Below are 57,671 nucleotides of genomic sequence, written 5' to 3'. Positions count from 1 at the left end.
GTAATGGTGTACGGATCGTCCTCTTTAGCCAGCGACACGTATTTGCCATCGTGCTTTACATAGGGGCCAAACTTACCGATGCCGATGGTCATGGCCTGGTCTTCATAGAAGCCAACCTCGCGGGGTAAACCGAACAGGCTCAGCGCATCGTCGAGCGTGATCGCCTCGATCAACTGCCCGTCGCGCAGGTTCGCATACTGTGGCTTCTCATCGTCGGTGGCTTCGCCGATCTGAACGTAAGCACCGTACTTACCCAGCCGCGCCGATACCCGTTTACCTGATTTAGGATCGATACCCAGCTCACGGGCGCCTGTCTTGAAGCTAACCCCGGCAGCGGCTCCCTGGATGTCTTCAATATTTTTGTGGAAATCGCCGTAAAATTCTTCCAGCATGGTCTGCCATTTCAGCTTGCCATCCGCAATTTCATCGAATTCCTGCTCAACGTTGGCGGTGAACTTGTAATCGACAATACCGGGGAAATATTCCATCAGGAAGTCACAGACAACAACGCCGGTATTGGTGGGGAACAGCTTGGCCTTTTCTGACCCAAACGTTTCCTTGCCGCTTGTCTCGGTGATGTTTTCGCCCCGCAGGGTATATTCCAGGTAGGTTCGTTCCTGACCGGGTTTGTCCTGCTTGGTAACGTACCCACGGTTAATGATTGTCGAGATGGTTGGCGCATAAGTCGACGGACGGCCAATGCCCATCTCTTCGAGTTTTTTCACCAGCGACGCTTCCGCGTAACGGGGCTGTGGACGAGTGAACTTCTCCGACGCCTTCAGCTGGCTGAGATCCAGCTCCTGCCCAATGGTCAGCGGGGGAAGCATACCTTTCGCTTCTTCGTCATCCTCATCGTCTTTCGATTCGAGGTACACTTTCAGGAAGCCATCAAATTTAATGACCTCACCCTGAGCCACAAGCTCTGTCGGGAACCCCGTTGTGGGAACGCCCGTGGTGCGAATGTTGATCGTAACGGTGGTGCGCTCCAGCTGGGCGTCGGCCATTTGTGAGGCAATTGACCGTTTCCAGATCAGCTCATAAAGCCGCTTCTGGTCCCGATCGGCACCAGCGCTGTGGTCGTTGAAGTTTGTCGGCCTGATGGCTTCGTGGGCTTCCTGGGCCGATTCGTTCTTATTCTTGAAATGCCGTTTCTGTACATACCGCTCATCAAAGGCAGACGTAATTTCGGCAACAGCTTTATCGACAGCCTCCGTTGAGAGGTTCAACGAATCGGTCCGCATGTACGAGATCTTACCGGCTTCGTACAGGTTCTGAGCCAGCCGCATGGTACGATCTACGGAGAAACCCAGTTTACGCGAGGCTTCCTGCTGGAGGGTTGAGGTGGTAAAGGGTGGCGCAGGCGATTTCTTGGCTGGTTTCACTTCCAGACTCTTGATCGTGAAGGTGGCGCCGATACACTGCTCCAGAAAGCTGCGGGCCTCGGCTACCGTGGCAAAGTTTTTGGGTAGTTCGGCGTTGAGCACCTTACCGCCGTCTACAATAAATTGAGCCGTTACCTTGAAACTTGACTTGGCATTGTGCTTATCGATTTCCCGCTCCCGCTCAACCACCAGCCGGAGGGCAACAGATTGTACCCGCCCTGCCGAAAGGCCGGTGCTGCCCCCTTTGATCTTACGCCATAACACCGGCGACAGTTCGTAGCCGACAAGCCGGTCGAGCACGCGCCGGGCTTGCTGTGCGTTAACCAGATCGAGGTCGATAGTACGAGGAATCTGAATGGCATTCAGTATCGCATTTTTGGTGATCTCCCGGAAAACGATCCGCTTCGTATCGGCTTTCAGCCCGAGTGCTTCTTTCAAATGCCACGATATGGCTTCGCCTTCGCGGTCATCGTCAGTGGCCAGCCATACTTCGTCTGCGTCTTTTGCCAGTTTCTTTAACTCGCTGACGAGCTGCTTTTTATCGGGTGAAATCTGGTAATCCGGGGCAAAACCGTTCTTCACATCAACGGCCAGGCCGTCTTTAGGCAGGTCGCGGATATGGCCGAAACTAGACCGGACGGTGAAGTCACGGCCGAGGTAGCCTTCGATTGTTTTCGCCTTCGCGGGCGATTCGACAATGACTAAGTTCTTTGACATAAAGTGTCCTGCAAGTGATGAAATAACCCGTTCACGTTCTGTGCCAGATACAGTGGTTGGGTCAAATATAGACGCAAACCAACGATATCAGGCAAGCCGCGTGATAGGCGAAACCAAGTTTAGAGGGGGAGAATGGTATACTATCTTAACACGTTGTACGCCTGGAACGTTCGATTCTATATATCAAATAATAGCAAATAACCTACTGATTATGAATATATTATAAAATGGTACTATAGGTGGCTATACTGGTGCCAGGCCCGCAGGAATGACCGTTCACTAAACGATGAACGTCGTTGATTTAATGTCGTGAATATTGACGATACCGTTGTAAAACCGCGAAAGTAAGGTCGTATTCAGAGGACTGGAGCACAAAATCGTCGTTGAAATTGCAATAATCCCGGAATGTGTCGATCGTTTCGCCCTGAAGGTCCGTCGCGCGTTGGGTAATCAGTTCAACCCGGTAATTAGCCAGCATTCGTTTGCGGTGCTGTTGACTGATCACCGCAGCTTTACGGCTGGCCCGCGCCTGCTTGCTGAATAGTTCGTACAGTAACGTTACGGGCGACTGAGCCAAATTGAAAATCTGTTCACCCGACAGGTTCTTTCTAGCCTCAGGTTCGCGCAGCAACTGCTCCAACTCTTTGCGTACCTCAGCTTCGCGGCGACCCCGTACCGTCAGTGTAGGCAAATTCACCACCTCGTCGGATAATTGCCGTTTCATGACCAGTTGGGGTTCTTTGCTGATGCCATCCCATTTCAGACCAGCCCGGCCGTGGCTGGGGCTGGTGACAATCACTGAATCGCCCGGTTTCACGTCGAGGTAAAAGGCACCTGCCGCGTTGGTGCGGCCAATCGCCTGCGTACGGGGATTGATGACCGTGGCGTTATTGACGCCGCTGCCCTTTTCCTGATCCAGCACTTTACCAATGATGAATCGGGGAGTCTGAGCCTGGCAAACAGCAGGAATCAGCAACAGCAACGTGACGAAGAAACGCATGGACAGTAGAAACAGGACGGTGTAAAAATAACGGTTCTGGAATCTAATCCGGTATAGGATGCGCTGGGTACGTTGGTCGTTGGTCGGTTCAAAAAGGCCAATACGCTCTGTTCTGGCCTTTTACGACAAGCTACATTAAGACATTTTAACAGCTGAAGTAGCTGGCGTGGCGTTGAATCGATTCAGCACCAGGGCAAACAACATGACAAGCAAACAGCCGATAACGTTAAGCCAAAGGAAAGCGAGCAGGTCGAAGTGGTAGCAGCCAATTACGATAGCTTCGGCCAGTAGAGCTGCCCAGAACGTAGCCCGTCCCCCCACTGATTTAAGGTAGAAAGCCACGCAAAAGATGCCTAGAATGACGCCGTAAAAAAGCGAGCCAAGCACGTTCACTATCTCGATCATGCTGCCGCCGATAAGGCTGGCAAACTGGGCCGTGATGATGCAGAAGACGCCCCAGCCCAGCGTTAGCCAGCGCGATAGGGTGACTTCGTTCATGGTCTGGTCAGCCACTGGTATAATCCGGTTGTATACATCGACCACCGATGTAGACGCCAGCGAGTTGTAGGCCGATGCAATAGACCCCATGGAAGCAATAAACAGCGCTGCAATGAGCAGGCCAATCAGGCCGTGGGGGAGGTGGTCTAACACAAACCGCAGGAACACGTAATTGACATCGTTGGTGTCGGCGGTCGGATTGTTACGTTGAACCAGCGTGGCCACCTCTTTCCGGACTTTGGTAATCTCACCATCGGCCATTCGTATTTTTTCACCGGCCTCATCAGCGGCAACGTCGTTGTCCGATCGAATGGCTACTTCCATACTGGCCACGGCTTCGCGCCGTTGGGCAGTCAGCGTCTGGTGCTTGCTATCGAGCAGTTGAAACTCCGATGCCAGGGGTCCTGACCGAAGGCGGTCTGTTTCCTGCTGGTTGAAGAATATGGGCGACTCGTTGAACTGGTAAAAAACAAAGACAAGCACCCCGACCAGCAGAATCAAAAATTGCATGGGTACTTTTAGTAACCCATTCATGAGTAGTCCAACCCGGCTCTGCGTAATCGACTGGCCCGTCAGGTACCGCCCCACCTGCGACTGATCGGTGCCGAAATAGGAGAGTTGTAAAAAGAAGCCGCCGATCAGACCCGACCAGAGGTTATAGCGATTTTGTAGATCGAACTTTGTGTCGATGAGGTTCAGGCGGCCCGCTTTACCGGCCACACGTAGCGCGTCGGTCAGCCCCATGTTCTCGGGTAATAAGCGTACAGTCAACCAGCCGGCAATGACCATTACCACCGTCACGATCAGCATTTGTGTCAGGTGAGTATGCGATATCGCCTTGGTGCCCCCCGTTACGGTATAGATCAGGACCAGGCCGCCCATGATCAGGTTCGTCAGGTAGATGTTCCAACCCAGAATGGTCGACAGGATAATAGCCGGGGCGTAGATAGACAACCCTGTCGATAAACCGCGCTGAAGCAGAAAGAGGCCGGCCGTTAATGAACGTACCCGGCCATCGAAGCGCTTCTCCAGAAACTCATAGGCGGTGTATACATTAAGTCGGGAAAATATGGGCACGAAGGTGATCGACAGCACGATCATGGCGAGTGGTAGTCCAAAATAGAACTGCACGAACCGCATACCATCGGCGAACCCCTGGCCTGGCGCCGATAAAAACGTTATGGCGCTGGCCTGCGTGGCCATGACCGATAACCCTACGTGGTACCAGGGAAGCGATTTCCCTGCCCGGGTGTACGCGTCGAAATCCTGCTGGCCCCGACTTCTGTACAGGCCATAGCCAATCAGGACAGTCAGCGTGCTGCCCAACACCCACCAATCCAGACTGCTCATGCGAACCAGCGCATTAGACCGTAAAAAAAGGCAATTTCGAGCAGCAAGGCGATCATGACCACTGCGTAGGCGCGTGACCAGGAGCCGAATAGGGGTGAGTCGGATGGGATGGGCATAGGAGTAACAATTGACGGTAAAGGTACACACGAACCGGTCAACTGACGAGCGCGGTGTTTTTACCAGTAACGCACAAATGGTGCCACCACTTACGTTTACTGTGGATTAGTAGGGTTATTAGGCAATTGTGATTCGTTAACTGGAGAATTCGATACCTGGGGTAGTAGTAGGCTGTATAGGGCTTTTGTGGGTCAGGAGTTGTCTGCCTAATTCAATCCACACTGACTCACTTACCAAATTCCTTACTTACCTTAATTACCCCAAAATCAATTACCAAAATATGACTGTTGCGGAATCTGAAAAGGCCGTTTTTGACCTAACCAATAAAGTTGCCATTATCACCGGGGCCAGTAAAGGCATTGGTGAAGACATGGCTCGTTTGTACGCTCGTTTTGGCGCTAAAGTCGTTGTGAGCAGTCGGAAACAGGATGCCTGCGATGCACTCGCAGCCGCTATCAAAGCGGCAGGTGGTGAGGCCACCGGCATTGCTGCGCACGTGGGCGATATGGCGCAATTGGGGCAACTGGTCGAAAAGACTATTGCTGTATACGGAGGCATCGATATCCTGGTCAACAATGCGGCCTCGAATCCGGTATTTGGCCCTTCGCTGGAGGCTGATGGAGCTGCTTTCGATAAGATCATGCAAGCCAACGTGAAAGCACCGTTCGAGCTTAGCAAACTGTGTTATCCCAGCATGAAAGCCCGTGGTGGTGGCAGTGTGATCATGGTGAGCAGCATAGCGGGGCACACGCCAGATCCCGGTTTGGGATTATACAGCGTCAGTAAAGCTGCGTTAAATATGCTGACCAAGGTGCTGGCGAAAGAGTGGGGCGCAGACGGTATTCGGGTAAACGCCATCTGTCCCGGCCTGATCAAGACCAAATTCAGTCAGGCACTCTGGCAGGACGACAAAACGCTGGCTCACTTCACCAAAAGGCTCCCTATCGCTCGAATGGGCACCACCGACGAAATAAGTCCGTTGGCGCTGTTCCTGGCCTCTTCGGCCTCTTCGTATTCTACCGGAAGCCTTTTTTACGCCGATGGCGGTACGGTAATTTAGACAACGGGCGAAAGAGTGAAAGAGTGGCTAACCAAACCTATACGCGTCAGCCACTCTTTCACTCTTTCATTCTTTCACTCTTTAAAAACCCCATTAACGCCTCCACGAATTCGGCGGGTTTTTCGGCCTGGACCCAGTGGCCTGCGTCTGCAATGGTTACCAGCTTCGCCTTTGGAAAGAGACGGAGAATAGCAGGCCAATCGCTATCGAGGATATAGGGTGACCGTTCCCCGCGGATAAACAAAGTAGGCTCAGTCACTGGGTGTGGGTTCGTCAGTTCTTCGCCCACGCCATGAATCTCACGACTAATGACCGGGAGATTCAGCCGCCAGGCGAACTGTGACGCACCGGCCACTTCTTCCCGATATAAATTTTTGAGCAGAAACTGCCGGACGGTTGGAGACGGTTCATAGGGCGTCAGGGCAGCATCGGCTTCGTTGCGGGTACGTATACCCGAGAGGTCGATCGAGGCCAACCCGCGCAGGATCTCACCGTGGTGAACCGGGTAGAATTTTGGTGCGATGTCAACGATGACCAGGTTTGAGAACGTACCTGGATACGTGAACACGTACTGCATCATGGTTTTGCCGCCCATCGAATGCCCGACTAAAACGGGTTTGTCCAGCTTCAGATCGGTGATTAGCTCGTGCATATCCGCCGCCATGTCAACATACGAAAAGTCGTCGCTACGAGGCGATTGACCGTGATTGCGCTGGTCGGGAAGGATGACGCGGTAGCCTTGTGCGGCGATTGTTTTGCTGATGGTCAGCCAGTTGTCTGACGAGCCGAAAATGCCGTGAACAATGATCAATGGGGTCGCAGCGGGGTCACCCACTTCGCGGTAATACAACTTCATAGCTCTTTAACCGCAAAGGCGCTAAGAAAATCGCAAAGGGTGCAAGATGTACATGGCTACTTTGGTAAAAAACCTTTTCCTATGACTAAGCGCCCTTTGCGCTTTCCTGGCGCCTTTGCGGTTGTCTTTTAGTTCACGTATACGACTTTTTCTTTCCTGGCGACCATCGTGCCGAATGACATCAGTTTGAAGCCGTTCTCTTTGGCCATGCGCTCAAACTCATCCATACAGTGCGGCTCTACGGCAATGAGTAAACCGCCTGACGTTTGTGGGTCGGCCAGTACATGTCGTTGCCGATCGGTAAGTTCGGCCATTTTATGCCCATAGCTATCCCAGTTACGGTGTGTGCCACCCGGAATGCTGTTCTGTGCCAGGTACGCATCGATCACGTCGAGTCTGGGTACGTCGTCGAAACGGATTTCGGCGCTTAAGCCACTGCCTTCGGCCATCTCGCTCAGGTGACCAAGCAGGCCAAAGCCAGTAACGTCAGTCAGGGCTTTTACATACGGAAGGTGGCCCAATAAGGCTCCGAACGAATTGAGTTGCGCCATCTGGCGGGGGGCAATGGCGGCATGTTCAGGTAGAAGGATGCCTTTCTTCTGAGCAGTGGTCAGAATACCGACGCCCAGCGGTTTGGTCAGGTACAGGGCGCAGCCTTCGGTGGCCGTATTATTCTGCTTCAGGTCGTTGATCCGTACCCGGCCTGTAACAGCCAGCCCAAATACGGGTTCGGGGCAGTCGATGCTGTGTCCACCCGCCAACGGGATACCAGCCTCTGCACAGATGGCGCGGCTGCCCGCAATCACTTCGCCGGCTACTTCGGGTGAGAGCTTATCGATGGGCCAGCCCAGAATAGCAATGGCCATAATGGGTTGCCCACCCATGGCATACACATCGCTGATGGCATTGGCCGATGCGATCCGGCCAAAATCGAAGGCATCATCAACAATTGGCATGAAGAAATCGGTGGTGCTGATAATGGCTTCGCCGTTGCCCAGGTCCATAACGGCGGCATCATCGCGTGCGTCGTTTCCAACCAGCAAGGTAGAAAATGACTGAGCTGGCGAGGCCGGTCCGCTGGCTTGCCCGTGCAGGATCCGGTCAAGGACTTTAGGGGCAATTTTGCAGCCGCAGCCAGCCCCGTGACTGTATTGAGTAAGCCTGACTGGCTCGGTAATAGTAGGTAGTGAAGTCATCGAAAAGCAGTAGTTAATCAAGTAAACTTAGGTAGTCGATTGCCTTTAAGGAGGCTTAACAAAACGATAATATTACACAACTAGGCTGATAGCCTGCTAAATATGGAGATTTTAAAGAAAAGTGCCATTAAATAAGCGAATTATAGCATTTTTTGTAGATAGGGCTCTTGGCGGTGCCAAAATCTTGTCTGACCTTTGCGGCCGGAAACATATCGTGTCCAACCGTATGAGCCTACTTACATTAACAATCAAACCAAACACTTCTATGTTTAAAAAGCTACTGCGCTTCCGGGCAGCTTTCCTACTGCTTGGCAGTATGTTGCTGACCGTGTTCCTCGGAGGCGAGGCTATGGCACAGGTAACAACTGGTGCCATTAACGGTATCGTTACCGATGCCAAGGGGGAGGGTCTTCCAGGGGCAACCGTGGTTGCTACCCACGAGCCTTCAGGCACCCGCTATGGAACAACCTGTAACGTATCTGGCCGTTACACGTTGCCGACAGTGCGGGTAGGTGGACCATATACCATCAAGGTAACATTCGTTGGCTATACTGAACAGACGACAAACAATGTATTTGTCAACCTGGGAACGGCCGCTGATGCCAATTTTAAATTAACGGATTCGGGCACTAGCCTGAACGAAATTGTAGTAACCACGAACCGGTCAGATATTTTCAGTTCAGACCGCACGGGTGCTGCCACGTCTTTCGGACGGGAAGCCATCAACACGACACCAACGATCGGCCGTACGATCAACGACATTACCAAATATAACCCATATGGTAATGGCCAGTCGTTTGCCGGTCAGGATAGCCGCTTTAACAACATCACTATTGACGGAGCTGTTTTCAATAACGGTTTCGGATTGGGCAGCTCAGCACAGGCAGGTGGCCGGACGGGTACTACCGCCGTATCACTCGACGCCCTTGACCAGGTTCAGGTAAACGTAGCCCCTTACGACGTTCGTCAGTCGGGCTTTACTGGTGCCGGGATCAATGCCGTTACTCGCTCAGGAACAAACGATTTCTCTGGTTCTGCCTACACGCTGTTCCGGTCTGATAAAGTATTGGGTAAAACAGTCGGCGGCGTTACCATTACGCCAACGCCTGTTCTGAGCGAAACGACCTATGGTTTCCGCCTGGGTGGTCCGATCATTAAAGACAAGCTGTTCTTCTTTGTGAACGGCGAGCAGTTCGATAGCAGCACTCCTGCTTTGACTTATTCGGTAAACCGGGGTATTGCCAACGCCAGCAACGTCTCTCGTATAACGCAGGCGGAAGTGGATGATCTGACACAGTTCATGCAGACGAACTTCAACCGGACGCTGGGGCCATTTGACGGGTTCAACAACCAGGTTAAGAGTAAGAAAGGCCTGGTTCGTCTTGACTATAACATCAACGATAATCACAAGTTGTCGGTACGGTATTCGCACCACGATTCGCAGTCAGACGTACCCATCAGCAACAGTAACAGTAGCAACACAGCAGGTAACGGAAACCGGACCAACTCAACGCTGGCGTTGTCGCCAGAAAGTTCGGGCTACATCATTGCTGACAATACTCGTTCGATAGCTGCTGAATTAACATCTACTCTGGGTAGCAAAATGTCTAATGACCTGATTGTTACCTACAACAAGCAGATCGAAGACCGGACTTATAAAACAGGTCTATTCCCAACGATTGATATCCTGAACGCGGCAGGCGGAAGCACGTTAACTTCGATCGGTTTCGATCCGTTTACGCCTAATAACAAGTTGAATTATTCGACATTTAATATCACGGATAACTTCAGCTATTACGCTGGCAAACATACCTTGACTGCTGGCGTGGTATACGAACACTTTACGTCGAACAACGTGTTCTTCCCATCGTCGAATGGCGTGTATGTTTACAACTCGATTGCTGATTTTAAAACCGCTGCTCTCGCGTCGATCACCAATCCAAACAGCACAACATCGCCCGTTGTTGTCAACCGGTACAATCTGCGCTATTCATTGGTGGACGGTGGTGCTGAACCATTACAGCGTCTGGATCGCGACCTGTATAGTGCTTACATTCAAGATGAATATCAGGCTACGCCAAACTTTAAATTGACAGTAGGTCTGCGTGGTGATCTGTATGCATACGATGACTCTAATGCTGCTTCCTTCAATAACCAGCGGGTAGCTGATCTAACCTTCCGCGATGAAAACGGTAGCCCTTACAAAATCACGACGGCCGCATTTCCTAAGCCTCGTCTGCTGTTCTCTCCCCGCGTTGGTTTTAACTGGGACGTGAAAGGCGACAAGACAACACAGGTTCGGGGTGGTAGTGGTTTGTTCGTATCGCGTATTCCAGAGGTGTTGATCTCGAACCAGTTGGGTAACAACGGCATCAATACGGCCGTGTTTAACCTGACAAACACGCGTGTTCCATTTGTTACAGACCCAAGCAAACTGCCTGCTGGTATCTTGCCCCCTCCTACAAGTGCCAGCAGCCTGACTGGTTATGCTATCAACGCATCGGATCAGGATTTGAAATACCCACAGATCTGGAAGACCAACATTGCCGTTGACCAGAAATTGCCCTGGGGGCTGGTTGGTACAGTTGAGTTCATCTACAATAAGGTGCTGAACGGTCTACGCTATATTGATGCTAACTTGGCAGCACCTAATAATACCCTTCCCGGTGCTAAATTCCCGGCTTTAGGTCTTACAGGTACAGCGGCTACCAATGCACGTTTCATCAACCCGACCATCGGTAACGCCTTTGTATTGAAGAACACAGATCAGGGTGACTCATACATTGCAACGGTGAAACTGGAGAAACCTGCCTCACATGGTTTTGGCGGGTTTGTTTCCTACACCTACGGTCAGGCACGAGATATCGCTTTCGTAGGCAGTACTGTACAAGCTAACGTACCTACAACGATTGGCCAGAACTACTTGCCACTGACGTATTCAGATAATGACTTGCGTCACCGCATTGTTGGTTTGCTGAATTACCGGTTAAACTACGGTGGTAAGATCGGTGGTTCATCAACGTTCACACTCGGCCTGGTATCGAACAGCGGTTCAAAAGTGTCGTATACTTACAACCAGGACGTAAACGGTGATGGCCAGACCACAAACGATCTGATCTTTGTGCCGAACAAAGCGTCTGATCTGACATTCCTGCCTCTGGTTGTAACCAATGCTGCTACGGCTACTACGCCAGCCTCTTCGGTGACGTACTCTCCAGAGCAGCAGCAGGCCGCTTTTGATTCATACATTGACGGTAACGACTACCTGAAAACACGTCGCGGCCAGTATGCGGAACGAAACGGCGGTGCTTTCCCCTGGTTGACTCGCGTAGACTTCACGTTCATTCAGGAGTTCTACATTGCAACAGGTGCGAAAGGCAAGCGTAATACGATCCAGTTACGGGCTGATATCCTGAACGTCGGTAACCTGATAAACGATTCGTGGGGTGTTGGTAACATTTCAACTACGTTCAACCCGCTTGCCGCCACAGTAGGTACAAACGGTGCACTTTCGTATCGTCTGGCCACTCAAGCGATTACAGATGGGGGAGTAGCAAAAACTGTTCTGTTGCGTGATTCGTATACGCCTAACGTATCTATCAACGCCGTATGGCAGGCTCAATTCGGTCTTCGTTACATCTTCAACTAAGGAGAGCAACGTACCTGGAATGCAACGAACCCCGGCCAACAGGTCGGGGTTCGTTGCGTATTAAACAACGCGTAAAACGTCCGTCCCGGCTTTATATCCCTGGACAATCAACTTGCCGATATCATCAGATGTGAACTTCTGCAGGTTCAGGCTAAGTGGCTCGGTGGGGCGAATGACGGTAAGGCTAAAGGCATGACCGCGCAGTTTTTCCCGGTCCACAAACCGTTCTGCCCAGGCAATGTCGTTGTTGACGATCTGGTTGACGGTAATATCTTTCACCCGCTCCATGAGGTTTAACAGGTTGCGGTGGTTGAACGATTCATTGAAGATCCGTTTGGCGTGACAGGCAATACACATAAGTTCGGTGGCGCCATCGTCGATCGCTTCCCGCAGGGGGGCTACTTCGCGGAGACCACCATCCAGAAAGGCCTTGCGGCGATCGTCGCCAATCTGTACCGCGGGCATCAGAAATGGTAAGGAACTGCTGGCGAAGACATAATCAAGGAAATAGTCGTCTTTGGGCGATACGTAGACCATATCGCCCTCAATAACGTTCACCGCGCCAACCTTCAGTTTGATCGGTCCCTGCTTCAAGACGTCGACGTCGATGTGTTGCCGTACCAGGTTGCGGAGTGGCGTGTTATCGAGAAAGCCATCAAACCGACTGAACAAGGTATTGTAACCTGTCAGTACGCGTGACCGGATAATGGCCACGTCGTCGGGTTTTGTGATGTGTTTAATCCAGAATTCGAGGAGCACACGACCTACTTTGGGCCAGTCAATGCGGCCTGTTTCGGCGTATTGACGATTGGCTTCGTGGACAAGGAAGGTGGCATTCAGGCTACCCACCGAGATGCCGTAAATAGCTTCTGGCTTGAACCCTTTTTCAAAAATAGCCGTAATGGCTCCGCACTGAAAAGCGCCCTTCAACGAACCCCCGCCCAGCACCAGGGTGCGGCCGCAGGAGGTAGGTAATGAGTCAGAATGTACTTCGGAAGCGGGAATAGTTGGTTGGTCAGGCATAAGTCGACTATAAATTCAGCGTAGCATAGCGGCGACCAGCTAAGTCTGGCCATTGCCCGAAGATTGTATTTTTTACGTACAGTTCGTCAATTCGTCGCTACTTTTGCTCACAACCTAACCAACGGCGTATCGCGGGCGACCACGAGCCCATAGAGTCGGGCCATCGCTGGGTGGCTCATAGTAAACCCAATGGCTATCACCATCGCCGACATTCAGGCTCCGATTGCTGCTGAAATGGATCGGTTCGAGCAGACATTCAAGGCCCTGATGAAAAGCGACGTCATGTTGCTTGACCAGATCACGACCTACATCGTTCGGCGAAAAGGCAAGCAGCTTCGTCCGATGTTCGTTTTCCTGACGGCAGGCGTTTGCGGCTCCATCAATGACTCCACCTATCGGGGGGCCGCGCTCATCGAGCTACTTCATACGGCCTCGCTGGTCCACGATGATGTGGTCGATGATTCTAATTATCGTCGTGGTTTCTTCTCCATCAACGCACTCTGGAAAAACAAGATTGCCGTACTCGTTGGCGATTACCTGCTGTCGCGTGGGCTATCCCTTTCCCTTGAAAACGGCGACTTCGACCTGTTAAGTATCGGCAATAGAGCCGTCCGTGATTTATCGGAAGGGGAATTGCTGCAACTCGAAAAAGCCCGGCGCCTCGATATCAACGAGTCGGTCTATTACGAAATCATCCGGCAGAAAACAGCGTCGCTCATCGCTGCCTGCTGCGCGATGGGTGCCCGCTCCGTGAACGCGTCGTCTGAGATGATTGAGACGGCCCGGCTATTCGGCGAAAAAGTGGGCATTGCTTTTCAAATTAAAGATGATCTCTTCGATTACGGGACGGCTGAAGTGGGCAAGCCGCTGGGCATCGATATCAAGGAGAAAAAGATGACATTGCCGCTGATCTACGCGTTGAACAAGGCTGGTCGAAGCGATAAGCGCCGGGTGATCAATATCATAAAGAACCATAGCGACGAACCCAGGCAGGTCAACGATGTCATCGCGTTTGTGAAAGAATCTGGCGGTATAGAATACGCTACCACAGCCATGCAACAGTATGTGCAGCAAGCGAAAGACCTGTTGTACAAACTCCCCGCGTCAACCTACCGCAACTCCCTCGAAGGGTTGATTCAATACACGATCGAACGGAGTAAATGATTGGTGAACAAGAACGCTGCTCAGGTACGTTCTGCAGCAGTGTTATCGGTCATTGATCTGGCTTCAGCGAGTTTCCACCAAGGCAGGTAGGGTTGGTTATGGTGCTCAAAATGATAGCCAAAAAAATAGCAGGAGACAAAGGCCCAAACGTGGTTCAGTCCCTGGCTTCGGGCGTTGTGCGGCGGGTTATCGTGATCGCCCCGATGTGGTAGGTACGTGCCAAAATAAAAGAGCTGGAACGTGCTGAGGATGGCTGGCAACATCCAGAAAACGATCAGGTTCTCCATTGGAAACCAGATCTTCAGAACGTTGTACGTCACGGCCATTGCCAGAATCTGCCAGATCGATACATAGCTTCGGGCAAAATCGACAAACCACAACACCATGTTGGCATTGCCACGGTGATAGTCGGGGTCGTGCTCGGTGGCTGCATGGCGATGGTGAAGCTGATGCCCGGCGGCGAGTCTGCTATACCAGTTAAAAGCAAACAAGAGCGTCGCCAGCCAGCCAATAGCATTGTTCAGGCGTTTGTTAGTGGGAGCTACCACCCCGTGGATAGCGTCGTGCGCGGTGATGAACACACCCGTGTAGAGGTGCGTTTGCAGCAGCACAAATAGATAAACCAACGGGTCGGCCCAGCTCAGCCCAACACCCGATATAACCGGCCTGGGGCTTTGGTAGGTCAGCAGAAACACAAGCAGGGCAAACCAGACCGAAAGAATGATCAAGGCAATCCAGACGCCCCTGTTGCCGATCTGAGCGGGGCTAAATGACAGTTCCTGCCGCATGAAACAAGCCAGTGGCCTAGTGATTGGATACTTAAGTCAACGGTAGCCGCACCCAATTTGTTCGTTACCTTTGTGCTCATCTATCGCTAGTTCCGACGCATTACTTCATGACGCGCCTTGCCTCCTCTGTACTCTTTATTACACTTTTCTGTTCATTCTCAGTCATTGGACAGTCGAAAAAAGCTACCAGCCCATCAGTTTCGCCAACGACAAGTCCTGGCAACTCAACCACTTCGGCCCGCCCTAAACTGGTGGTTGGTATTGTAGTCGACCAGATGCGGTATGACTATCTGTACCGGTACTACGACAAGTACAGTTCATTGGCTACTGGTGGAGGATTTCGTCGGCTGATGGAAGAGGGCTACAACTGCCGGAACAATCATTATCATTACGCAGCTACCTATACCGGCCCGGGCCATGCGGCTATTTATACGGGTTCTGCCCCCGCTTATAATGGCATTGTCGGCAATGAATTTTATGACCGTAAACTCGGCCGGATCATGTATTGCGCTGAAGACACCACGGTGCAGACCGTTGGTAACACGGGGGTTGCCGGCCAGATGTCGCCTCGCAATATGCTGGTTACTACCATTGGCGATCAGTTGAAGCTGGCAACCGACAATCGGGCAAAGGTTGTCGGGGTAGCCTTAAAAGATCGTGGCTCTATCTTACCTGCCGGTCATGCCGCCGATGCTGCCTACTGGTTTGATTCAAAAGATGGGAACTGGATCACCAGTACGTTTTACCGGAAAGACCTGCCTGCCTGGGTGCAGGCCTATAATAACCGGCGCTTGCCCGATCAGTTTTTACGGCAGAAATGGGAGCCATTACTGGCACTCGACAAGTACGTGGAAAGCACAGCCGATGACCAGGCCTATGAGGCCGCGTTGCCCGGGGAAACTAAATCGACCTTTCCGCATGAGTTTGTGGCCGTAAGTGGACAGAGCCGTTATGAGGTGCTGCGGGCAACGCCGTATGGCGATCAGCTAACCAAAGAATTTGCTTTGGCTGCCCTGGACGGTGAGCAACTCGGGAAAGACAACATCACCGATCTGCTGGCAGTCAGTTTTTCCTCTACCGATTATGTTGGTCATGCCTTCGGTACGCACGCCATAGAAACGGAAGATGAATACCTCCGGCTCGACTTGCAGTTGCAGGACTTTTTTAATCAGCTCGACGCCAAAGTGGGGAAAGGCGACTGGCTGGCCTTCCTGTCTGCCGACCACGGCGCGGCGGACATTCCGGCTTTCTCGCGATCGTACCGCATTCCTGCCGAGACAAAACCATATGGCGAAATTGGCGAATCCGTCAAAGCAGCCCTGACCAAAGCCTACGGGCCAGGGCAGTGGATGCTCAGCTATTTCAACCAGCAAATCTACCTGAATACCCCGCTGCTTGCGGAGAAGAAAATTCCTGTTCAGGAGGTATACGCCCTGCTCAATACTACGTTGCTGGCCCAGCGAGGGGTTATTAATGTGATCAACCTGCATGATCTGGCCAATACACCGTTGCCCGAAAATCAGATGACAATGCTTCGTAACGTGTATCATCCTAACCGGAGCGGCGATATCTACGTGATGCTCCAGGCCGGCTGGTTTGAAGGACGGAGTAAAGGGACAACACATGGCACAACGTACCCATACGATACGCACGTCCCCTTTCTGATCTATGGCTGGGGTGTGAAACCGGGACAGACGTTTCACCGCACGCAAATTGCCGACATTGCCCCCACAGTGTGTGCGCTGTTAGGCATTCTGGAGCCGAGCGGCTGTGTGGGCAACCCGGTTGAAGACGCGCTGAAATAAATGCTTCGTGGCTCTGCTCAGTGCGTTCTCTGGCAGCGCCATGATCATCCTTTACTGACAAAGGCCACTTCCTTAAAGGCAAAGTACCGCATGACACCATCTGACAGGATGCCAAGACGTCCGGTTTGGTCAAGGTCGGCAATGCTGCCTGTAAAAAGCTGTCCATCTGCCAGGTACGTATGTAGTTGCTGATACCGGTAAAGGTGTTGCAGGTACGTTGCCCGAAGCACTTGCCGATGGCCAGCGCGTAGCTGAAGATACCGTTTTTCGAGTTGCTCGACCAGTGCCGTTACTAACCCGGCTAAAGAGTAACCATCGGGAATAGGGGATTCCAGCAGCAGCGAGGTGGCGGTAGGAATGCTGAAGGCTGTCTGGTTCACGTTCAGGCCAATACCAATAATGGAATGGCCCAATACGTAACCCTGAAGCGTATTTTCGATGAGCACACCGCCTAACTTTCGGTCATCTACATACACGTCATTCGGCCATTTTATCGTTAACCCTGCAACCGTAATCAGCGGCGCAAGCGTATCCTGAATGGCGATAGAGACGGCCATGTTCAGCCAGAACTGTTCGGCCGCAGTCAGAAAGGCAGGCTTCAGGATCAGCGACAGAGTCAGGTTTTGTCCCGGCTGCGCTTCCCATTGATTGCCTCGCTGGCCACGTCCCTGTGTTTGCTGGTCAGTAACTATAATTGTTCCTTCAGCTACGTCTTCCTGCTCCAGGAGTTTAGCCGCTTCATCGTTTGTCGACTGACAGCTTGGCAGATAAACGATTTTTTGGCCAAGAAAGAGGGTTTTGGGATAAATTTTGTGCAATGATTGTTATGATTATAGATTAGTCAAATAATGTATGGTGCGTCGAAGCAGTCGCTTTACTAATTGGCAACGTACCCGCTACCTGTTTGCGCTCACAAGTTTACACGCAAAGCATGATTCAAAACGCTGTTTCAGCCAAACTAACTGAATTGACGACCGAACAACTCCGCGATCTGGTCGTGAAAGGAATGCAGGAGAAAAAAGCGCAGGACATTGTCGTGATGGACCTACGCCAGGTAAAAAATGCGATTACTGACTTCTTCGTCATCTGCTCTGGTAATTCAGATACACAGATTGACGCCATTGCTGGCTCAATTGAAGAAGAAATCTTGAAAGTAAGCCGGGTATTCCCAATGAACCGTGAGGGCAAAATGAACCGCGAGTGGATCCTGCTGGATTACGTGGACGTTGTTGTGCACGTCTTCAAAAAAGATCGTCGGGCTTTTTACGACCTTGAACAACTTTGGGGAGACGCTGAAATGACTTGGGTCGACAACGAATCTGATGTGTTTGTGCAGCGCTAGGCTGACAACGTTGGGTTGATTGTCTGCCTATTCACAGTGCAGTAGCAAAAACATTCATAATTGTACTGTGTTTCCCTATTAACCGATTTCTGTATAACCTGTCGAAATGTCTGAAAACAACAACAATAAAAATCCACTGCCCCGGTTGCCCCGCAAACCGAATTTCCAGGGCTGGATTGTGGTTCTGCTGATTGCCGCCATCTTAGGCATCGCGTTCCTAAGCAAAAGCACATCGGTCCGCCCCACATCAGCCCGGCAGTTTGAGCGGATGGCCCGTAACAATGACGTTCAGAAAGTTGTCGTGGTCAACGACAAGTACGCTGAAGTAACGCTTACCCAACAAGCCCTGCAAAAGCCTGAATACCGTGGGCTGAATGGCGAGAAACCCTACTTTGGTGGTGGCGCCGGTCCACATTACCAATTCGAGGTCCCTTCCGCTGAATCGCTGAAACGCGATCTGGAACGCATTGAAAAGGATAAGCCCGATAACCAGCGGATCGACTATAACGTTGAAACCCGCACAGACTTTGCCAGTCAATTGGCTACTTACGGATTTTTTATCGCCATGATCCTGGCCATGTACTTCATTCTGGGGCGCATGTCGGGCGGCGGCGGTCCCGGCGGTCAGATCTTCAACATTGGCAAATCGAAAGCTGCGCTCTTCGATGCAGACAACAAGGTGAAAATCACCTTCAATGATGTAGCCGGCCTCGACGAAGCCAAAGAGGAGATCAAAGAAATTGTTGACTACCTCAAAAACCCGTCGAAGTTCACAAAGCTGGGTGCCAAGATTCCGAAAGGGGCGTTGCTGATTGGTCCTCCGGGTACTGGTAAAACGCTGTTGGCTAAAGCCGTTGCCGGTGAAGCGGGCGTACCATTCTTCTCATTGTCGGGCTCTGATTTCGTGGAGATGTTTGTGGGCGTGGGTGCCGCACGGGTACGTGACCTGTTCAAGCAGGCTAAAGAAAAAGCGCCCTGTATCATTTTTATCGATGAGATTGATGCCGTTGGCCGTTCGCGTGGTCGCGGATCGATGCCCGGTGCCAACGATGAGCGCGAGAATACGCTGAACTCACTGCTGGTAGAAATGGACGGCTTTGCCACCGATTCAGGTATCATTATTCTGGCGGCAACCAACCGCCCAGACGTACTTGACTCGGCTCTGCAACGCCCTGGCCGTTTCGACCGTCAGATCAGCATCGACAAGCCGGATATCATCGGCCGCGAAGCCATCTTTAGAGTACACCTAAAGCCCATCAAACTGGCGCCCGATGTGGAGCCTAAAGAATTGGCGGCTCAGACGCCTGGTTTTGCCGGCGCCGAAATTGCCAACGTTTGCAACGAAGCTGCCTTGATTGCCGCCCGACGCGACAAGGAATCGGTCGACATGAACGATTTTCAGGATGCGATGGACCGGGTAATTGGTGGTCTTGAGAAGAAGAACAAGCTGATTTCGCCCGAAGAGAAAGAGATCGTGGCCTACCACGAAGCTGGTCACGCACTGGCTGGCTGGTTCCTCGAATTTGCCGATCCGCTGGTAAAAGTGTCTATTGTTCCGCGTGGCGTAGCGGCGCTGGGGTATGCGCAGTACCTGCCTCGTGAGCAGTATCTGTACCGGACCGAGCAGCTCATGGACGAGATGTGCATGGCGTTGGGTGGCCGGGCTGCTGAAGATCTGGTCTTTGACAAGATCTCGACGGGTGCCCTAAGCGATCTGGAGCGGATCACCAAGCTGGCCTACAGCATGGTGACGATGTACGGCATGAATGACAAGATTGGTAACGTGTCGTTCTACGACTCGAAGCAGTCGGAATATTCGTTCAACAAACCCTACTCGGAAGAAACGTCGCGCCAGATTGACGAAGAGGTGCGGAAGATCATCGAAGGTGCCTACGAACGCACGAAAACGATGCTGGCCGATCACCGCGAGGCATTGGAAATCATTGCGCAGGAACTGTTGAAGAAAGAGATTCTGTATCAGGACGATCTGGTTCGTTTGATTGGCAAGCGGCCCTTCGAGCGCGATACCGTGTATCAGGCGTACAAAAAGCGGGGTATTGCGGAAGAGGTTAAAGAAGAAATAGGTACTGAATCGGTTCCCGATGCCATTAAACCTCAGGAAACGCTGGAGGGAATTTAACTAACGTACCTGAGCCTACACAAAAAAGGCCCAACCTTGCTGGTTGGGCCTTTTTTGTGTAGGCTCAGGTACGTTAAAATTTGGAGACAAGATGTATAACTCAAAAATTCCCCGCCAGTGCTGGTGAGGAATTTTTGAGTTAAGCTCATTCGCAGGTACGTTACCGGTTCATCGAGATCAGGAATTCTTCGTTGTTCCGGGTGCCGCGCATCCGGTCGAGGAGGAAGTCCATCGATTCAACGGGGTTCATGTCTGACATGTGCTTGCGGAGAATCCAGACGCGTTGTAGCGTTTCGCGGTCGAGCAGCAGGTCTTCTTTCCGGGTGCCCGATGCCATCACGTCAACGGCCGGGTATACCCGCTTGTTGGCCAGGCGACGGTCTAGCTGGAGTTCCATGTTGCCAGTGCCTTTGAATTCCTCAAAGATCACTTCATCCATTTTTGATCCGGTATCGATCAGGGCGGTGGCGATGATTGTCAGCGAACCGCCGTGCTCTACGTTACGCGCCGCCCCGAAAAACCGCTTGGGTTTGTGCAGCGCATTGGCATCAACACCACCCGACAGAATCTTGCCCGACGAAGGCACCACTGTATTGTAGGCACGTGCCAGGCGGGTGATCGAGTCGAGTAGAATGACTACATCGTGACCACACTCAACCATCCGCTTTGCTTTCTCGAGCACCATGCTCGCTACTTTCACATGACGGTCGGCCTGCTCGTCGAAGGTTGATGAAATGACTTCAGCGTTTACGCTGCGGGCCATATCCGTTACTTCTTCCGGACGTTCGTCGATCAGCAGGATCAGCAGGTACACTTCGGGGTGGTTCTTCGTGATCGCGTTGGCAATCTCTTTTAGCAAGACCGTTTTACCCGTTTTAGGCTGGGCCACGATCATACCACGCTGCCCTTTACCAATAGGGGCGAAGAGGTCGAGCACCCGAGTCGAGAACTGATCGGGGCGGGTGCTGAGTTTGAGTTGCTCTTCGGGGAAGAGAGGGGTCAGGTATTCAAACGGAATCCGGTCGCGGATCTCTTCGGTCGTTTTTCCGTTTACCGTCGTAACCTTAAGCAGGGCAAAATACTTCTCGCCTTCTTTGGGCGGCCGGATCGATCCGTTAATGGTATCGCCGGTTTTCAGGCCAAACAGCTTGATCTGCGACGGCGATACGTAAATATCATCGGGGCTGGCCAGGTAGTTGTAGTCAGCCGACCGCATGAAACCGTAGCCGCCATCCGACATGATTTCCAGCACACCTTCGTTGTCGATGATGCCATCGAACTCACGAACGTGCTGATTGTATTGCCGCCGAATGCGGTTCGAGTATTCGGTTTGTTCGCGAGTAGGTTGGGGCGACTGGGTACGTTGGCCATCCTGACCTGCTCCCTCATTATCGGGCTGTTGCTCCTCTGCCACTGGCTGCACCTGATCTGTCTGCTCAGGTGCGTCGGCAAGGCCAGGCGTTTCGTCTGAGATAACCGTTGGGGTCAGAAATTCCTCGTCGGGTTCCTGTTGGAAATTGGTAGCGTTCTCATCACGAACAGCAGGCCGACGGTTTTGTACGGGTTGCTGGAAGGAGGGAGCTGACGGGTTCGTGTTCTGACTGCGATACGAATCACGTAGTTCGCGGCGGGTCAGGTTACGGGCATCCTGATCGGGCCGACCAGGACGTTGTTGATTACCAAACCGATCATTACGTTGTTGAGGCTGATTCCCCTGTTGTCGATCTTGTCGGTTAGTATCGTACCGGGATCCATCTGGCCTTGCTGAGTCAGGGCGGCCATACCCATTTCCATTATCACGCGGGCGGTCTGATTGATTGCGCCGATCATCGAGCCGTTGCCGGGAATCGTCGCGCCGTGGCGTATCTCCCTGTTCCGGGCGACCCTGTTCCGGGCGGTTTCTATTCAGCTGATCAGGACGATTCTGATCTTGCCGGCCCGGGCGGGTAGCGTCTGTCCGATAATTGTCTGACTGGTTGCGCCGGTCATCCTGCCTGCCCTGACGATTCTCGACCTGGCGATGGCCATCCATGCGCTGGCGTGGTTCACGACGCTGCTCCTGGCTGTTTTCTGACTGCTCCGAGGCCTCAGTTGGCTCGGTAGACTGGGCAGGCTGAACGCTGACGGGAGTCTCTGCAATAGCTTCAGGAAGTGGAACAGCTACTGCTTGTTCCGTAGCCGTAGCAGGCTCTGGGGCCGCTGCTGCTACCGATTCAGTGGTAGTACGCTTGGTTCGCTGCTGGCGCGGCCTGGCGACCGGAGCCTGTTCTACGGGCGTCTCTGCCGAAGGTGTTGGGGCAACGTCAACGTTGATAGTATCATTGGGTACTGCGTCGGGCTGGGTTTTTCGGCCACGTGCCGCACGCTTAGGGGCTACATTTGCCGCCGCGGCTGTATCTGCTGTTGCCGACGAGTCATCGCCGGGTTGCCGTGATTGTTGATCCAAAATTTTATAAACTAGGTCTTTTTTAGGGTACTTGGTGGCGTCGGTAATACCGAACTGATCGGCAAGGCCACGTAACTCTGTAACGAGTTTGGACGTTAAATCGTCAATAGTATACATAGGTAGGGGTTAGCGCAGACTGCTGTCGGAGAGCGAAGTGAGCACGCACAGGGAGAATTGGGAAAGTGGCCGTTGAGACCAGCTAACAGATGATGTACGCTGAAGGATATACGACAGGAACTAGAGAATAAGCTGGCCGGGACGACCTCGCCCGGTACGATGCTCGGACGGCACAATCTGCAACGGGAACGTATTGGTTTGCAGGCTATAAACGGGGGGCAGAATTGACCATCAGCGCCCCTGAATCATAGGTGTACAAATATAAAACAATCCCTTAGATTAATTACGTAACACAAAAAAAGTGAAAAGGTTTCCATTAGCCAACGGGCCAGTCTTCGCATAGAGCAGGTACGTTGTTAGCCACAAAGGCCCAAAAATGGAAAAGCGCAGGTTAATAAACCTACGCCTTTCCGAACTTACCTCACAACACAAGGTCTTATTTGACGGCCAAAATCTTAAATTCAGTCCGTCGGTTTTGCTGGTGTTCACTTTCGGCGCAGTCTACGCCGTCGGTACAGCCATTTACAATTTCACTTTCACCGTAGCCGCGTGCCGTTAGCCGGCTTGGGCTGATACCGCGTGACGCGATATAGTCAACCGCCGCCCGTGCCCGGCTTTCTGACAAACGCATGTTATACGCATCGCCTGACCGGGCATCGGTATGCGACCGTAATTCGATTTTCATGGTTGGATATTCCTTCAGAATAGCCACTACATGATCAAGCTCACGGGCTGCGTCGGGGCGAATAAAGAACTTGTTCAGGTCATAGTAGATATTCTTGAGCTGGAACACATCGCCTTCACCATACAGGCCCAGTGAGTCTATCTGGGTACGTTGCGTTTTCTTGCCTTTCATAACTTTGCTCTGGGTACGTTTTGTGGCGTACTTGTCTTTCTGAGCTGTGATCGTGAACGGTGCGTTGGGCTTAACATCAAATTCATACCCACCGTCGGGGCCAGTCACGACCGTTTTTTCCGACTTGTCTTTCTCGTTACGCAGGGTAACTTTCACACCCTCGGCCGGTTTCTGATTGACCTCTGTTTTAATCACACCACGGACAATCGTATTCTCGCTTTTCTCCAGATAAATCGACACGTTCATCTGTGGTTTGTTCGATTGGGTCAACGTCGAGAAGCGAATGCTGTTTGGCGCGTAACCTTCTTTGACCGCTTTAAATTCGTACTCTGTGTTCACATCGAGGCATAGGTCTGTTTTGCCGTCGTTGTTGGTTACCTTTAAATCCTGGTTGGTGCCATTCCGAACAATACGTACATCGGCGGCATTGAGCGGGGCTCCACTCTTGGCGTCGAACACAAGGATGTTGAGTTGCTTACATGACCGGCGGAACGAATAAATGTCGTCGTCGCTGATGCCTTTACGACGGTTGCTGCTGAAATAACCAGAGGTACGTCCCTTGTCAGTAATCAGGCCAAAATCATCTTTTTCTGAGTTGATCGGGTAACCAACATTCTGCACATCACGGAAGGGAACGCCATCTTTCATCTCGGCGTAGAAGACATCGAGTCCTCCCAGGCCGGCATGTCCATCCGAGGCGAAATATAGGTTACCTGCTGAATCAACGTAAGGAAACATTTCGTTGCCTTCCGTATTGATCTCTTTGCCCATATTGACGGGCGTACCCCACTCGCCGTTCCTGAACTCGACAACATACAGATCGGTGCCGCCATAGCCACCTGGCATGTCAGACACGAAATAAAGCCGTTGATCGTCGGGGGCAAAGGCTGGGTGACCTACTGAATATTCGCTGCTGTTGAACGGTAGTTCAGCAACGTCGTGCCATTTGTTGCCCCGAAAAACGGCCGAATACAGTTTTAGTTTCCGTACGCCATCGCTGCTCTTCGCTGATTTGCCTTTGCTGCCATTGTTACGGGTAAAGACAATGAAGTTCTGGTCCTGTGTAAAGGTGACCGGCCCTTCATGGTATTTTGTGTTCAGTGTGCGGCTAAACTTTTCTGATTTTGAGATCGGCTTGTTTTCTGCTTCAATCTCTACAGACTGATCAGCCGCAGGGCCTCCACCACCTAAAACAGCCGTACCGGCTGGTCGCGCCACTGGGTCGAAGCCAGGAATGCGAAGCTGGTTCGTGTCGGGAAAAGAATAGAGATCCAGAAAAGGTGTCTGGTTCCAGGAGAAAACACGCTTGATAGCTCCCCCTTCATCGCGTGATGACACGAATACCAGCCCCTTTTTGTAATACATCGGGCTGAAGTCGGCTTGCCGGGAGTTTATCGGTAAATTCTGAATGCGATAGGACGAGGAGTCGAGGTAAAAGCGACTTAAGTCCATGTAAGTAATTGTACCGGTTCGGCCACGTAGATCATTACTTTGCCGTTGACCGTACTGGCTATACATTTTCTGAGCTTCCCGGCTTTTGCCGTTCGAAGCGAGCGCCTGGGCATAATACAAGTAAATCTCACTTTCCAGATCAGGGTAACTCGCAATCAGTTCGCCATAGACGCGCTCAGCGTTGCGCGTATCCTGGAGTTTACGGTAACTGAAACCAAGCTTGGTCATTGCTTCCCGGGTTTCGGTAGCGTCGCCTGGTTTACTACGTAAAAACTCTTCATACATACGCACCGCCGCCAGGTAGCTGTAGTTATCATACTGCTTGTTAGCGGCTTTAAGTCGCCCACTTTGTGCATGCAGCGTCAGCGACGTTATCAGCAGCCCCGCTATGAGTAGCAGAACCCGTGTTGATCGGTTCATGAGGTAATCTGTTTAAAAAAACTATGGGTTTCCCTGATCATTAGTAACAAAATAAGTGCCAAACTGAATAAATAGAAGCGGTGGCACTGTAAACAAGTCGTAGTTTTCATTGTCCTGTATAATTTACTGCCCGACCGATTGCCAGTGTAAAATAATAAGTTGGCTAGTGGCTTGTGTCAGTCTGGCGACGTTCGACAGACGCAAACCCAGTACCCAAATGAGACGGCCGTTGCTTTCCAGTACCCAGGTACTTTCCCTCTGGTGGATGGGTAATTTATTGTCGGCCAGAAAATCACTAACTAACCGCGAGCCAGTCATGCCAAGCGGATTGAAGCGGTCGCCGTTTTGCCAACGCCGTATTGTCCAGGGAAAAGGAGCTGCATCCGTATCCAGAAAAGCCATAGACGTACTGGTTGGCCACTGACCATCCCATTGGTCTCGCCCTAAACGACCAACGGATAAATAACCATCTGTTCCTACTGCGATAGGCGTTTCAGGCCAATCCAGGATCTCCACGGGCAAACGACTATCCGCGTGTCGAGGGAGTAACCAAAGTTTACCCCGATCGTATAATAACCGATGCGAAGGGGCAAGAAACACTTGCCCTGTTCGATCAGGTACGTTGCCAGCCTGGTTGACCACTTGCCAGCACTGAGCCAGCACATCAGTTGTAAAACCGTAAGGCTTTACCCATTCGCCCAGTCGAAAAAGCGGTTCTGGATACTCCTTCAGCTTGGCAACGTCAATAACAAACCCCTCGTCGACAGGCTGTGTACAGTGGGTAAATGAGGTATGAAGCTCGTGCTTAAGTATCGTGTCAGCCGAGCGAAGCTGGCTTAACGAACGTGACACGGTTTGCATCAGGCCCGGATTGAGCCGTTCCAGCACGGGCACGACATGATGGCGAATTTGATTACGGCTGTACTTATCGGAGCTGTTGGACGAATCTTCCCGCCAGTTCAACAGATACGCCTGAGCATAGGCCTCAATGGAAGCTCGTGGCATTGCCCAAAGCGGCCTGACTACGCGTGGCCAGGTTGACGTTAGATCTGAGTGGATGGGCATACCCCGCAAACCAGCCAGGCCGGTGCCGCGCGTCAGGTTTAGTAACATGGTTTCCAGTACGTCGTTCAGGTGATGCGCTGTCGCAACGGCCAGGTATCCATGCTGTAGCTGCAGTTGCCGAAACCAGTCGTAACGTAACCGACGGGCGGTCACCTGCGTTGATTCATTTTGTTGAGAGGCCTCGGCAATCGTATCGAAGCGGGTCAGGTGGAACGGAACCCCGTAGGAAAGGGCTATGTTTTCAACAAAGGCTGCGTCGGCATCAGAATCTGTGCCGCGCAGACCGAAGTTGACATGAGCGATGCCAAATGAAAAGCCGCCCGCTTTCAGCAACGAAGCCAGGACCACAGAATCTACGCCTCCACTGACGGCCACAAGCACCTTGTCAGCCGAAGTAAAGAGCTGGTGTTCGTTAATAAAAGCTAAAAAGCCGTCGGGTAGCACGTAGGTACGTTAGATTTGCAGGCTGAATGGTACATGAACTTGACTAGACAAAAATATATTCTTTCGCGGCCATTAGCCTCTTTTTTCAGCTGCTTTACCGTACTATTCCTGTTGGGTACGTCGGCTTTTGCACAGGTTGGCCGGCCAGCGACCCCAGGTACGTCGTCAGGAGGTACCGAACAGGTACGGATTCTGAACGCTGACACGCTGGATGTCAGCCAGGTGCCTGGTAGTGCCACTCGCCGACTGATTGGGAACGTCCGCCTTAGTCACAAAGGCGCGTTAATGTTCTGCGATTTGGCTATCCAGAATGCGACCGCCAATGTGGTGGAGGCTTACGGGAACGTACGAATCCTGCAGGGCGACACGATCACCGTAAAGGGTGACACCATGTACTACTATGGCAACACACGTTCATCAACGTTGTTGCACCGGGTATCGCTGCGCGACACGAAAATGACCCTGACCACTTCGCGCCTCGACTACGACATGGCCAATGGCATAGCGCACTACCCGAACAAAGGTCGGATTGTCGATAAAGACAATGTTTTAACCAGCGACGAAGGGTATTATGACACGCGCTTCAAACAGTTCACCTTTATCCGAAATGTGAAGCTGGTCAATCCCAAAACCACGCTCACCGCCGATTCATTGTTGTATAACAGCGCTACAAAGATTGCCACGTTTCAGGGACCCACTAAGATCGTGAATAAAGACGGTACGCTGGTAGCCAAGGAAGGAACCTACAATACCGTGACCCGTATTTCTAATTTCCGAAAACGAGCTACTGCATACACCGAAAAATACACACTTACCGGCGATACCCTCGATTTTGACAACCAGACTGAAATAGGTATAGCCAAAGGGAATGTCGTACTGGTTGGAAAAGAAAATAATACGATCATCACCGGCGATCAGGGACGGTACAATGGGAAGGTCGGTATTTCACGGGTGACAGGAAATGCGGTCGTGCGTTCGCTGGTGAGTAAAGACACGTTGTACATGCGGGCCGACACGCTTTTTTCGTACGATACACCGAGCGGTAGCACCGAGAAACGACCCCGAAAACTAGTTGGTCAGAAAAATGTGCTGGTCTATAAATCTGACCTGCAAAGCCGCTGCGATTCGCTGGTCTATGCCGTTTCCGATTCTACGATTTTCTTTTACAAAAAGCCGATCGTCTGGAGTCAGGCCTATCAGATGGAAGCCGACACACTAACGGCTAAACTGAAAAATAATCGAATCAACACCATGCTGTTGCGCGGGCGATCTTTTGTTATCTCGCAGGATTCCCTGCAATATTTCAACCAGATAAAAGGCCGGTCTATCACTGCCTCGTTCAAAAATGTGCTTGATACGATCCGGCCCAAACCCGTAGCTACAGCCCGTCTGCGCGGCAAAACAACGCGTACAGCCCCGACCAAAGTGACCATCCCGCCCCAGACAACGACAGCTGTAGCCGGGCCAATCAAAGTAGAAGATAAAACAGAATTGAATAGAGTTGTGGTTGAGGGCAACGGTCAGAGCATTTATTACGTAGTAGATGAAAAGAACGTCTTTACGGGAATGAATCGGGTCGACTGTAGCAAAATGACGATCGATTTCAAAAAAGGAAGAGTGGGGAATATTCGCTTCTATGGTAGTCCGGATGGGGCGTTAACGCCCCCTAAATTGCTTACTGAAGAGAAGAAAAAACTGGACGGATTTCGCTGGCGAGTGAGTGAAAAACCAACAAAAGAGCAAGTGATTGGCACGTCTGTAGGGCCAGCAAATAAATCTTTATTACCCCAGCAGGCAACGGTAACGGCCCCCACTGCATCTACAGCGACAAAACCACCAATTTTGTCGACCGGTGCTAATTCACCATTGGATAAAAGCGGCATTAAATTTGACGCTAATTTTAAACCATTGGTTAACAAACCGGGTCAGAAGAAGTAAATCGCAGTGTAATTAACAATTTTTTACTTTTTATCACGTTGACTTTGTCTTTTTGCTTACTTACGTTTGTGTCAGATAAAGCTAATGCATTGATTTTCAGGAATGGGAGATTCTTTACGTTTATATGGGTGTTTAATCGGCCTACTGTTGGCTACTTCCGTGAGGGCACAAGTGCCCGGACGGAGTCGGCTTGAGCTGGGCAGAAAAAATACCCCGACGGCAGTTGCCAGTAGCAAACCCCAACGTGTATTGCTACCGTTGTCGCGTCCTATGTCGACGATGGATTATTTATTTTCTCAGGGTAAAAACTCGGCCATGCGGGACTACTATCGGTCCTTGCTAATTGCCACGCCAACGGCGACGACCAAAGCGCCTGCCAGCCGCCCATCAGGAGCCGCCGAAGGAATTGTATCGGGCGCTATAAGCGAACGATCATCAGAAGAAGCCGTTCATATCGACGAGCGCATGTATAGTAGCGATCGGCTAACGGTGTCGAATATCTACCCAAACCCGGCGCACGACGTGGCTGAAATAGATTACGTGATGAACAATACTGTTGGTAATGCGTCGATCACGTTATTGAACATCCTCGGCGCCCCTGTGGCAGAGTATACCCTGGATCGTAATGAACGCAAGGTTCGGTTGCAGACCCGTGACCTGCCTACCGGTTATTATTTCTACCAGCTTTCCATCGAGGGTGTAAAGGTGGCGACCAAAAAATTGCTCGTCAAACATCAATAAGCGGTTATCTTGTTAAGGATTGTTAAGTCGCCGGTACTGGCGCACCAGATTGGCTACCTCTTCGTTGAAAGGGTGTAGCCATTATTTTTTGTATATTTGCGACCTTATGCGAAACCGTCGTTTTTTTATCCTGATTGTTAGCCTCTTCGTGCTCGGTTTATCGGCGTGTAGCGACTTTGCTAAACTACAGAAGAGTGGTACCGATGATCAGAAGTACAAGGCTGCCCTGAAGTACTACGAAAAGAAGGACTGGTACCGGGCAGGTTTATTATTTGAGGAAATTATTCCTAAACTAAAAGGTAGTTCAGAACAGGAGATTTCGCAGTTCAATTACGCCTATACGCAGTACAACCAGTCATTGTATGAGCCTGCTGCTCAGCTTTTTAAGCGTTTTTATGAAACGTTTGCCCGCAGCGAGTTCGCACCAGATGCAATGTATATGTATGCGCTCTCGCTGTATAAAGCGACACCTGGTTTCAATCTGGATCAGTCGAACACCATTACGGCGATGTCGGCTCTACAGGACTTTGTCAATACGAACCCAGACAGCGAGCATGTAAAAGACTGTACGGAATTGATTCTGAACCTACGGAAGAAACTGGAAAGAAAGGCATACGAACGAGCCAAACAATACTATAAAGTAAGTGGCTTCAGTATTGCTAACTACAAATCGTCGGTTGTATCGATCAACAATTTTCAGCGGGAATTCCCTGATTCAGAATACAACGAAGAACTGGCCTTTCTCAAAGTAGACGCGGAGTATAATCTGGCTAAAAACTCGCTGGATACCAAGCAGAAGGAACGTTTTCAGGAAGCAGTGGCGTTTTACAAGTCGTTTCAGGAAAAATATCCTTCGAGCAAGTATCTAAAGCAGGCCGAAAAGATGCTTGAAGGCAGCATGAAAGAGCTGGATCGCATTGCCAAAGAAGAAAAAGCGCGCGAAGAACTTAAAAAGCAATTACAGCCGAATCCCAACGCCCCGGCGAAAGTAACCTCGGCAAACAAATAAACACTATGGCATCAAATCCGTCAATTATCACACGCGATACCGACAAAATTGCGGCAATGACAGGCAATCTATACGAGTCGGTTTCGATCATCTCGAAGCGGGCGCGTCAGATCTCGACCAAGAACAAAGAGGAGCTAAGCAACAAACTGTCGGAGTTCGTTTCGGCCGTTGATAATCTTGAAGAGGTGTTTGAGAACCGCGAGCAGATCGAAATCTCGAAGTTCTATGAGCGAATGCCTAAGCCTACTACGTTGGCAACCGACGAGTTTTTGGCTGGTAAAGTTTATTTCCGGTATCCAGAAGAAGGCGAAGAGAAATAGCCTGCCCGTTTAACACCTTATCCCACGTGAGGGAGCAAAGGCACGGAGTTTGCACAAACTCTGTACATCTTTGTGCTTCACGTGGGATTTTTGCTGCCTATGGAACCCCTGCGAGGTAAACGAATTATTCTGGGTGTGTCTGGTAGTATCGCTGCCTACAAGGCAGCGATACTGATTCGCCTGTTGGTGAAAACAGGGGCCGAGGTGCAGGTGATCATGACCGAGTCGGCCAAGACATTCATTACGCCCTTGACGCTGGCTACACTGTCTAAGCGACCGGCGCTTTCGACCTTCGTGGCCGATGCGAACGACGTCTGGAACAACCACGTCGACCTGGGTCTTTGGGCTGATGCGCTCGTCATTGCGCCAGCCTCGGCCCGGACATTGGCCCGTTGCGCCACCGCCCTCTGCGACGATTTACTGTCGGCAACGTACCTGTCGGCGAAGTGCCCGGTGTTTATCGCGCCAGCCATGGACCTGGATATGTATCAACACCCCGCCACGCTTGAGAATTTGGCCAGATTGAAGCGTTTTGGCAACCACATCATCCGGGCCGAACATGGCGAACTGGCGAGTGGGCTGGTAGGCGAGGGGCGACTGGCTGAGCCAGAAACGATCGTGCAGATTCTGGAACGGTATTTTAGTCGGCAGGAAGCAGTGACAGGTAAGCAGGTGCTCATCACCGCCGGCCCCACCCAGGAAGCGATCGATCCGGTCCGGTACATTAGCAATCATTCGACCGGCAAGATGGGTTTTGCGTTGGCTCGCGCTTTTGCGCTGGCGGGTGCCCAGGTTACGCTCGTCTGCGGGCCAACGTACCTGAAAACGCCTGAACCGACTATACAGCGAATCGATGTGCGCTCTGCGCAGGAGATGTTTGAAGCCGCTTCGGCTGCGTTTGCTGAGGCTGATATAACCATTCTAAACGCGGCGGTGGCAGATTACACACCGGCTTATCCGGCGCTGGAAAAGATAAAAAAGAAAGAGGCCCAGTTTACTGTTGAGCTCACTAAAACCGTTGATATTGCCGCTACACTGGGGGCGAAAAAGCGCGCTGACCAGTTGTTAATGGGTTTCGCGCTGGAGACGAACAATGAGCTGGAAAATGCGTTGAGCAAGCTCCATCGTAAGAATTTAGACTGGATTGTCCTGAATTCGTTACGGGATTCGGGCGCCGGTTTTGGGCACGACACTAACAAAATAACCGTTATGGATAGGCAGGAAGTCGTTACCGAATTTAGCTTAAAATCGAAGGACGAAGTAGCTGCCGACCTGCTATCGATCATCACACAAAACCTGTAAGTCAATGCGCTGGGGTAAGATACGTATGTTGTTGTTAATCAGTTTGTTGACTGGGTCAATTGGCCGCCTACAGGCTCAGGAGCTGAACTGTACGGTTACGTTAAACACCGATCAGCTGGCGGCTGCCCAAAAGACGGATCTGACTTATTTCAACCAGTTGAGAAGTGTTATTTCTGAGTTTATCAATAACCGACGCTGGTCGACCGATCAGTTTGCAGCGGCCGAAAAGATCAACTGCACGCTGACGATCAACCTTATTCAATCAACGGCGGTTGGGGTGTTTAAAGGGAACGCTCAGTTAAGCGTATCTCGTCCGGTGTATGGTACCAATTACCAGACCACAACGTTGAGTTTCGTTGACCGCAATTTTGATTTCAGCTGGCTTCCATCCCAGCCGTTCTTCTACCGGGAAAATCAGTATTCTGACGAACTGACCCAGGCGCTGGCTTTTTATGCCAATGTGATCCTGGCTGTCGACTACGATTCCTTTTCCCGCCAAGGCGGGAACGTGTATATTCAACGGGCGTTTCAGATTGTGAACGTTGCACAAACGGTGTCGGATAACGGAGCCTGGTCGGCGCAGGACAACAGCCGCCGCAATCGGTACTGGCTAGTCGAAAACCTTCAAAATCAGCAAGTAATCCCGTTCCGAGACGGCTTCTATACCTATCATCGGCTTGGCCTCGACGCCTTTGCCAGTAATCCCGTTCAAGTTCGGAAATACACCATGGATTTGCTGACGAGCATCCGGCAGATTACCTTGCAGAAGCCCGGCGCCGTCTTGCTCAACTCCTTCTTCGATGCCAAATCGGATGAGCTACTGAACATTATGGCCGAGGGGACTCGTGATGAACGTAAGCGAGCGTTCGACTTACTCTCATTTTTAGATCCCGGGAAAACAGAGAATTACAGGAGACTGTTGAATTGATGTTTACTGTTTACCGTTTACTGTCTTCTGTTGCGCTGCTGCCTCACAGTGCTTACTTGGAACGGAACACCAGAAGACGGAAAACTGCAGACTAATTTCGCCAACTTTTTTATCCCGGCTGATTGTTTCTTATTTCGTATGCTATCGCACTTATTGATTAAGAATTACGCGCTGATTGACCAACTGGAAATGGCACCTGATCACGCCCTGAACATAATTACGGGCGAAACAGGGGCGGGTAAATCCATTATGCTGGGCGCTATCGGATTGCTTTTAGGCAATCGGGCCGATACTCGCGTTCTTTATGACCCTTCGGTAAAATGTATCATCGAGGGGTCGTTTGATGTGGCTGGGTACGTTATCGAAACCATTTTTGAGGAGGAAGAACTTGATTTTGCGCCTACGTGCATCGTGCGGCGTGAGATCAGCCCGGCTGGAAAATCACGGGCCTTCGTGAACGACACTCCGGTGAACCTCGAGACCATGCGCCGCGTGACCAGTCAGCTCATGGATATCCATTCGCAACATGATTCAGTATTGCTGGGCTCGAATGAGTACCAACTGCAAATTGTGGACACCTACGCGCAGGACGACGATCGGTTAAGGGCTTACCGCGCCGATTATCAGACATATCGTGAGCGGCAAACGGTGTACGATCATCTGCTGAATGAAGCCGGCGCTATGCGGCGTGAATTCGACTATAATAATTTCCTGTACGAAGAGCTGGCCAAAGCCAATCTGCAAGCCGACGAACAGGATACATTGGAGCAGGAGCTGAACGTGCTTGAGAATGCGGGAGAAATAAAAGAACGATTACTGCTTGCCTCTGAGTACCTGGATAATCCCGAACAGTCGGTAGTCGCGTTGCTGAAAAGCGCCGTTGGCTGCCTGAACCAGATAACGAAAGTAGCTGATACGTACCGGCCGCTACACGAGCGGGCGCAAAGTGCGCTGATTGAGCTACGAGATCTGGCCGATGAGATCAACACGGAACAGGAGGCAGTAGAGATGGACGATACGCGTACCGATGCGGTACGTGAGCGACTAAACCTGCTCTATCAGCTCCAGACCAAACACCAGGCTAAAGACGTAGGTACGTTGATTGCCTTACGGAATGAATTGGAGCAGAAAGTAAGCAAGGTGTTGAACCTTGACGAGGAAATTGAGAAAGCGAAGGCGAAGGCCGAGGCTGCTCAGAAGAAAATGAACGTTAGCGCCGAAGCGCTCTCCAAAGCACGCTTGGCCGTTTTAAAGCCAATCGAAAAAGAGATCAAGGGGCTTCTGAACGACTTAGGCATGCCCAATGCTTCGTTGCAGATTCAAGCCGAGCGCGGTCGGCCTACACCGACGGGCATCGACACGGTGTCGTTTCAGTTCAGTGCCAACAAGGGAGTTAAACCGCAGCAGCTTAAAAACGTAGCATCGGGTGGTGAGTTTTCACGGCTTATGATGGCTATTAAGTACATTCTGGCCAGTAAACGGTCGCTGCCAACGATCATTTTTGATGAGATCGACACCGGCGTTTCCGGCGAGATTGCCATTAAGATGGGGCAAATGATGCGCGACATGGCCCATACGCACCAGCTTATTTCCATCACTCACTTGCCACAGATTGCTGCTCAGGGAATGGCTCATTATTATGTGTACAAAGACCATTCGGCGGCAAAAACAGTAAGCCGGGTGCGTAAACTGTCATTTGAGGAGCGCGTTCAGGAAATTGCCCAGATGATCGGTGGTAAGTCACCGTCGCCGAGCGCCGTAAGCAGCGCCCGGGAAATTCTTGAGCAAAACGCAACCGCTTAATGATGCGCTGATTTACAGGTGTTTACTATTGATCAATCCTAAGTAGCTACATACATAACAATGAAACAGGTAATCCTGATCACTAGCCTGATAGCCACTCTGATGGCTTGTGGCACGAAAGAGAAAAGCGGTCACGAAGGCCATGATATGGCGATGGACGAGGCAAATACACCCATTGGCAAAGCTGAAAAAGAGGTCATGGATGCCCATGATGAGGTAATGCCGCGTATCGATAATATCATGAAGCTGAAAAAGGAACTGAATGGAAAACTGACCGCTTTAGATAGTATGCAGGGTACGCCCACAGAAACGGTTCGAGTCGATGAGCAAAAAGCCCAGGTACGTCTGCTGGTGCGCCGTCTCACAGAGGCAGATAGCTCAATGATGAGCTGGATGGATCAGTACAATGGCGATACCCTGAAGAAACTGCCCGAAGCCGATGCACTGCGTTATCTGGCAGAACAAAAGAAACTCATCAACGATGCAAAGTCTAAGATCAACCAGAGTATCAAGCAGGCACAGACCTACCTCAAGCAATAACCGAGTGATGCGTACGCTGATAGGCACAGTCCTGACTGGTCTGGTGATAAGCTTTACAAGCTGTACACAGTCTGAAAAGCTCCCCATTTTAGGCGAACGTCAACTCGTAACCAAGCGAATCGACGGCAAGACCGTTACTGATTCAATCGATCATACTATTCCTGATTTTAAGTTTGTCAGTCAGGATGGCGATACAGTGACGGCAGCCACACTGGCTGGTAAAATTTACGTCGCTGACTTCTTCTTTACCTCGTGCCCCACCATTTGCCCGAAGATGAAGACGCAGTTGAAACGGGTATATGAACGGTTCAACAAAAACCCTGATGTGCTGCTATTGTCGCATACAATAGACCCAGCGCACGACTCGGTACCTGTATTGAAAGAGTTTGCTACAGAGCTAGGCGTAACCGGCAAAAACTGGCTGTTCGTAACTGGCGACCGCGACAAGATCTATGATATTGGACAGAGCAGTTATATGGTGACTGCGCAGGCTGATTCATCAGCCCCTGGCGGTGTTGTCCACAGCGGTGCATTCATCCTGGTCGATAAAGCCCGCCATATCCGGGGTATTTACGATGGCACCACAGAAACAGGCGTCGATAAATTGATGGCAGATATGGACAGGCTGTTAGCCGAATACAACTAGGAGCGTCCTTTGTAGGGCCTTCGACCCCATTCACCAACTATGCCAACCCTATTAAACCAGTCATTTCTTCGCTATTGCTTTGCTATCTGTAGCGTATCTGTTGCTCTTCTTTCCTGCCAGACTGAGGAGGAAACGAAACGGCAGAAATATATTACTGAAGGGATTCTGTTGTATCGTCGAAACTGTGCGAACTGCCATCAGGCAGATGGCGCCGGACTGGCTGGGCTGTATCCGCCTCTGGCTAATTCAGATTATCTGAAAGCCAATAAAAACGCGGTAGTTTGCTCAATCCGGTATGGGCAGCAGGGGCCAATCACAGTAAATGGAAAAGTCTATAATCGGGTGATGCCACCCCAGTTGCAGCTTAGTGCGCTCGAGATAGCGGAAATCACTACCTACATTTATAGCCAGTGGGGCGGCGATCAGCGACTTGTAACGGGCAAAGAGGCCGAGGCCCTGCTGAAAAAATGTACCGGGCCGACCAACTAGTTTACGCCCTTAGAGGCCACCCTCCAGGTTAAAGACGCCGGTAGGCTTACGAATGGAATAGCGCGAAAAATCCTGGTTGGCGTCGAGCCCTAACCCATACAGCCGTTCACCAGTAAGCTGGCTCGATACAACTACCCGTTTCTCGGTAAAGACTTTCTTGGTGTTGGGGTTCCAGTTAAGCAGATTCGTCTGTAGCTTTTCCTGTTTGGCTTTGTTGATCACCACTACGTGCCCCATGACCGTGTACAGATCTTTTGCCTTGTCATATTTGCCGGAGTCTGAGCGCAAGGTCGTAACGATCTGACTACCAGTTGGATCGTAGAAGTCGACAAACACCTCGTTAGGGTATTTACGGTCATCATTTACAAAGCGTAACTGCCGCGCCGTGGTGAGCTTTACCCGCATCAGGGCGGCTTCGCTATACAACAGTTTTACGTTGTTGATTTCTTCAATTGGGCCAGTATACGGCACAGACTTAGCGGGTTTCTTGTCTTCTTCACAGGCAAACAGGGCGCACACGGTAAACGTAATGAAGAGAAACTGCCCGAAAAACCGACGAGACGAGATACGCTGCACTGAACGTTCGTTACGCATTTTCCTAATCGATTACCGACTTACGGAACCACCAGTCATTCAATGAGAAACCGACTGCTATTCTGACGTATTTCTCCCGAATCTGCGTGCCTGTCAAAACGCCCCGCTGGCCGCCAACAATGGCAAAGTTGATGTGGTTAACCGCCGCTGATCCCACGGGGAGCGACAGACCAAGGCTACCGTTTACATCTTTTAACTGTACGCCTTCGACCTGGTATGGAAGCTGGTTGTACTGGAAGCCAGCCCGGTAGGTGATGAAGTTATAGTAATGGGTGCCCGTGGGTCGAGGCGTGTATTCGACCCCGATAGAGGAGTGGAAAGCGTCGCGCAGGTTTCCCGGCTGATCGGTGATCGTTCTGAATTGACTCCACGACTGCATACCTGCTTCAATGCCTATAGCCAACTGATTGCCTTTCTCCAGGGTAATACCAAACTGAATATGCTGGGGCAGTGGTACATGACCCGATGTGTTGGAACGAAGCGTGTCGCTACCAGAAACGACAGTACCGCCACTGGCCGACACCTGCTGATAAACATCTGTTTCAGAACCGCTTAAGTTTGACGAGGGCGCAAAGGTGGCACCTATATTCAGGGCATAGTCCTTTCCGAGTGTTGGTCGCCAGGCGGCCCCTAAATTCCAGACGATATCACTGTAGTTCACCCGGTTCACCCTGGATGTGATCAGGTCAGATGATGAATTGATCAGCACCTGTGCGTCTGAATTTGCCGCAATGTTTCCAAAAAGGAACGAGGCGTCGGCACCGAGGTAAATGTTCTTGCCAACCCGGAAACCATTACTGATCGATGCCCGGTTGATGGCTCCTTTACCGCTATAATCGTATTGCGTTTCGTAGATGGTTCCGGCTATCTTACCGTACGTCCGGGTCTTGTAGTCTACATAACTGTAGGGGCGAAGACTGATCGACGTGTTCCAGCGCGGAGATAGGGGAAACGACAGGGCCAGGTAGCTAAGGTTAGCCCCAAAGTCGCGTTGAACGAGCGGTGCATTCTGCACCAGTTGACTAATGGTTTTTTGCTGGCCCAGTAAACCAATCTCAAAAATGGTGAACCGTGTACGGCGAGCCAACAGCGCCGGATTCTGACTATTGAGGTAAAAGGGACTCGCATAACTAACCCCTACGCCACCCATACCAATATTGGCAATGTTGGCAGAGGGCAAAATTTCGCCAAGCCCCAGGGCTGAATACGGGGAGTTGCCCAGGCCCTGCGCCCGTAATACTGTAGAAGGGGCCAGCAGGCAAATGCCAGCAGCCAGTAGAAATAACTTTTTCACAAAAAAACGTGTCAGATGCCAGTTGGTTTAGACGAACTAGTGAAAACGGGGCATTACCGTTGGACATGTGCCAACAGAATGCGGTTTAAGCCTTGCAATACCAACTCTGGAACTGCAAATATACCCGGTTTCAGGCGGTTTATGAACAATGGACCATCACCTCCGCACACAATGACCCGGAGATCATCGCATTGGTTGTCATAATCAGCGATGATTCCTGCCAGTTCAAAGGCCATACCATTCAGGGCACCGCTCAACAGGGCCTCACTGGTAGACCGAGCTGTAAGCGAAGGCCAGTTGCCCTGATCAGGTACGTTGTTGAGCAGGGGCAGTCGGGCCGTGAAGGTGTGCATAGCCTGTAGCCGCATCTGTAATCCCGGCGAAATGAGCCCCCCCTGAAAGGTGTTGTCTGCCGATACGAAATCGGCCGTGATGCACGTACCCAGATCCAGAATAAGGCAGTTTTGGCCGGGAAACAGGGCCGATGCGCCCACCGCCGCCGCCAGCCGATCGGCACCTAATGTATGGGGTGTCTGGTAGTTGTTCTGTATCGGAATAGAAGATTCAGCGCTGAATAACAGCCAGTTAGCGCCGCCATCGAAGTCGTCTAACAAGTACCGCAACTCACTGGCTGGGCGGCTGGTCGACGAAGCAATTACGTATTGAGGAGGCTCGGGCGATAAGGCTGCCCGCAGGTCGGTTGCCGATTCATAGGTAACCGTTTTAAGCAGGGTGCCGCTGGTAAACCAGCCCGTTTTAATGCGCGTGTTTCCCCAGTCAATGACAAGGTTCATGGTGTAAAGCTAATCAAGCTGTTTTGTTTCTACTGAGTTGCTGTGTCTCCGCAACCTGCCAAGAAGGACGCCAAAAAAGGTTAGGAAGCGGGGCACATTTAGAACGTTGATGTATGCCAGTCAACGATCTTTTTTAACAAACTTTGTGAAACATATGCCAACACTTTTTTTGATTCCAACGCCACTGGCACCCGATACAACACAACAGGTGCTTACGCCGCCAATCAGTGAGGCAATCACGCGCCTGGATTGTTTTTTCGTTGAGGAAGTGCGCACAGCCCGCCGGTTTATCAGTAGCCTGCGTACCGGCCGTGTCATCGATGAAACTACCTTCTTTGAGCTGCATAAAGATACGCCCGAAGCGGACACTAAACGGCAACTGACTGACCTGCTTGCCCAGCACCGGGATGCCGGCGTGCTGTCGGAAGCAGGTTGTCCCGGCGTAGCCGATCCTGGCGCAGTGGCTGTTAGGCTGGCGCATCAGCTGGGGTTTCGGGTTGAGCCCCTGGTTGGGCCATCCTCCATTTTATTGGCATTAATGGCGTCGGGCATGAGTGGTCAATCATTTGTGTTTCATGGCTACCTGCCTATCGACCGGGCAGAGCGTAGCCGCACGGTAAAGCAGTTGGAAACAGACGCCCGGAAGCGCCAGCAAACCCAGATCTTTATGGAAACGCCCTACCGGAACAACGGCCTGCTGGCTGATCTTCTATCAACGGCCTTACCCGATACCCATCTCTGTATTGCTGCCAGTGTAACAGCCGCCGACGCACTGATTCAGACAAAAACGGTAAAACAGTGGAAGATAAATCCACCTGATCTACATAAAAAGCCGACTATATTTTTGCTATTTTGACCGCATTTTTTCTGTTGCCACCTACCATGTTCTTACGTTATGTCTGGGCAGTCTGCCTTTCATTTATCATGCTGTCGCTGTCCCTTCAGGCACAAACTACCCGGCAAGATTCACTGCGCATTGTTGGCATAACCAATGACTCAACCCGGGTGATGCAACTGGCTAAACTTGGGCTCAAAATAATCTACGACCGGTCGGGCAGATACAACGAAGGGCTAACGTACCTGAAACGGGCCGAGACAGAAGCCACTGCAACAGGGTCAGCTTTGCTGATCAACCACGTGCTCCAGCAGCGGGGCGAGCTGGAATGGGTGGCCGGACACTGGCCAGCCGCACTGAAACGGTTTCAGCAGGCCGAACGCACCTACAGCCAACTGGCTAGTCAGAGCGGTTCGGATGCCTCCCGGATCAAGTACTATATCCTGCTGATGAAACTTCGGATTGGGCAGGTTCAGACGGATAATAATGATTTTACACAGGCACGAACTACGTTGATGGATGCCCTCCATTATGCCAGCGAGCAGCGGCTTGCCCATTCTACGGAGTTAGAGCTCGTAGCGAGTGTCTACAACAGTCTGTCAATTCTGGAAGGGAAACTTCACCATCAGGAACAATCATTGGCGTATGCCGATACAGCCGCCCTGCGTTCGCTGGCCGCGGGCGATGAAGGGAGTTACTACGTTGCCTTGCTGAACACAGCAATTACCCGGAAAAACCTGAAGCAGTACGCCGCCGCCGTTCGGCAATATGAAGCTTGTGCCTCGTATTTCGCCCGTCAGCGCGACACCTTCGCGCTCATGATGGTATATGCCAATATGCCACGTGCCCTGATTGGGCTCAACCGGTTCGATGCCGGTATTGACTACGCCCAAAAAGCAATTGCACTGTCGAACCGCACTGCTGATCGACTGGCGATTCAGTCAGATGTTCACGAATCCCTGTCGCAGCTGTACGAAGCAAAAGGGGATTTTCAGCTGGCCTTACGTGAATTCAGGTTGTCGAGAGCACAGCAGGATACGCTGTTTACCGCCGATAAGGAACGCCAGATCCAGGAACTGTCGGCAAAGTATGAAGCTGAGAAAAAAGAGGTTCAAATTCAGGAGTTGAACGAAGAAAATAAGCAACGTGCCTGGCAGCTGGCGGGGTTGGGCGCTGGCGCTGTGTTGTTATCGTCGCTACTGGGCGTCAGTCTGTATCAGTCAAAACGGCTGAGCGAGGGAAGCAAACGGATTCAACGGCAGGCCGATCAATTGCAACTGTTGATGAAAGAGTTGCATCACCGCGCCAAAAACAACCTGGCTATTGTGTCGGGGTTGTTGGAGTTACAGGCAAACCGTTCGGAAGATGGACCGACAAAACAGGCGTTTCGAGAGGGGCAACAGCGGATCAATGCCATGTCGCTGATTCACCAGCGTCTCTATCAGACCAATGATCTGACTGCCATTGATCTGCGCGAGTACGTTGGCAATCTGGTTCAGTCGCTGATGAATACCTATGGTTATTCCGCGCGAATGATCGAGTTGCAGTTGTTGCTGGAGGCTGATGCCGTAGAAGCCGACATTGCTATTCCGTTGGGACTGATTATCAACGAGGTGCTGACCAATTCATTCAAATACGCCTTCCAGCATGTGGCAACTCCTTCGCTAACAGTAGTATTACAAGCCAGGGAGGACAATCTGCTGCTGGAAATTGCCGACAACGGCCCCGGTGTGGATTTGGCTATCTGGCAAACGCCCCATGGCTCGTTTGGTAAACAATTGATTCGTAACCTCAGTCACCAACTCGATGCCGAACTGCGCGTTGAAAACCGGAATGGGACCCATGTATGGCTGTGTGTCCCAACGACAGCTCCAGCTGGTGAGCCGATAGGCGCTTAACTAAAAAAAGAACGCAGTGGCAGCTGGCCATGAGTTCTGTACTGAATCCAATAAGGGATGGATTAAGTAAGGTAGCTGTCAATTTCGTACTTTTGTGCGCTCATCATGGTAAAATCATTCGTATTCTCTCCGTTTCAGGAAAACACCTACGTCATTGCTGACGACGCAACGCACGACGCTGTCATCATTGACCCCGGTTGTTACGAGCAGGCAGAGAAAGAGCAATTGGCCGCCTTTATTGCCAGCCAACACCTGACTGTTCGCTATCTGTTACTTACCCATGCCCACCTCGATCATGTATTTGGTGCTGCGTATGTAAAGCGTAAATACGGAGTAGCCATGTACTTGAATGAAAAAGACATGCCTATTCTCGACGACGTACCTACGCGCTGCCAACTCTATGGCCTCCGGGGATATGAACATGCCGAACGGGATCATAATCTGGCTGAGGGAGACATCATTCGATTTGGCAGTATAGAGCTGGCCGTAGTAGAAACGCCGGGCCATGCGCCGGGTCACGTGGCGTTTATCAACCACAGAGACAGGTACGTTATCGGGGGCGATGTGCTCTTCCAGCATAGTGTAGGCCGTACCGATCTGCCCTATGGGAATCATGCCATCTTGCTGAACAGTATCCAAACGAAATTTTACACCTTACCGGATGATTACGTGGTGTATGCCGGTCATATGGACCCAACGACAATTGGGCAGGAAAAACGGACGAACCCATATACCAAAGAACTTAAGAAGTAAGACTAAGTAGCTGTTGCTAGCTTTGCCGTGCTGCACGCTGACTGCTTTATTGACTCTATATGCTCAAACACCTACCCAACGCCATGACCTGCGGCAACCTGCTCTGCGGTTGCATTGGTATTCTACTGGCTACTGAAGGTGACCTGATCACGGCGTCGTGGCTGATTATTCTGGCTGGTATACTCGATTTTGGCGATGGGTTTGTGGCGCGAATGGTCGGGGTATCCGGCCCGTTCGGCAAAGAGCTCGACTCACTGGCCGACGTAGTTACGTTTGGTGTGCTGCCCTCATTTATACTGCTCGAACTGCTTCGCGGTAATTATCCAGGCGTGTCAGGCACCGGTATACGATTGCACCTGGAATCGTATGCCGCCTTTGCCATCGCTATTTTCGGGGCGCTTCGGTTGGCTCGCTTCAATATCGATACCCGGCAGACCGATCAGTTTCTGGGCGTTCCTATTCCAGCCAATGCACTGGTAGTGGCCTCGTTACCCCTTATGACCTCGGCAACAGGGGCCGTGGGAAAACCACTGGCCGACTTTTTCCTGTCTGTACCTTTCCTTTTCGCCTACATCGTGGTTATGTCTGGACTGATGGTGTCGGAATTACCATTGATGGCGTTTAAGTTCAAGAGCTTTGGCTGGCAGACCAACCAGGTTAAATACAGTTTTCTGCTGGCGTCGATCCTGCTGCTGGCGTTGCTCCAGTTTGCGGCCATTCCACTGATCATTCTGGTATACATCATCCTGTCCATCGTCGTTCACCAAAAGCCAGCTCATAGTTAGCTACCCGAACGGGCTCAGGTACGTTCCCCTCATTTCATTCATTCGCTTATCTGTTGACTTCTTCTTGTCTTATGAAATACCTCGCCGAAATTGACATCATGCCCCAGAAAGAAATTCTGGACCCTCAGGGTAAAGCCGTTAAACTGGGTTTGCACAACCTGAATATGGATACCATTGATAATGTGCGGATTGGAAAACACATCCGCCTTGAAGTGGAAGCCGAGAGCGAGGCGCAGGCGCAGGAAACTGTTGAGGCGGCCTGTCGCCAACTGCTGGCCAACCTGATTATGGAAGAATACAGCATTACGCTGAAAACAGCCTGAACGGGCCAACTAGTTGTTATGTATAGTCAGTAGTATGGGGGCACTGAAGAAAACAGTGGAAAACTGACAACCACGACCTGTACATGACTCTCCTTGTATGCTACCAATTCATTCAAAAATAACCGGTCTGGGTTTCTACGTACCCGATAACATCGTTACGAACGATGATTTGAAGCAGTATATGGAAACCTCCGATGCCTGGATTCAGGAACGGACCGGGATTCAGCAACGCCGGTATTTTACTTACGGCAAAGACACAAACGCCAGTATGGGCACGGCCGCCAGCCGGATGGCGCTCGACCGGGCCGGTGTAACTGCCGCAGATGTCGATCTGATCGTGTACGCGACCATCACGCCGGATTATTACTTTCCCGGCTCTGCTTTTTTGATGCAGCGTGAGCTGGGGCTTGAGGGAACGGCTGTCATTGATCTGCGGCAACAATGCTCCGGGTTTGTGTATGCCTTATCCATTGCTGATCAGTTCATAAAGGGAGGGATGTACAAAACGGTGCTGGTCGTTGGTTCTGAAATTCAGTCATCGCTGCTGAACAAATCAACGGAAGGACGTAATGTAGCCGTGATTTTTGGCGATGGTGCCGGCGCGGCCGTTGTGCAGGCGACAACCGACCCTGAACACCGAATTCTGAGCACACACCTGCACGCCGATGGCCGGTATGCCGAAGACCTGATGGTGAAAGACCCCGGTAGCAGTCGTAACGGCCGCTGGTTGACTCAGGAGACCATTGAAGCAGGGGAATACAATGTAGCCATGAACGGGAATGCGGTATTTAAACACGCCGTTGTTCGATTTATGGAAGTCATCAACGAGGCACTCCACGCCAATGGCTATTCAGCCGATGACCTCGATCTGCTGGTGCCGCACCAGGCCAATATCCGAATCTCGGAATACGTTCGGCAACAGATGAATTTGCCGAATGAGAAAATCTACAACAACATTCATCGGTATGGGAATACAACGGCCGCCTCTATCCCCATTGCCATGACGGAAGCATTCGACGAAGGACGTATTCAGTCGGGCGACCTTATCTGCCTGGCTGCCTTTGGGAGCGGTTTCACCTGGGCCTCAGCACTGATTCGCTGGTAGGTGGCGGCTTGAATAAGTTGTAACTCACTGCTTTGTGACTGGTTACGCTCGGCCACTTGCCCAGTCAGCGTACCCACCCATAAAGCAGCGATCTACTGGATTGGTTGTTCGTAGCCAATAGCCTTATTCGCTACGGCGAGGGTGTGACAACCCATGGTACTGACCCAACAATGACTTATCTAGATAAGTAAATGTCTTATTTAGACAAGCACAAGTATTAGTGAAGCCGTAGCTCTTTTTGCAGATTGTTCCCTTTACGGTAACAAGGATACTCACTGCAATTGATGAAACTACTGCTCGCTCTATTAGTAGCTCTATCGGCTACCGGCTCTTTTTCGCAGAGTAAGCGGCCATTGACGCTCTGGTATACTACACCTTCGGGCCAGACCTGGGAAAATGCCCTGCCGGTTGGCAATGGTCGGCTGGGGGCAATGGTGTATGGCAACGTACCCAGAGAAACCATACAGCTCAACGAACACACTGTCTGGAGCGGGGGGCCAAATCGCAACGATAACCCCGATGCACGGGCGGCTTTGCCCGACGTGCGGCGGCTGATCTTCGAAGGAAAGCAGAAAGAGGCCGAGCAACTGGCTAACCAGGCGATGATTACCAAAAAGTCGCACGGGCAGCTGTTTCAGCCAGTTGGCAGCCTGCACCTGACCTTCGACGGGCACGCCAACTATACCAACTATTACCGCGACCTGGACATTGAACGGGCCGTTGCTAAAACATCGTACACGGTCAATGGCGTAACCTATACCCGGGAAGTACTGGCTTCCTGGCCCGATCAGGTGCTGATAGTGCGGCTGACGGCCAGCCAGCCGGGTCAAGTCTCATTTTCCGCGGCCTATTCCACGCCACAAGCTAAACCGGAAATTAACACTACGCCAGCCAACGAACTGACGATAGCCGGCACTACGTCAGACCATGACGGGGTCAAAGGACTGGTCAGGTACAAAGGGATAACCCGCATTAAAAACGAGGGCGGCTCCCTATCGGCCAGCGACACGGCACTTACTGTACGCGGCGCCACTGCCGCCACGATTTTCATCTCGATTGCCACCAATTTCAACAACTACAATGACGTAGGCGGTGATGAGAAGGCACGGGCGGCAACGTACCTGAGCAAGGCGTGGCCCAAGTCGTATGCCAGTCTGCTACAGGCGCACACTAGAGCCTATCAACGCTATTTCAACCGCGTACACCTCGATCTGGGCTTAACAGAGGCGGCTAAACTGCCTACCGACGAGCGATTGACAAACTTTCGGTCTGTCAATGATCCGCAACTGGTTACGCTCTACTACCAATATGGCCGTTACCTGCTGATTTCGTCGTCGCAGCCCGGTGGGCAACCCGCCAACTTACAGGGCATCTGGAATAACAAAATGCGGCCGCCCTGGGACAGCAAGTACACGATCAACATCAACGCCCAGATGAATTACTGGCCCGCCGAAAAAACCAATCTGGCCGAACTCCACGAGCCATTTTTGCGGATGGTAAAAGACCTGTCGGAGACCGGCCGGGAAACGGCGCGGGTCATGTACGGTGCCCGAGGCTGGATGGCCCATCACAACACCGACATCTGGCGCGCAACCGGTGCCATCGACGGGGCGTTGTGGGGGATGTGGGTGGCTGGTGGCGGCTGGACAAGCCAGCACCTTTGGGAGCATTACCTGTACAGTGGCGATAAAAAATTCCTGGCGTCGGCTTATCCCATTCTAAAAGGAGCCGCCCAATTCTACGCCGACTACCTGATTGAGCACCCCAGCTACCACTGGCTGGTTATGAGTCCGGGTACGTCGCCCGAAAATGCGCCCGCCGCTCATGGCGGTTCGTCGCTGGATGCGGGCACGACGATGGATAATCAGATTGCCTTCGATGTATTCACAACCACCATCCGTGCGGCCGAGCTTCTGAAACAGGACGCCGCTTTTGTCGACACGCTGAAGCAGCTACGCAGCAAGCTCCCCCCCATGCACATTGGCCAGCACGGTCAGTTGCAGGAATGGCTGAAAGATATTGACGATCCCAACGACAAGCACCGCCATATTTCGCACCTGTACGGTCTGTTTCCGTCGAACCAGCTTTCGCCCTACCGGACCCCCGAGCTGTATAGCGCAGCCAGAACCTCCCTCATTCATCGGGGCGATGTATCGACGGGCTGGAGCATGGGCTGGAAAGTGAACTGGTGGGCCCGTTTGCAGGATGGTAATCACGCATATACCCTCATTCAGAATCAACTAACCCCGCTGGGCGTCACGAAAGAAGGAGGAGGAACGTATAATAACCTGTTCGATGCCCACCCCCCGTTTCAGATCGATGGCAACTTCGGCTGCACATCCGGCATTACTGAAATGCTCATGCAAAGCGCTGACGGAGCCATTCATCTTCTACCTGCCTTGCCCGACGTCTGGCCTGCCGGGAGCATCAACGGGTTGCGGGCTATGGGTGGCTTCGAGGTGGTGAACATGGCGTGGAAAGGCGGAAAGCTGACTAAAGTTGACATCAGGTCGAACCTGGGGGGGAACCTTCGGGTGCGGACGCCCAATGCCCTGAAAGCAGCTAAAGGTGTTGCGCTGAAACAGGCATCAGGCCCTAATCCTAATCCATTTTACGGCATCGAGACCACACCCGCGCCCATTATCGTTGCCAACGCCAAGCTGACGCAGCCCGCATTGAAAGAAACGATGCTGTATGATTTGGCAACCCAACCGGGGAAAGTGTATTCGTTGGTAGCCCAATAGGTGTCTCCTCGCTCAGACGATTGAATTTCAGTTTATCGACCTCATGCATAAATACCTGATTGCCGCCTATACGGCCCTTTGCCTTAGTCTGACCCATACGGGTTTCGCTCAAACCACGCTGGTCAACCCTATCCTGACCGGCTTCTACCCCGACCCCAGCATCGTGCGGGTGGGGACTGATTACTATCTGGTCAATTCCACGTTTTCGTACTTTCCCGGTATTCCGGTCCTGCACAGCAAAGACATGAAAAACTGGAAGCAGGTTGGCAATGTGATCGACCGCCCGTCGCAGCTGGATTTCATGGGTGAACGCATGACCCGCGGTCTTTTTGCGCCCGCCATCCACTATTACAAAGGCACCTTCTACGTCACCTGCACCGACATCGACCACGATGGCAACTTTATTGTAACGGCCAAAAATCCGGCTGGCCCGTGGAGCGACCCGGTCAGAGTTCCTCAGGTGAAGGGTATTGACCCATCGCTTTATTTTGATGAAGCGACCGATAAGGCGTATATCATCTACAACAGCGACGCGCCCGACCGGAAGCCTTTGTACTCGGGCCACCGGACGATTCGTATTTATGAGCTGGATTACAAAAACCTGAAAGTGGTGGGCGACGAAAAACAGCTGGTCAACGGTGGGGTAGACCTCTCAAAAAAGCCCGTATGGATCGAAGCGCCGCACATCATGAAGGTGAACGACTGGTATTACCTCTACGCCGCCGAAGGTGGTACATCCATCAACCACACAGAGGTGGTCTTTCGGTCGAAGTCGGTCTGGGGTCCTTTTGTGCCTTACGAAAACAACCCGGTTCTGACCCAGCGCGGACTGCCCGCCGACCGGAAAGACCCGATCACGTCGGCCGGTCATGCGCAGTTTATCGAAGGGCCCGACGGAAAATGGTACGCTGTCTTTCTGGCCGTGCGCCCGTATGAAGGCGACTACTACAATACAGGCCGTGAGACATTCATTGCGCCCGTCACCTGGAAAGATGAATGGCCGATCGTCGACCCCGACAACAAGGTGATCCAGTATACGTACCCAGCCGCCTGGAAAGAAATGAAGCAGAAAAACGCGCTGCCACAAGCAGGCAATTTTGCCTACACGCTCCGTTTCGAGAAAGAGCTGGATCCGGCATTGCTGTTCATGCGTACGATGGATAAGCACTCGTTTTCGCTGTCGAAAAAAGAAGGACTGACCCTGAAACTGAAGCCGGAAACCGTTATGGATATGGGTAACCCGTCGTTTATTGGCAAGCGGCAGCAGCATCTGTACAGCACGGCGGAAACGGAGCTGAGCTTCACGCCCAAGTCCGATAAGGAAAAGGCGGGCCTCATCATTTTTCAGGATGAAAGTCACTTCTACTACCTGTGCCAATCGATAGCGGAAGGTAAACGTGTGCTGCAACTGTTCAAAGGAAAACCCAGAGAAAAGGCTATGGAAGTACTGACGGAGGTTCCCTTAACGACAAAGGCCGGTAAAGTGGGCCTGCGTATCGCGTCTCAGGGAGGGGCCTATAGCTTCTCCTATTCGGAAGATGCCAGGAACTGGCAACTCCTGGAAGATAAGGTGGATGCCAAATTCCTGAGTACCAAAGAAGCGGGCGGCTTCATCGGCTGTCTGTACGGTTTGTACGCTACCTCGTCGGGTGAACCAACCACCAGCTCAGCCTCTTTCCGGTACCTGACCTACAAAGGCGACGACCCGATGTACAGAAAATAATTGGAGTCAGTTTTTGTCATCCCGACGTCAGATGACAAGAAAAGAAATAATGCATTGAAAAGCAATCTGTTATATATCGCCATCCTGTTGCTGGTCAACGTCTCCGCGCTGGCCCAGATGCAACCGTTCAGGCTGCAGGAGGTGAGGCTCACAGGCGGACCATTCAAAAATGCCCAGGACGTTGACCTGAGGTATATGCTGGCCCTGAACCCGGACAAACTCCTTGCTCCGTACCTGATCGATGCCGGATTACCCCTGAAGGCCCAACGCTACGGCAACTGGGAAAGCTCGGGACTGGATGGGCATATCGGCGGTCATTACCTATCGGCGCTGGCCATGATGTACGCCTCGACCGGCGAGGCCGACCTGAAAAAACGGCTCGATTATATGATCGGCCAACTGGCGCAATGTCAGGCGAAGAACGGCAATGGGTACGTGGGTGGCATTCCGCAGGGAAAAGTGTTCTGGGAACGGATTCACAACGGCGATATCGACGGCAGTAGCTTCGGACTGAACAACACCTGGGTACCGCTCTACAACATCCACAAGCTGTTTGCGGGGCTGCGTGACGCCTATGAATACGCTGGCAATCAGCAGGCAAAACAAGTGCTGATCGGGCTGGGTGACTGGTTTGTCGAGCTGATCAAGCCGCTGTCCGACGAACAGATTCAGCAGGTGCTGCGCACAGAGCATGGTGGCATCAACGAAACCTTCGCCGATCTGTATATCCTGACCAACGACAGGAAATACCTCGAAACAGCGCAGCGAATCTCGCACCGGGCTATTTTGGAGCCACTGCTGGCGAAACAGGATAAACTGACGGGACTGCACGCCAATACGCAGATTCCGAAAGTGATCGGATTCGAGAAAATTGCCACGCTGACCGGTAAGTCTGATTGGTCGGAGGCCGCGCAGTATTTCTGGCAAAACGTGTCGCAGACGCGTAGTGTGGCGTTTGGCGGCAACAGCGTCCGCGAGCATTTCAACCCGACAACAGATTTCAGTCAGGTTTTGCGTTCTAATCAGGGGCCGGAGACCTGCAACTCGTTCAACATGCTACGCCTGAGCAAAGCGCTGTTTCTGGACAGGAACGACGTAAGCTACGTGGACTTCTATGAACGGACACTCTATAACCATATCCTGTCGAGCCAGCATCCCGAAAAAGGCGGATTTGTGTATTTCACGCCCATCCGACCCAACCACTATCGGGTGTATTCGCAGCCCGAAACCAGCATGTGGTGCTGTGTGGGGTCGGGGATCGAGAACCACACTAAATACGGCGAACTGATCTACAGCCATACCGGCAACGACCTGTTCGTCAACCTGTTTATTCCGTCGACGGTGAACTGGTCGGACAAAAACGTTCGGCTAACCCAGCGCACAGACTTCCCGTACCAGAACCAGTCTGAGCTGATCGTCGAGACAACCAGACCACAGGAATTTTCTGTACACATTCGCTATCCAAAGTGGGCCGAAAACCTTACGGTGCTGGTGAATGGGAAAGCGCAGTCCGTTGTCGCAAAGCCAGCCAGTTATATTGCCGTTCGTCGGAAGTGGAAGGCAGGCGATAAGGTAACCGTCCGGTTTACGACCTCAACGCGACTGGAGTATTTGCCGGATGGCTCAAACTGGGCGGCCTTTGTGAACGGCCCCATTGTGCTGGCCGCCAAAACATCGACAGATGATCTGACCGGACTTTTTGCCGACGACAGCCGGATGGGCCACGAAACGAAGGGGAAGCTGTATCCGATCACCAATGCCTATGCGCTGGTGGGTGACCCGGCAACGTACCTGAACCAGCTTAAACCCGCTGACCGGCTCCGGTTTAACCTGGATACGCTCACGTTGCAACCGTTCTACGAAGTTCACGATGCCCGTTACCAGATGTACTTCCAGACGTTCACGCAAGCGGCTTTCGACGAGCAGAAAACCCGGTTGAAACAGCAGGAAGCCGAGGCAATCGCGCTCGACGCCAGTACGATCGACAAGGTGAATTGCGGCGAGCAGCAGCCCGAAGTGGACCATCAATACAAAGGGGAAAAAAGCGATTCGGGCTATGATGACGAGCGGTTCTGGCGACGTACCCGTTCGGCTATTACGTATCAGTTGCAGAATAAAGATCAGGCGGGTAAGTATATCGATATTAGGGCTTTAGATGATATCAATCCGGAAAACGTGCGCTTTTTTATCAATGACAAGCCCGCCGAAATCCTGTCCGTTGCTGGGAAAACGATCCGTTTGCAAACGGATGGCCAAGCCATTATTTCGCTGAAAATAATGGCCCGTACCGGGATGAATACCCCTCGCTTCAACCAAATCAGATTAGTAACGAACTAACAGAGGCCTCTGCTAAAATGAAGAGAAGAATAAATAATACATATAAATGTGTCAAAATAACACTATTGCCGATTGGGCGGGTGGCAAGTGGCCACGCGCTGTCCAGGTTCACCCGCGAACCCAGTGGCATAGGTGTCATGCCTGGGTGGGCACTACATCTACACGCCGGGGCGTATGGCGTATGTAGGCCTGCCCCCGCCGGACGATCTATCGAGCTGACCGGGTCGCTGCCATAGGTGCTAAACCTGCCCTTACCGCTATGAAAAACAAGCTACTCCGACATGGAGTACTGGTAAGCCTGCTGGTCAGGTACGTTGCTGCTGTGTCGCAGACGGCTCAGACTCCGGTCATTTTTGCCGACGTTCCCGATATGGCCATGATTCGGGTGGGCAACACCTACTATATGAGCAGCACCACCATGCACCTGAGCCCGGGGCTGCCCATCATGAAGTCGAAAGATTTGATCAACTGGCAAGTGGTCGGTTATGCGTATGATACGCTGACGAGTGTAGACGCCATGAGCCTGAACAACGGCAAAAGCACCTACGGGCGCGGCTCATGGGCAAGCAGCCTCCGCTACCACAACGGTACGTACTACGCGACTACCTTCGCGCAGACGAGTGGAAGAACCCACGTGTACACGACGAAAAACATTGAAAAAGGCCCTTGGCAAGAAGTATCGTTCAAACCGGCATACCACGATCACAGCCTGTTTTTCGATGACGACGGCCGAACGTACCTGATCTACGGCGCAGGCACACTCCGATTGGTGGAGCTGAACGCCGATGCGTCGGGTGTGAAGCCCGGCGCCACCGAGCAGGTCATTATTGAGAACGCCAGCACACCCTCCGGCACCGGTGGTGGCCTGCCCGCTGAGGGATCGCAGTTGTTCAAGGTGAAGGGCAAGTATTACCTGTTCAATATCTCGTGGCCACGTGGCGGTATGCGAACCGTGCTCATTCACCGCGCCGACAAGATTACGGGTCCCTGGGAAGGCCGCGTGGCGTTGCAGGACCTGGGCGTAGCGCAGGGCGGGCTCATCGACACGCCCGATGGCCGTTGGTTTGCGTACCTGTTCCGCGACTTTGGCGGGGTGGGGCGCATTCCGTATCTGGTGCCTGTTAAGTGGGAGGCTGGCTGGCCGGTACTGGGTGAAAACGGCAAAGTGCCCCAAACGCTCGACCTCCCCGCCAGCAAAGGCCTAATTCCCGGCATCGTGAACTCCGACGAGTTCACTCGCCAAAAAGGGGAACCCGCGCTGCCGCCCGTATGGCAGTGGAACCACAACCCCGCCAACGGCCTGTGGTCGGTGACGGAACGGAAAGGTTACCTGCGCCTGAAAACCGGCCGCACCGACACCTCATTCGTGATGGCCCGCAACACCCTGACCCAGCGCACCATTGGGCCCGAATCGTCGGGTACCACGCTGCTCGATGCGTCGAATCTGAAGGACGGTGATTTTGCCGGGCTGAGTCTGTTGCAGAAAAACTACGGGCTGGTGGGGGTGAAGGTCGAGAACGGGGTGCGGTCGATTGTCATGGTCAGCGCCAGCTCGGGGAAGCCGGTGGAGGTGCAGCGCGTTGCGTTGAGCCAGAAAGCGGTTTACCTGAAAGCCGACTGCGATTTCCGTGACCGCAAAGACACCGCCCATTTCTTCTACAGCCTCGATGGTAACACGTGGACAGCCATTGGCGAGCCCCTGAAAATGCCGTACACCATTCCGCATTTTATGGGCTACCGCTTTGGTCTGTTCACGTATGCTACCCAGCAAACGGGCGGTTTTGCCGACTTCGATTTCTTCCGAATCAGCGACAAACCAACTGCGATAAAGGAATAGCTCATTGTTCATAACGCCCACATACCAGCGGGCCTCCTAAACCGAATAAACCCATGAAAAAGCGAATTGGTGGCTTCCTGTTGATCGGGCTCTTTCTGCTGAGCCTGAATGCCGTTGCGCAGGACAAGAACTTTTACATTTTCCTTTGTTTTGGGCAATCGAACATGGAGGGGAACGCCAAGATCGAACCGCAGGATACTATCAATGTGAACCCGCGTTTTCAGGTGATGGAGGCCGTCGACTGCCCGGCAATCAACCGGACAAAGGGGAATTGGTACACGGCCAAACCGCCTTTGTGCCGCTGCCGGACCGGACTCACCCCCGCCGATTATTTCGGTCGCGAGCTGGTCGCGAACCTGCCCGAAAAGGTACGGGTGGGTGTGATCAACGTGGCCATCGGCGGCTGCAAAATCGAGCTGTTCGATAAGGACCATTACGAGTCGTACACCACCAATGTGCCGGGCTGGATGAAGAACTTCATTAAAGAATATGACGGAAATCCTTACGGTCGGCTGGTCGAGATGGCGAAGCTGGCGCAGAAAGACGGGGTGATTAAGGGTATTCTGCTGCATCAGGGCGAGTCGAATACCGGCGATACGCTCTGGACCCAAAAGGTGAAGGTAGTGTACGATAACCTGATGCACGATCTGGATCTGAAACCCAAAAAAGTGCCGTTGCTGGCTGGTGAAACGGTCAACGCCGACCAGAATGGCAAATGTGCGAGCATGAACAGGATCATCGCCACGCTGCCGCAAACGATCAAAAACGCCCATGTGATCTCGTCGGTCGGCTGTACCGACTCCGCCGACGACCTGCACTTCAACGCCGCCGGCTATCGGGAGTTAGGCAAGCGCTACGCCACCCAAATGCTGTCGTTGCTCGGCTATAAACCAACCGCGACGAATTAGAAAGTGTGAATTGCTTCGCGCGTAGTCGAAGGGCACGACGCGCGAAGCAACTATTAAGTAAGAACGGTATTTGTTCAACCCCTTAAAACATGAAACCCATTCGCTCAATCAGTACACTGGCTGTAGCCGCGTTGACCGGCTGGCTATTGACTGTCCCCCTGGCCGTAAATGCCCAGGAAATTATCCCGCTTTATTCAGGAGCGGTTCCTAACTCAAAAGCCTCAGATGTGCAGGAGTCTGGTGCCGAAACGGGGGTGATCAAGGGTATCACTAAACCCACGCTGGCGTATTTCAAACCGGCGGCTGACAAGGCATCCGGGACGGCCGTCATCATCATTCCCGGTGGTGGCTATGGTGTGGTCGTGTACAACGGCGAGGGCGTAACCACGGCGAAGGCCCTGGCCGAAAAAGGCATTGCCGCTTTTGTGCTGAAATACCGATTGCCCAGTGACGCGATCATGACAGATAAGAAGATCGGGCCGTTGCAGGACGCCCAGCAAGCTATCAAACTGGTTCGCGAGAATGCCGCCAAGTGGGGCGTCGATGCCAGTAAAATAGGCATTATGGGCTTTTCGGCGGGTGGGCATCTGGCCTCAACGGCCGCCACGCATTTCGAGAAAGCGTATGTCGACAATGCCAGTAACACTAGCTTGCGCCCCGATTTTCAGATACTGATTTATCCGGTCATTAGCATGCGCGACAGCCTGACGCATGGCGGCTCGCACGATAGTTTGCTGGGCAAAACTGCGTCGCGGCAGGATGTCGAGTTGTTCTCCAACGAGCTTCAGGTACGTGCCAACACACCGCCAGCGTACCTGACCCACGCGGCCGACGATAAACTGGTCGATGTGGACAACAGCATCGCCTATTTCGAAACCCTCCGACGCCAGAAAGTGCCCGTTGAGATGCACATCTACCCCAAAGGCGACCACGGTTTCATTTTCCGGCACCCCGGCTGGATGGAGCCACTGTTCGCCTGGCTGAAAGTGAATAACTGGCTTACTACCAATAAGTAGTGTTTTGCAAGACTTCCGTGCTGGATACCATTCTAACCCTTTCTAAACCATGAACCAACAAGTAATCCGTCGATGCTGGCTCTTCTGGGCCGTATTCGGCCTGTATGCCGGGGCGCTGGCTCAGCCGCCCGAAGGTCCGGTGGTGGTATCGCCACAGGTGCACGCTGATAACACGGTCACGTTTCAGCTACTGGCACCGGGGGCAAAAGACGTAAAAGTGAATGCCCAATTTGAAAAGGCTCCCGTCGCCATGACCAGAGATGCGCAGGGCATCTGGAGCGTGACGGTGGGGCCAGTGAAGCCGGACATGTATCCGTATTCGTTTGTGGTCGATGGCCTTTCGGTAGCCGACCCCAAAAACTCGGCCATCTTCCCGAACGAGGGATTTCAGCACAGTGTGGTTGACATAACCGGCGCTACGCCGTTGGTCCACACCCTCCAGAACGTACCCCACGGCACATTGTCGTACCGCTATTACACCTCGCCTGAACTGGGGCAACGGCCCGTGGTCGTGTACACCCCGCCGGGCTACGAAACCGACACGAAAACAACGTACCCGGTGCTATACCTCCTGCACGGCACCACAGACCTGGAAGAAACCTGGACGAAAGTGGGCCGCGCCAACATCATTCTGGATAACCTGATGGCGCAGCGTAAAGCCAAACCGATGATCATCGTCATGCCGTACGGACGGGCGTACCCGGTGATTAGCAAATCGTCGGGCAGCCTCCGCAACTGGGACAATCTGCAGGAGTTCAGGAAGGATTTTCTGGGCAACCTGTTCCCGTTTGTCGAGACGAATTACCGGGTGAAGAAAGACAAAGACAGCCGCGCCATTGCCGGGTTTTCGGGGGGCGGGGGCGAAACGCTCTACCTCGGCCTGAACAATCCTGACCTGTTTAGCTGGGTTTGCGGCTTTGCGCCCGGTATGCTCAAAGACGAGTTCGACCGCAATAACGCCACCGCGTTTGCCAATCCCACGCAGACCAATCAGCGGCTGAAACTGTTCTGGATCGGCGTCGGAAAGGAGGATGGCCTGTACCCCGTTATCAACGACTACCTGAAGGTGCTCGACGAGAAAAAGATCAAGCACGAAACGCTCATTTCCGACGGTGGACATACCTGGATGAACTGCAAGCTTTACCTGAGCACGATTGCCCAGAAACTATTCCAGTAAACCATTGACGAGTACCCATTTCCCTGAACCCGACACTGGCATCAGTGTCCTTATCTGAATGTAGCTATGCACACAAAAACATGCAGACGCCTGCTGCTCGGCTGGTCAGTAGGGCTGCTGGCCTCCGGGCTGGCCGTAGGTCAACCGCCCCGTGGTCCGCTGGTGGTGTCGCCCCAGGTGAACGCCGACAAGATCGTTACGTTCCGCTATCAGGCTCCGCAGGCCAAAGCGGTGGAACTTGGCGCACAGTTTGAAAAAGGCCCCGTGCCCATGACCAAAGACGCCCAGGGCATCTGGAGCGTGACGGTGGGGCCGGTCAAACCCGACATTTACCCGTACAACTTTCGGGTGGATGGTATCTCCGTGATGGACCCCGCCAACGTGGCGTTCTTCCCCAACGAGCGCTTCAAAGCCAGCCTGGTGGACGTACCCGGCGACCAACCCCTGATTCACGCCATGCGCGACGTACCCCACGGGTCCATCAACTACGAGTACTACCCGTCGGTGGAAGGAACAACGGGTTCGCTGGTGGTATACACGCCACCCGGTTACGACCAGAGTACGTCGAAGAAGTACCCGGTCTACTACCTCATCAGCGGCACGACCGATACCGAAGAAACGTTTTTCAAAGTCGGTAAAACGAATCTGATTCTGGATAATCTGCTGGCCGAAGGCAAGGTGAAGCCGATGATCGTTGTCATGCCCTACGGCAACATTGCCGCCCGCGTGGCCGAGCAAAAAGGAGGGTCTAAACCCGCCGACCCGACCGTTCGCGATGGGGCCGATGCGGTGAAACGGGCCAACGATTTCACGACGGATCTGGTCAGCAACGTCATTCCGTATGTCGAGAAGAGCTACCGGGCCATTCCCGACCGGGAAAGTCGGGCTATTGGTGGCTTCTCACGCGGGGGTGGACAAACACTGCGGGCGGCCTTCAACAACATG

At 52.2% G+C, this 57,671-nt stretch carries 44 protein-coding genes (2 of these 44 cut by a window edge); 30 read left to right on the top strand and 14 right to left on the bottom strand.

Annotated features, from left to right (window positions below):
- The 3 genes from topA to ACAW75_RS09265 all read right to left on the bottom strand — a co-directional run.
- Positions 1-2,099: the 5' portion of a type I DNA topoisomerase gene (gene topA / locus ACAW75_RS09275; RefSeq protein WP_370728413.1), read on the bottom strand. 475 nt of this gene lie to the left of the window's left edge; only the first 2,099 of its 2,574 coding nucleotides appear in the window; the start codon lies at positions 2,097-2,099; its stop codon lies beyond the left edge, outside the window.
- Positions 2,100-2,400: 301 nt separating this feature from the next.
- Complete coding sequence (locus ACAW75_RS09270; protein ID WP_370728412.1) at positions 2,401-3,099, bottom strand: hypothetical protein; 699 nt, start codon at positions 3,097-3,099, stop codon at positions 2,401-2,403.
- A 135-nt stretch (positions 3,100-3,234) separates the two neighbouring features.
- Positions 3,235-4,947: a sodium:solute symporter family protein gene (locus ACAW75_RS09265; RefSeq protein WP_370728411.1), complete on the bottom strand. Its 1,713-nt coding sequence runs from the start codon at positions 4,945-4,947 to the stop codon at positions 3,235-3,237.
- Between the two features lie 397 nt (positions 4,948-5,344).
- Here ACAW75_RS09265 and ACAW75_RS09260 point away from each other — a divergent pair, with 397 nt between their 5' ends.
- Positions 5,345-6,124, top strand: coding sequence for a glucose 1-dehydrogenase (locus tag ACAW75_RS09260; protein ID WP_370728410.1), 780 nt, complete (start codon positions 5,345-5,347; stop codon positions 6,122-6,124).
- 58 nt (positions 6,125-6,182) lie between these two features.
- Here ACAW75_RS09260 and ACAW75_RS09255 read toward each other — a convergent pair whose 3' ends face one another.
- Together ACAW75_RS09255 and selD are read right to left on the bottom strand one after the other, a co-directional pair.
- Positions 6,183-6,980, bottom strand: a complete 798-nt coding sequence (locus tag ACAW75_RS09255; protein ID WP_370728409.1) for an alpha/beta fold hydrolase — start codon at positions 6,978-6,980, stop codon at positions 6,183-6,185.
- Between the two features lie 128 nt (positions 6,981-7,108).
- Entirely contained in the window at positions 7,109-8,158 is a 1,050-nt protein-coding gene (gene selD, locus ACAW75_RS09250; protein WP_370728539.1) for a selenide, water dikinase SelD, read from the bottom strand.
- A gap of 283 nt (positions 8,159-8,441) precedes the next feature.
- On the opposite strand from selD, the gene ACAW75_RS09245 reads away from it, so the two are divergent.
- Complete coding sequence (locus ACAW75_RS09245; protein WP_370728408.1) at positions 8,442-11,825, top strand: TonB-dependent receptor; 3,384 nt, start codon at positions 8,442-8,444, stop codon at positions 11,823-11,825.
- Positions 11,826-11,885: 60 nt separating this feature from the next.
- Here the strand turns inward: ACAW75_RS09245 and ACAW75_RS09240 are convergent, their stop codons facing one another.
- A complete protein-coding gene (locus tag ACAW75_RS09240; RefSeq protein ID WP_370728407.1) occupies positions 11,886-12,848 on the bottom strand; it encodes a patatin-like phospholipase family protein in 963 nt (320 codons plus the stop codon).
- 189 nt (positions 12,849-13,037) lie between these two features.
- Between ACAW75_RS09240 and ACAW75_RS09235 the strand changes: the two genes are divergently transcribed.
- Positions 13,038-14,012, top strand: a complete 975-nt coding sequence (locus ACAW75_RS09235; protein ID WP_370728406.1) for a polyprenyl synthetase family protein — start codon at positions 13,038-13,040, stop codon at positions 14,010-14,012.
- Between the two features lie 20 nt (positions 14,013-14,032).
- Here ACAW75_RS09235 and ACAW75_RS09230 read toward each other — a convergent pair whose 3' ends face one another.
- A complete protein-coding gene (locus ACAW75_RS09230; RefSeq protein WP_370728405.1) occupies positions 14,033-14,800 on the bottom strand; it encodes a fatty acid desaturase in 768 nt (255 codons plus the stop codon).
- Between the two features lie 107 nt (positions 14,801-14,907).
- Here ACAW75_RS09230 and pafA point away from each other — a divergent pair, with 107 nt between their 5' ends.
- The gene (pafA, locus tag ACAW75_RS09225; RefSeq protein ID WP_370728404.1) at positions 14,908-16,605 is read left to right on the top strand and encodes an alkaline phosphatase PafA; all 1,698 of its coding nucleotides are present in this window, start codon (positions 14,908-14,910) and stop codon (positions 16,603-16,605) included.
- 44 nt (positions 16,606-16,649) lie between these two features.
- On the opposite strand, the gene ACAW75_RS09220 is transcribed toward pafA, so the two are convergent.
- Complete coding sequence (locus ACAW75_RS09220; RefSeq protein ID WP_370728403.1) at positions 16,650-17,423, bottom strand: biotin--[acetyl-CoA-carboxylase] ligase; 774 nt, start codon at positions 17,421-17,423, stop codon at positions 16,650-16,652.
- 113 nt (positions 17,424-17,536) lie between these two features.
- On the opposite strand from ACAW75_RS09220, the gene rsfS reads away from it, so the two are divergent.
- Positions 17,537-17,947 carry a ribosome silencing factor gene (rsfS, locus tag ACAW75_RS09215; RefSeq protein ID WP_370728402.1) on the top strand — a complete coding sequence of 137 codons (411 nt, stop codon included), beginning with the start codon at positions 17,537-17,539 and terminating at the stop codon, positions 17,945-17,947.
- A 106-nt stretch (positions 17,948-18,053) separates the two neighbouring features.
- Entirely contained in the window at positions 18,054-20,087 is a 2,034-nt protein-coding gene (gene ftsH / locus ACAW75_RS09210; protein WP_370728401.1) for an ATP-dependent zinc metalloprotease FtsH, read from the top strand.
- 160 nt (positions 20,088-20,247) lie between these two features.
- Here the strand turns inward: ftsH and rho are convergent, their stop codons facing one another.
- The 3 genes from rho to tilS all read right to left on the bottom strand — a co-directional run bounded on the left by rho (position 20,248) and on the right by tilS (position 26,887).
- Positions 20,248-22,650 (bottom strand): transcription termination factor Rho, encoded by a 2,403-nt coding sequence (gene rho / locus ACAW75_RS09205; protein WP_370728400.1) that lies wholly within the window; start codon positions 22,648-22,650, stop codon positions 20,248-20,250.
- A 436-nt stretch (positions 22,651-23,086) separates the two neighbouring features.
- The gene (locus ACAW75_RS09200; RefSeq protein ID WP_370728399.1) at positions 23,087-25,378 is read right to left on the bottom strand and encodes a carboxypeptidase regulatory-like domain-containing protein; all 2,292 of its coding nucleotides are present in this window, start codon (positions 25,376-25,378) and stop codon (positions 23,087-23,089) included.
- A 123-nt stretch (positions 25,379-25,501) separates the two neighbouring features.
- Entirely contained in the window at positions 25,502-26,887 is a 1,386-nt protein-coding gene (tilS, locus tag ACAW75_RS09195) for a tRNA lysidine(34) synthetase TilS (protein WP_370728398.1), read from the bottom strand.
- A gap of 39 nt (positions 26,888-26,926) precedes the next feature.
- Between tilS and ACAW75_RS09190 the strand changes: the two genes are divergently transcribed.
- The 10 genes from ACAW75_RS09190 to ACAW75_RS09145 all read left to right on the top strand — a co-directional run bounded on the left by ACAW75_RS09190 (position 26,927) and on the right by ACAW75_RS09145 (position 36,603).
- A complete protein-coding gene (locus ACAW75_RS09190) occupies positions 26,927-28,825 on the top strand; it encodes an OstA-like protein (protein WP_370728397.1) in 1,899 nt (632 codons plus the stop codon).
- Positions 28,826-29,104: 279 nt separating this feature from the next.
- A complete protein-coding gene (locus ACAW75_RS09185; protein ID WP_370728396.1) occupies positions 29,105-29,566 on the top strand; it encodes a T9SS type A sorting domain-containing protein in 462 nt (153 codons plus the stop codon).
- Between the two features lie 106 nt (positions 29,567-29,672).
- A complete protein-coding gene (locus tag ACAW75_RS09180; protein ID WP_370728395.1) occupies positions 29,673-30,575 on the top strand; it encodes an outer membrane protein assembly factor BamD in 903 nt (300 codons plus the stop codon).
- 5 nt (positions 30,576-30,580) lie between these two features.
- Positions 30,581-30,895, top strand: a complete 315-nt coding sequence (locus ACAW75_RS09175) for a DNA-directed RNA polymerase subunit omega (protein ID WP_207329022.1) — start codon at positions 30,581-30,583, stop codon at positions 30,893-30,895.
- Between the two features lie 99 nt (positions 30,896-30,994).
- The gene (coaBC, locus tag ACAW75_RS09170; RefSeq protein ID WP_370728394.1) at positions 30,995-32,197 is read left to right on the top strand and encodes a bifunctional phosphopantothenoylcysteine decarboxylase/phosphopantothenate--cysteine ligase CoaBC; all 1,203 of its coding nucleotides are present in this window, start codon (positions 30,995-30,997) and stop codon (positions 32,195-32,197) included.
- 25 nt (positions 32,198-32,222) lie between these two features.
- Positions 32,223-33,125, top strand: coding sequence for a type IX secretion system protein PorD (porD, locus tag ACAW75_RS09165; protein ID WP_502918600.1), 903 nt, complete (start codon positions 32,223-32,225; stop codon positions 33,123-33,125).
- 138 nt (positions 33,126-33,263) lie between these two features.
- Positions 33,264-34,928, top strand: a complete 1,665-nt coding sequence (recN, locus tag ACAW75_RS09160; protein WP_370728392.1) for a DNA repair protein RecN — start codon at positions 33,264-33,266, stop codon at positions 34,926-34,928.
- A gap of 60 nt (positions 34,929-34,988) precedes the next feature.
- Entirely contained in the window at positions 34,989-35,468 is a 480-nt protein-coding gene (locus tag ACAW75_RS09155; protein ID WP_370728391.1) for a viral A-type inclusion protein, read from the top strand.
- Between the two features lie 7 nt (positions 35,469-35,475).
- The gene (locus tag ACAW75_RS09150; RefSeq protein ID WP_370728390.1) at positions 35,476-36,114 is read left to right on the top strand and encodes an SCO family protein; all 639 of its coding nucleotides are present in this window, start codon (positions 35,476-35,478) and stop codon (positions 36,112-36,114) included.
- A gap of 39 nt (positions 36,115-36,153) precedes the next feature.
- Positions 36,154-36,603 (top strand): c-type cytochrome, encoded by a 450-nt coding sequence (locus ACAW75_RS09145; protein ID WP_370728389.1) that lies wholly within the window; start codon positions 36,154-36,156, stop codon positions 36,601-36,603.
- Positions 36,604-36,612: 9 nt separating this feature from the next.
- Here the strand turns inward: ACAW75_RS09145 and lptC are convergent, their stop codons facing one another.
- From lptC to ACAW75_RS09130, 3 genes are read right to left on the bottom strand one after another with little or no spacing between them, the layout of a single operon-like run.
- Positions 36,613-37,197, bottom strand: a complete 585-nt coding sequence (gene lptC, locus ACAW75_RS09140) for an LPS export ABC transporter periplasmic protein LptC (RefSeq protein ID WP_370728388.1) — start codon at positions 37,195-37,197, stop codon at positions 36,613-36,615.
- A 4-nt stretch (positions 37,198-37,201) separates the two neighbouring features.
- A complete protein-coding gene (gene bamG / locus ACAW75_RS09135) occupies positions 37,202-38,491 on the bottom strand; it encodes a BamG family beta-barrel-assembly machinery protein (RefSeq protein ID WP_370728387.1) in 1,290 nt (429 codons plus the stop codon).
- A gap of 53 nt (positions 38,492-38,544) precedes the next feature.
- The gene (locus ACAW75_RS09130) at positions 38,545-39,285 is read right to left on the bottom strand and encodes a type III pantothenate kinase (RefSeq protein ID WP_370728386.1); all 741 of its coding nucleotides are present in this window, start codon (positions 39,283-39,285) and stop codon (positions 38,545-38,547) included.
- A gap of 154 nt (positions 39,286-39,439) precedes the next feature.
- Between ACAW75_RS09130 and ACAW75_RS09125 the strand changes: the two genes are divergently transcribed.
- The 14 genes from ACAW75_RS09125 to ACAW75_RS09060 form a co-directional block, all read left to right on the top strand.
- Entirely contained in the window at positions 39,440-40,141 is a 702-nt protein-coding gene (locus ACAW75_RS09125) for an SAM-dependent methyltransferase (protein ID WP_370728385.1), read from the top strand.
- Between the two features lie 68 nt (positions 40,142-40,209).
- A complete protein-coding gene (locus tag ACAW75_RS09120; RefSeq protein WP_370728384.1) occupies positions 40,210-42,018 on the top strand; it encodes a sensor histidine kinase in 1,809 nt (602 codons plus the stop codon).
- A 105-nt stretch (positions 42,019-42,123) separates the two neighbouring features.
- Complete coding sequence (locus tag ACAW75_RS09115) at positions 42,124-42,771, top strand: MBL fold metallo-hydrolase (RefSeq protein ID WP_370728383.1); 648 nt, start codon at positions 42,124-42,126, stop codon at positions 42,769-42,771.
- Positions 42,772-42,830: 59 nt separating this feature from the next.
- The gene (gene pssA / locus ACAW75_RS09110) at positions 42,831-43,556 is read left to right on the top strand and encodes a CDP-diacylglycerol--serine O-phosphatidyltransferase (RefSeq protein WP_370728382.1); all 726 of its coding nucleotides are present in this window, start codon (positions 42,831-42,833) and stop codon (positions 43,554-43,556) included.
- Between the two features lie 71 nt (positions 43,557-43,627).
- Complete coding sequence (gene purS / locus ACAW75_RS09105) at positions 43,628-43,879, top strand: phosphoribosylformylglycinamidine synthase subunit PurS (protein ID WP_370728381.1); 252 nt, start codon at positions 43,628-43,630, stop codon at positions 43,877-43,879.
- 97 nt (positions 43,880-43,976) lie between these two features.
- Positions 43,977-44,984, top strand: a complete 1,008-nt coding sequence (locus ACAW75_RS09100) for a 3-oxoacyl-ACP synthase III family protein (RefSeq protein WP_370728380.1) — start codon at positions 43,977-43,979, stop codon at positions 44,982-44,984.
- Between the two features lie 284 nt (positions 44,985-45,268).
- Entirely contained in the window at positions 45,269-47,728 is a 2,460-nt protein-coding gene (locus ACAW75_RS09095; RefSeq protein ID WP_370728379.1) for a glycoside hydrolase family 95 protein, read from the top strand.
- A 43-nt stretch (positions 47,729-47,771) separates the two neighbouring features.
- Entirely contained in the window at positions 47,772-49,451 is a 1,680-nt protein-coding gene (locus ACAW75_RS09090; protein ID WP_370728378.1) for a glycoside hydrolase family 43 protein, read from the top strand.
- 54 nt (positions 49,452-49,505) lie between these two features.
- Positions 49,506-51,788 (top strand): glycoside hydrolase family 127 protein, encoded by a 2,283-nt coding sequence (locus tag ACAW75_RS09085; RefSeq protein WP_370728377.1) that lies wholly within the window; start codon positions 49,506-49,508, stop codon positions 51,786-51,788.
- Between the two features lie 259 nt (positions 51,789-52,047).
- Positions 52,048-53,625, top strand: coding sequence for a glycoside hydrolase family 43 protein (locus ACAW75_RS09080; RefSeq protein WP_370728376.1), 1,578 nt, complete (start codon positions 52,048-52,050; stop codon positions 53,623-53,625).
- A gap of 53 nt (positions 53,626-53,678) precedes the next feature.
- On the top strand, positions 53,679-54,533 hold the full coding sequence (locus tag ACAW75_RS09075; RefSeq protein ID WP_370728375.1) for a sialate O-acetylesterase: 855 nt from the start codon (positions 53,679-53,681) through the stop codon (positions 54,531-54,533).
- A gap of 89 nt (positions 54,534-54,622) precedes the next feature.
- Complete coding sequence (locus tag ACAW75_RS09070; RefSeq protein ID WP_370728374.1) at positions 54,623-55,549, top strand: alpha/beta hydrolase; 927 nt, start codon at positions 54,623-54,625, stop codon at positions 55,547-55,549.
- A gap of 49 nt (positions 55,550-55,598) precedes the next feature.
- The gene (locus ACAW75_RS09065; protein WP_370728373.1) at positions 55,599-56,726 is read left to right on the top strand and encodes an alpha/beta hydrolase-fold protein; all 1,128 of its coding nucleotides are present in this window, start codon (positions 55,599-55,601) and stop codon (positions 56,724-56,726) included.
- A gap of 66 nt (positions 56,727-56,792) precedes the next feature.
- Positions 56,793-57,671 carry the 5' portion of an alpha/beta hydrolase-fold protein gene (locus ACAW75_RS09060; protein ID WP_370728372.1) on the top strand. 288 nt of this gene lie beyond the right edge of the window, so the window shows 879 of its 1,167 coding nt (coding positions 1-879); it begins with the start codon at positions 56,793-56,795; the stop codon falls past the right edge of the window.

This window comes from Fibrella arboris, assembly GCF_041321095.1.
In the GTDB taxonomy this organism is placed as follows: domain Bacteria; phylum Bacteroidota; class Bacteroidia; order Cytophagales; family Spirosomataceae; genus Fibrella; species Fibrella arboris.
The sequence above is the reverse complement of the archived record's forward strand: the minus strand, read 5'-3'. Positions and strand labels throughout refer to the sequence as shown.

Bases quoted from the DNA above. Each gene is read 5' to 3' on its own strand.
- ACAW75_RS09270 (WP_370728412.1), bottom strand. From the start codon at position 3,099: ATGCGTTTCTTCGTCACGTTGCTGTTGCTGATTCCTGCTGTTTGCCAG.
- ACAW75_RS09265 (WP_370728411.1), bottom strand. From the start codon at position 4,947: ATGAGCAGTCTGGATTGGTGGGTGTTGGGCAGCACGCTGACTGTCCTG.
- ACAW75_RS09260 (WP_370728410.1), top strand. From the start codon at position 5,345: ATGACTGTTGCGGAATCTGAAAAGGCCGTTTTTGACCTAACCAATAAA.
- ACAW75_RS09255 (WP_370728409.1), bottom strand. From the start codon at position 6,980: ATGAAGTTGTATTACCGCGAAGTGGGTGACCCCGCTGCGACCCCATTG.
- ACAW75_RS09245 (WP_370728408.1), top strand. From the start codon at position 8,442: ATGTTTAAAAAGCTACTGCGCTTCCGGGCAGCTTTCCTACTGCTTGGC.
- ACAW75_RS09240 (WP_370728407.1), bottom strand. From the start codon at position 12,848: ATGCCTGACCAACCAACTATTCCCGCTTCCGAAGTACATTCTGACTCA.
- ACAW75_RS09235 (WP_370728406.1), top strand. From the start codon at position 13,038: ATGGCTATCACCATCGCCGACATTCAGGCTCCGATTGCTGCTGAAATG.
- ACAW75_RS09230 (WP_370728405.1), bottom strand. From the start codon at position 14,800: ATGCGGCAGGAACTGTCATTTAGCCCCGCTCAGATCGGCAACAGGGGC.
- pafA (WP_370728404.1), top strand. From the start codon at position 14,908: ATGACGCGCCTTGCCTCCTCTGTACTCTTTATTACACTTTTCTGTTCA.
- rsfS (WP_370728402.1), top strand. From the start codon at position 17,537: ATGATTCAAAACGCTGTTTCAGCCAAACTAACTGAATTGACGACCGAA.
- ftsH (WP_370728401.1), top strand. From the start codon at position 18,054: ATGTCTGAAAACAACAACAATAAAAATCCACTGCCCCGGTTGCCCCGC.
- rho (WP_370728400.1), bottom strand. From the start codon at position 22,650: ATGTATACTATTGACGATTTAACGTCCAAACTCGTTACAGAGTTACGT.
- ACAW75_RS09200 (WP_370728399.1), bottom strand. From the start codon at position 25,378: ATGAACCGATCAACACGGGTTCTGCTACTCATAGCGGGGCTGCTGATA.
- ACAW75_RS09185 (WP_370728396.1), top strand. From the start codon at position 29,105: ATGGATTATTTATTTTCTCAGGGTAAAAACTCGGCCATGCGGGACTAC.
- ACAW75_RS09180 (WP_370728395.1), top strand. From the start codon at position 29,673: ATGCGAAACCGTCGTTTTTTTATCCTGATTGTTAGCCTCTTCGTGCTC.
- ACAW75_RS09175 (WP_207329022.1), top strand. From the start codon at position 30,581: ATGGCATCAAATCCGTCAATTATCACACGCGATACCGACAAAATTGCG.
- coaBC (WP_370728394.1), top strand. From the start codon at position 30,995: ATGGAACCCCTGCGAGGTAAACGAATTATTCTGGGTGTGTCTGGTAGT.
- porD (WP_502918600.1), top strand. From the start codon at position 32,223: ATGTTGTTGTTAATCAGTTTGTTGACTGGGTCAATTGGCCGCCTACAG.
- recN (WP_370728392.1), top strand. From the start codon at position 33,264: ATGCTATCGCACTTATTGATTAAGAATTACGCGCTGATTGACCAACTG.
- ACAW75_RS09155 (WP_370728391.1), top strand. From the start codon at position 34,989: ATGAAACAGGTAATCCTGATCACTAGCCTGATAGCCACTCTGATGGCT.
- ACAW75_RS09150 (WP_370728390.1), top strand. From the start codon at position 35,476: ATGCGTACGCTGATAGGCACAGTCCTGACTGGTCTGGTGATAAGCTTT.
- ACAW75_RS09145 (WP_370728389.1), top strand. From the start codon at position 36,154: ATGCCAACCCTATTAAACCAGTCATTTCTTCGCTATTGCTTTGCTATC.
- lptC (WP_370728388.1), bottom strand. From the start codon at position 37,197: ATGCGTAACGAACGTTCAGTGCAGCGTATCTCGTCTCGTCGGTTTTTC.
- ACAW75_RS09130 (WP_370728386.1), bottom strand. From the start codon at position 39,285: ATGAACCTTGTCATTGACTGGGGAAACACGCGCATTAAAACGGGCTGG.
- ACAW75_RS09125 (WP_370728385.1), top strand. From the start codon at position 39,440: ATGCCAACACTTTTTTTGATTCCAACGCCACTGGCACCCGATACAACA.
- ACAW75_RS09120 (WP_370728384.1), top strand. From the start codon at position 40,210: ATGCTGTCGCTGTCCCTTCAGGCACAAACTACCCGGCAAGATTCACTG.
- ACAW75_RS09115 (WP_370728383.1), top strand. From the start codon at position 42,124: ATGGTAAAATCATTCGTATTCTCTCCGTTTCAGGAAAACACCTACGTC.
- pssA (WP_370728382.1), top strand. From the start codon at position 42,831: ATGCTCAAACACCTACCCAACGCCATGACCTGCGGCAACCTGCTCTGC.
- purS (WP_370728381.1), top strand. From the start codon at position 43,628: ATGAAATACCTCGCCGAAATTGACATCATGCCCCAGAAAGAAATTCTG.
- ACAW75_RS09100 (WP_370728380.1), top strand. From the start codon at position 43,977: ATGCTACCAATTCATTCAAAAATAACCGGTCTGGGTTTCTACGTACCC.
- ACAW75_RS09095 (WP_370728379.1), top strand. From the start codon at position 45,269: ATGAAACTACTGCTCGCTCTATTAGTAGCTCTATCGGCTACCGGCTCT.
- ACAW75_RS09090 (WP_370728378.1), top strand. From the start codon at position 47,772: ATGCATAAATACCTGATTGCCGCCTATACGGCCCTTTGCCTTAGTCTG.
- ACAW75_RS09080 (WP_370728376.1), top strand. From the start codon at position 52,048: ATGAAAAACAAGCTACTCCGACATGGAGTACTGGTAAGCCTGCTGGTC.
- ACAW75_RS09075 (WP_370728375.1), top strand. From the start codon at position 53,679: ATGAAAAAGCGAATTGGTGGCTTCCTGTTGATCGGGCTCTTTCTGCTG.
- ACAW75_RS09070 (WP_370728374.1), top strand. From the start codon at position 54,623: ATGAAACCCATTCGCTCAATCAGTACACTGGCTGTAGCCGCGTTGACC.
- ACAW75_RS09065 (WP_370728373.1), top strand. From the start codon at position 55,599: ATGAACCAACAAGTAATCCGTCGATGCTGGCTCTTCTGGGCCGTATTC.